This window comes from Taklimakanibacter deserti (assembly GCA_003574785.1).
This window is the reverse complement of record QORU01000003.1, coordinates 447,565-503,400: the sequence shown is the minus strand read 5'-3', so window position 1 is coordinate 503,400 and position 55,836 is coordinate 447,565. Positions and strand designations below refer to the sequence as shown.

The window sequence follows — 55,836 nt, the reverse complement described above, 5'->3', positions numbered from 1 at the left end:
ACCGTCAGCGAGATCAGGATGTTGCTGTTGCCGCCGATCTCGAGAAAGGTTGCATTGGTCTGGCCGAGCTTCTGCACGATCTCGGTGAAAGGCTGATAGCGCGGCAGCTTGACGAGCTGCGTTCCATCGCGAAACGTCTCGACGAGGACGATGCGCCGGTCGATGGGCGCGGTGTCAAGCGGGAGCCCGCGCATCAGCGCGTGGATCTCGAGCTGCGCCGGCTCATAGACGGTTTCGGAGCCGCCCTTGATGAGCCAGCCATAGGCCGCCTTGACGGCGAGCTCGGCCGAGACCGCGAAGCGCCGCTCGGCTTTGCGCACCGGGCCCGGCCCCGCAAAAGGCACGGTTTCCCAGAATTGCGTCAGGCGCTCGCCGAAGGCGAAATCATACCAGGGCACGGTGTTGAGCCATTGCCCATAGTCAAAAGCATATTTGCGCTGGAACAGGTCCTCGGGCGTCGGCGGCACCGGCGCGAACAGCTCGCTCAGGCGTCCGATCGTGTTCTCGTAAATGCCCTTGATCACATATTCGACCGTATGGCTGATGCCGATCACATAGATCATCAGATGCGTGCCGAAATTGAACTCGTAGCGCGGCGTGACCCACTGATTGACCGCGCAATAGCTGGTCCAGAATTCGCCGGCCGAACGGAAATAGCTGAAGCCGTTCGGGTAGTTCTTGTCGATATAGCTGGCGAAATCCTGTGAGGTGTAGACGATGTACCATTCCGGAAAGGTGAGATAGGACTTCTCCTCCGGGAAGCGGTAATTCGGTACGCCGTCGACCTTGGTGCGGGTTTCGGGATCGATCACCGGCACGGTCACCGAGCTGCCGATGTCGGACGAGCCCCGGCAGCCGACGCCGATATAGAGCGCCGGCACGGCCAGGAAGATCGCGAGCGCCAGGAGCGTCCGCTTGGTCTTACGCAGCTTCGCCATGGTGCTTCGACAATACAAAGCCGACATAGGCGGCGAAACCGCCAATGGCGAGATGCGGCAGATTGGCCAGTATGCGCGTCGTGAGATCGAGATCGAGGACGCCGTTGATGAAGATGCCGAAATCGAGATAGCCGCTGCCGGTGAAGAGGCCGAGCACGCCGTCGAGGAAATAGAGCGTGCCGAACAGCTTGAAGTAGGTGACCGTGGCGCGGGTCGAGTTCAAGGCGGCGATGCCGGCCCAGATGCCGGAAAACAGGTGCAGCGCGTCATCATAGAGATCGAGGCGGAACAGCCCGAACATCATGCCATTGGCATCCTTGAACTGCGGCACGTAGCTCATCGCCGCCACGATGACGAACAGCGCGAAATAGGCAAAGCCGAGTTTGCGGATGAGTGTCAAGGCTAGTCCCCCTTCCCCAGAATCGACATGAGCTTAGCCTGTCGGGTTCCCCTTGTCGTTAGGGCGCCGCATCCTGCCATTATGATGTCAGCAGTGACGGCCTCCGACCCTTCCGGCCGGTGCCAAGCCGCACTATATTACGGCCATCATGGGACATTCACGACAGGAAGGCGGTTTCTCGGAAGCCCCGCAGAAGCCGCTGGAAGGCTTCCCCGAAATACCGACCGCCGACGCGTTGCGCCAGCGGCCGGATCCGCGCGCCGATATGTCGGGGCCCCGGGCCGGTCTCGAAAGCTTGCGGCCTGATTTCTCGCCCCTCGAAACCTTCGTCCCCTACCGCCCGCCGCGGCCGGAGAAATCCGAAGGCGGCAGGCCGCTTCGGATCGTCTCCGATTTCGAGCCCCGGGGCGACCAGCCGCAAGCCATCGGTGACCTCGTTACCGGCGTCAGGTCGGCCGAGCGCGATCAGGTGCTGCTCGGCGTCACCGGCTCCGGCAAGACCTTCACCATGGCCAAGGTCATAGAGGCGACGCAGCGCCCGGCGCTCGTGCTGGCGCCCAACAAGACGCTCGCCGCGCAGCTCTATGGCGAGTTCAAGAACTTCTTCCCCGACAACTCGGTCGAATATTTCGTCTCCTATTACGATTACTACCAGCCGGAAGCCTATGTTCCGCGCACCGACACCTATATCGAGAAGGAATCGTCGATCAACGAGCAGATCGACCGCATGCGCCATTCGGCGACGCGCGCCTTGCTCGAGCGCGACGACGTCGTGGTGGTCGCTTCCGTTTCCTGCATCTACGGCATCGGCGATGTCGAGACCTACTCCGCCATGACCTTCACGGTGAAGCGGAACGAGCGTATCGCCCAGCGCCGGCTCCTCGCCGATCTCGTTGCCCTCCACTACAAGCGCAATGACGGCAATTTCGTGCGCGGCACCTTCCGGGTGCGCGGCGACACCGTCGAAATCTTCCCCTCGCATCTCGAGGACCGCGCCTGGCGCGTCTCGCTGTTCGGCGACGAGGTCGAGGCGATCGTCGAGTTCGATCCCTTGACCGGCCACAAGACGGCGGAGCTGGGCGAGATCAAGCTCTATGCCAATTCGCACTATGTGACGCCGAAGCCGACGCTCGAGCAGGCCGCCTCCCGCATCAAGGAGGATCTGCGCCTGAGGCTTGCCGAGTTCAATGCCGCGGGACGGCTGCTGGAAGCCCAGCGCCTCGAGCAGCGCGTGCTGTTCGATCTCGAGATGATGATGGCGACCGGCTCCTGCGCCGGCATCGAGAACTATTCGCGCTATCTCACCGGCCGCAAGCCGGGCGAGCCGCCGCCGACCTTGTTCGAATATCTGCCCGACAATGCGCTGGTCTTCGTCGACGAAAGTCACGTGACCGTCCCGCAATTGGGCGGCATGTTCCGCGGCGACTATAACCGCAAGGCGACGCTGGCCGAATTCGGTTTCCGCCTGCCTTCTTGCATCGACAACCGGCCCTTGCGTTTCGAGGAATGGGACGCCATGCGCCCGCAGTCGGTCTATGTCTCGGCGACGCCAGGCTCCTGGGAGATGAACCGCACCGGCGGCGTCTTCACCGAACAGGTCATCCGCCCGACCGGCCTCATCGATCCGCCGGTCGAGATCCGGCCGGTGAAGAACCAGGTCGACGATCTCATCGCCGAATGTCGCGAGGTGGCGAAGAAGGGCTATCGCGCACTGGTGACGGTGCTGACCAAGCGCATGGCCGAGGACCTGACCGAATATATGCATGAGCAAGGGGTGCGCGTGCGCTACATGCATTCCGACATCGACACGCTGGAGCGCATCGAGATCATCCGCGACTTGCGGCTCGGCGCCTTCGACATATTGATCGGCATCAACCTGCTGCGCGAAGGCCTCGACATTCCCGAATGCGCCCTCGTTGCCATTCTCGATGCCGACAAGGAAGGCTTCCTCAGGTCCGAGACCTCGCTCGTCCAGACGATCGGCCGCGCCGCGCGCAATGTCGACGGCAAGGTCGTCCTCTATGCCGACCATGTGACGGGCTCGATGGAGCGCGCCATGGCCGAGACCAGCCGGCGGCGCGAGAAGCAGCAGGCCTTCAACGAGGCGAACGGCATCACGCCGGCGAGCATCAAGAAGAACATCGCCGACATCATGTCGTCGGTCTATGAGCAGGACCATGTGACCGTCGATTCAGGATTGGCCGAGGACGGCGCACCGCTCGTCGGCCACAATCTCGAGCGCGTCATTGCCGACATGGAGAAGCGCATGCGCGAGGCCGCCGCCAATCTCGAATTCGAGGAGGCGGCAAGGCTGCGCGACGAGGTCAAGCGCCTGCGCGACGTCGAGCTGGCGGTGATGGACGATCCTCTGGCGCGCGATCCGATGGACGAGCCGCGCCGCGGCGCGTCCAATATCAAGCCCGCCACCGCCTCCTGGCCCTCTCCCAAGCCGATGCGCCGCGCCGCCTCCAAGGGGGGAAGGCCGGGGACACGAACCTTCAAGAAGGGCGGACGCTGAAACGATTTGTCTCTACTCGCTCACAATCCGACCGCTGGCAGTCTCGAGCCACACCGCTGAATTATCCCGCGCGATCCGTCCGCGCACAACATATGTCTCGCCTGCCACAGGATTGAATTTGACCTTCCGGCTAGCCATCGTCTGGGGTTCGCGGCTACCCCCATACTGACCGCCCGCGGCATAGCTGATGATCGCAGCGAGCCCGATCGTCATTGGCCTTATGGGCACCCGTCTTTCATAGGCCTGAGGCTTCAATGCAATGCCGAGGCTCGATTTAAAACTGGCACGGGCAGTCGCCAACTGTCCATTGTCGATCAGCTTCCCATCCATGGTTTGCATGACGAACAGATCCACCTTTTCATCCCGGAAGAACCCGCCTTCGACGTAGTTTGCATAGGTGTCCTTAACAACGGCCGTTGGTCCTGAATAATTGTCCGGCAGTGTCTTTGTGCACCCCGCCAGCAGTAGCAGCATGCAAACAAGCAGAATCCGCCGTCTCATCTTCGCCCCCAAAGATCCGTCCTTTCCTCATAAACCATTAATACCGGCAGGCAAGCCCGGGCATGTTGAATCCGCTTGCCGCCTGGGCCTATGCTGCGCAGCTTCGACAACCGAGCGAGCCCCCGGATGCCCCCTGCCGCCACCCGACTATCGGCCATCGGTTTCGATGCCGACGATACGCTGTGGCAGAACGAGCAGTTCTACCGGCTGACCGAGAAGCGCTTCACCGCCTTGCTCGCCGACTATGCCGAGCCCGGCCATCTGTCCGACCGGCTGCTCGAAGCCGAGCGGCGGAACATCAAGGCCTATGGTTTCGGCATCAAGGGCTTCACCCTGTCGATGATCGAGACCGCCATCGAGGTGACGGAGGGCCGGGTGCCGGCGAGCGTCATCCGCGAGCTCGTCGATGCCGGGCGCGACCTCCTCAGCCATCCGATCGAGCCCTTGCCGCATGCCCGCACCGCGCTCGAAGCGCTGAGCGGCGACTACCGCCTCATCCTGATCACCAAGGGCGACCTGTTCGACCAGGAGCGCAAGCTCGCGCAATCGGGCCTTGGCGAGCTGTTCACGGCGGTCGAGATCGTCAGCGACAAATCGGCCGAGGTCTATGACCGGGTCTTTGCCCGCCATGGCGACGGCCCTGAGTGCAGCATGATGGTGGGCAATTCGCTCAAATCCGACATCGTCCCCGCCCTCAAGGCGGGCTGCTGGGGTGTCCATGTGCCGCACAGCCTGACCTGGGCGCTCGAGGAGGATGAGGCGCCGACCGCAAACCGGCGGTACCGGCATATCGCGCATCTGGGCGAGCTCCTGGACATCGTGCGCCAGGTCGGCTGACAGGCATGCAGTCGAGGCAGGGCTTTGCCCTGTTTTTGCCCTATCCGAACGTCAGTCTCCCCCCGTCTTGCCCTCCGGGCGTAACTGTGACACATGGCGCCCGGCATGGGGGTAAAGGATTAAGGAATGACCGATTTTGCGCGATGCGTCCTGGCCGTCGGGGTCGCCTTGATGATTGCAGGCTGCAGCAACTCGCCGGATAAGAGCGGCATCAAGTTTCTGAGCGGCGGCCAGACCTCGTCGTCCAATGCGGCCCAGCCCCAAGCCCAGCCGATCCGCATGCTGTCCGCCGAGGAAATCCGTACCACCCTCGCTGGCAAGGGCTGGCAATATACCCGCTCCGATTCGAGCGGCTTCGTCACCTATAATGCCGATGGCTCGCTGACCTACCAGGACGATGTGAAGGGCGAAGGCCGCGGCACCTGGTCGGCGGTCGAGGGCCAGCTGTGCCAGAGCCTGGCCGGCCAGCCTACCGAATGTAGCGAGTTCAAGAGCACCGGCGATGCCTATCACGCCGGCAAGATGCGCCTGGTCGGCATTTAGGAGCATGATCCGGAAAAGCTTGTGGCCGGGCTTGACCCGGCCATCCACCATCATGCTCAAACAAGAAGAGTAAGCCATCATGAAAATCGGTATGAATCGGCGCCGCCTCCTGGCGGCCGGCGGAGCGGCGCTTTTGGGCCTTGGCATGGGCCGGGCGCAGGCCCTGAACGAGATGGAGCAGTTCCGTCCGGGCCGGGACTACAACGACCTCATCACCTTCCCGCCGACCGACCTGACCAAGATTCCGAAGAAGTTCCGTCGCCAGATCGTGCCTTATGAGGGCCGCCATTGGCCGGGGACGATCATCGTCGACACGGCGGAGCGGCATCTCTATCTCATCCTCGAGGGGCGCGAAGCCATCCGCTACGGCGTCGGTGTCGGCCGCGAAGGCTTCCGCTGGGCCGGTCTCGCCGATATCGAGCGCAAGGTCATGTGGCCACGCTGGACCCCGCCGCCCGAGATGGTAGAGCGCGACCCCAATGCCGCCAAATGGAAGGACGGCATGCCGGGCGGTCCGGACAACCCTCTCGGCGCCCGTGCGCTTTACCTCTTCCAGAACGGCCGCGATACGCTCTATCGCCTGCATGGCACCAATACGCCGACCAGCATCGGCAAGGCGATGTCCTCGGGCTGCATCCGCATGATCAACGAGGACGTGATCGAGCTTTACCGGCGCAGCCCGGTCGGGACGCGCGTGGTGGTTCTGGCACAGGGCATCTGAGCGCTATCGCAATTCCGCCAGGAACGGGTTGCTGCGCCGTTCCTCACCGATCGTGCTGGCGGGGCCGTGGCCCGGCAGGAAGGCAACGTCATCGCCGAGCGGCAAAAGCTTGTCGCGGATCGAGGCGATCAATGTCGCATGATCGCCATAAGGAAAGTCGGTGCGCCCGACCGATCCCTGGAACAACACATCGCCCATGAAGCAGAAGCGGTTGGCATCATTGAACAGCACGACCGAGCCCGGCGTGTGGCCGGGACATTCGAGAACCGCGAAATCGAGGGCCCCGACCGTCACCTTGTCGCCTTCCTTGAGCCACCGGTCGGGGACCACGGCGCGCGCCTCATAGCCGTATTGCGCGCCGGATTCGGCGAGCTTGGCGAGGAGAAACGCATCCTCCGTATGCGGACCTTCGATCGGAACCTCGAGCTTGTCGCGCAGTTCAGCGGCACCACCTGCATGATCGATATGGCCATGGGTCAGGAGTATCTTCTCGACCGTGACTTGCGATTGATCGATCGCCTTGCGGATCACCTCGACGTCGCCGCCGGGATCGACAACAGCGCCAATCTGCGTGTCGTCGTTCCAGATGAGCGAGCAATTCTGCTGGAACGGTGTCACGGGAATGATCATGATTTTTGGACGTGTCATGGCCGCAGTGCATAGCGGTGACGGGCGCTATGCGCAAGGCACAGGGCTGCACTTGCGGAAGCCGCAGCGGAACCGCTAGAGGGAGGCTTGTGGAGCAACCAGACCTCCTGAGGATGAGCAATGTCGGCGTCACTGCCATTTGCGCAGCGCTACGGGACCATTGTCGCCGCCCTAGCGACCGTGGGCAGTTGCGATATTGCCATGGGCCTGACGCTGCAGCTCTTGCCGCTGCTGATGGAGCAGAGGGGCGTTCCCGCCTGGATCATGGGACTGAACGCCGCCATGGCGCCGCTCGGCATCATGCTCGGCGGACCGTTCCTGCCGCGCATCGTTTCGCGCTTCGGCTCGAAGCCGGTCGTCTATGTCAGCATCGTCATGATCATCGCGACGCTGGCGGCGTTCAAGCTGTTTCCCAGCATCTGGTCCTGGTTCGCCATACGCTTCGTTTTCGGCATGTCGGCCGGCACGCTGTTTACGGTCAGCGAGGCCTGGATCCTGAGCGGCGCCGATGACCGCAATCGTGGCCGCGTCAGCGGACTGTATACGAGCCTTCTCGCGATCACCTTTTCGGTGGGCCCGCTCATACTCCCCTTGACCGGTCTCGACGGCTGGATGCCCTGGCTGATCGGCATGGCCTGCGTGGCGATAAGCGCCGTCCCGCTCACTTTCCTCAAAGTATCGGAAGGTGCTTTCCAGCATGAGGAAGGGGCGGGCTTCCTCGCCTTCGTGCGGCGCGCGCCCATGCTGCTCTTCGCCGTCGGTACGCTGACCTTCTTCGATGCGGTGATGTTGTCCTTCTTCCCGATATTCGGTCTGCGCTCGGGGCTCCTCGTCGAGCAGGTGACACTCATCCTCGGCGTCGCCATCATCGGCAATGCGCTGCTGCAGTTACCCATCGGGCTTCTCGCCGACAAATGGTCGAGGCTCGGCGTGATCAGGCTCTCCGCGGTGATCACGGCGCTCCTTGCCCTGGCGATGATCTGGACCATCAACTCCTGGCTGATCTGGCCGGTCATGCTCGTCCTCGGCACCAGCGCTTTCGCGATCTATACGATCGGCCTCACCATCCTCGGCGACAATTTCACTGGGCCTGACCTTATCGCCGGCAGCGCCGCCTTCGCCGCGATGTGGGGCATTGGCGGCTTGTTGGGACCGCCCATCGCGGGTGCCGCGACCGATGCCTTCGGCATCGACGCGATCCCGCTCACTGTCTGCCTGGTCTATGTCCTTTTGCTCATTTGCCTTGCCTTCACCGGCGGCAGATTCATACGGAGCGCCGCTCATGGATAGGCGCTGGATCAACCTCTTCGCCGCCCTCGCCGCGATCACCGTCTTCGGCTTCGCGCTCGGCCTCATGTTCCCGCTGCTGTCGCTGGTGATGGAGAAGAACGGCGTGTCGCCGAAGGTCATCGGCTACAACACCGCGATGCACCCGTTCGGCATTCTGCTGGCGGGCTTCGTCGTTCCACAAATGACGCGGCGCTTCGGCACCAAGCCGGTGGCGATCACCGCCGCCCTCCTCACCGCGGCAATGATCGTCACCTATCCCTTCATCCCGATCTACTGGGGATGGTTCGCGATGCGCCTAGTCCAGGGCTTCGCGGTCGCGATCCTGTTCACGGTCAGCGAGGCCTGGCTGGTCGAGGCGGCGGCAGGACCGGCACGCTCGCGCATCATGGCTGTCTATACCGGCGTTCTCTCCCTGAGCTTCGGCCTTGGGCCGGCACTCATCAGCCTGACCGGCGTCGACAGCTTCCTGCCTTTCGCCATCGGCGCTCTCTTCCTTGTCGCCGGCACCGTGCCGATGTTCTTCTATCGTCCGACCGAGGCCTTTGCGCCCGATCGGGAGTCGAGCGCTCTCACTATCTTCGGCTTCGCCCGACTGGCCCCGATCCTCCTCGTGGCCGTCGGCATGTTCGCCATCATCGATGTCGCCAATCTCGGTCTCTTGCCGGTCTATGGCGTCAAGAAGGGCGTGAGCCAGGCCACCGCATCGCTGATGCTTACCGCTTTCATCGTCGGCAATGTCGTCCTGCAATTCCCCATTGGCTGGATCGCCGATCGTTGGAGCAAGCGCGGCATGATGTCGGTCTGCGCCATCGTCACCGCCTTGAGCAGCGCGCTGATCCCTTGGGCTTTCGGGACCTGGCTCATCTGGCCGGCCCTCGTCGTCACCGGCGCCGCCTCGGCCGGCATCTATACGCTGGCGCTCGCCGAATTGGGCGAACGTTTCTCCGGCCACCAGCTGGTCGCCGGCACGGCCGCCTTTTCCACCATGTGGGGCGGTGCGGCGCTTTTCGGCGCGCTGCTCGGCGGCTGGGCCATCGAGCGTTTCGGGCCTGACGGCCTCCCCTATGCCACTGCCGCGGTCTTCGCCGCCTTCATCGTGATGATCGCGGCGCGCACCTTCTTCAGCGCACGAGCCCCGAAGCGGATTTGAGATTGTCGTAGATGCGCCGCGCCATGGCGCCCATTTGCGGCATCAGCGGATAGGCTTCGGCGCTCACTTTGGCATAGGCGCCGGCACCGAGTTCGCGCTCGAGGGCGGCCATGAAGCTCGGCAGCGATTCCCAGCTTGCCACGGTCTGGGCCGAGAACTCGGCATGAAACTGCAGGCCGAGCGCATGATCGTCGATGGCGATCGCCTGCACCGCCGCCCGCGGCGATGCAGCGAGCACCGTGGCCTCCTTCGGTGGCGTCTTCACTTCCGCATGATGCCACTGCATGACCTTGTAGCTGCCGCGCAAGCCCTCGAACAGGCGATGACCTCGCGCTGCGCCATTCACTGTGACCTCGTGCACGCCGACTTCGCTCTCTTGTGCGAGTCCGACCTCGCCACCCAGCGCCTTGGCCAGGAGCTGATGGCCGAGACAAAGGCCGATATAGGGTTTGCCGCGTTCCGCCACCCATTCGCGAATGGCCTGCATCTCGCCCTTGAGCCAGGGATTTTCCTCGAGCTCCCACACATCCATCGCCCCGCCCAGGACGAACATCAGATCGAAGTCCTTGAGCGGCGGGATCTCCTGGCCCTCCCAAAGCCTGACCGATCTGGGCCGAATGCCGTCCTCGATGAAATAATCGAGGAAGCGGCCCGGCGTGTCGTGGTCCATATGCTGCAGGACAAGCGCTTGCTTCACCGGATGCCTCCCCTCACCGGCGGCAGCACCAGGCTCTTCGCCCGGCATTGCCGCTTCTCATTGACGCCACAGGATTGCAGATTGCCGTCCTTGCCGAAGCATACGCGCAATTCGGCAAGGCGCGCGGCGCCCCGCGAATTGCCGCACTGGACCGACAGCATGTCCTCCCTGAGGCCGCGATTGGTCTTGACGAAGTCGCTGACCAGCTCCTCCGGCGTCGTCATGATCACCGCCCGGGGCGAGAGATAGCGTGCCGGTATGCGCAGCTTGGTGAAAAGATCGCGCGTCAGCCGGAAATAACCCTTCATCCTGAGGCCGGAGCAGCCGCCATGCTTCCTCCATTCATGGATGATGAGCTTCTTGGACGGCATGATATCGAGCATCGCACCGATGATTTCGTTGGGGACCCACTTCTCGCGCAAGGTGCAGTCCTCGGGCCACCCGCGCTCATATTGCGGCCACAAGCCATGGACGACGAAGGCATAGGCGCGGCCGGTGCCGCATTGCTGTGGGTCTCCCTGGCCGGCCTCGGACCCGCAATAGGTCGGCGACCAGGACAGTGACAGAGCGTAGTAATCGAATTGGCCGGGAACCGGCCCACGGGCCGAGGCGACGGAGGCTAGCGCGAGACTGGCGACAGCGAGGAGACAGGCAGCGAGACAAGGGCGGCGAGGGGCGGCCGGGCGTTGAGCTGTGCTTCTGGGCAGGTGTCGGCGACTGTTTGCCATGTCGGCACGTTCTGGTTCATCTGGCATTGGGAAAGCTTGCCGCGAATGCAGGCGATCTGTCCGAGGACAAAAACCTGGCCGTTGGCCCGGCATGTGCAATTATGCGCTGCGGCCTCTCCGGCGGAGACGGCCACCCCGGCGATCGCCAGAGTGACCGCAAGGAGATAAGAGCGACCTACCCCATGCCGCCAGCATAGCACAGGCGGGCGGCTTGCGGAAATCGCCTCTCAGAGAAGCTGCAACTCGACGGCCTGAGGTCCACGGCCGCGCTTGTCCGGCTGGACCTCGAAGCTGATTCTCATGCCCTCGTTCAATTCGGGGATGCCCGAGCGCTGAACGGCGGTGATGTGCACGAACACGTCCTTGCCTCCCCCTTCGGGCGACACGAAACCGTAGCCCTTGGCTTGGTTGAAAAACTTAATGGTGCCATTCTGGCGCATGCGGTGAAAACTCCTTGACCCGTTTCCTCAACTGACCTGTGACGGAATGTGGACTTCCGAATACAGGAGGCTCAGCTCGTCAAAACGGCGGGAAGGGCAGGTGCGGACGCATATCCCATGCGCCGTAGACAGTCTTCACCGGGTTCGAATGCTTTGCCCGACCGGCTTTGCACTTCTGCAAACCGGCGCGCGACTATGCCGCAAGGCCGGTTTTTCGGCAAGGCTCATTTAGCTCGGCCGGCCGGCAACCAAATCGTGTCTTAGCGCTTGCCCGATTGGCGGCCCTGCCCTAACTTTCTGTTACAACTTCGAGAGGCGTCGATGCGGTCGATCATGAGGCTGGCGGTTGGGGCGGCTGTTCTATTGTCAGCCTTGGGATCGCAGCAGGCGCTGGCGGCGCCGGCTTTCAGCACCAGATATGTCTATTACAAAGTCTCGGGCGACAGTGCTGCGGGCGTCTATATCTCGATGCTCAAGCGCGGTCCGCATGTGAAGGGCGCCAAGGCCTATGCCGCGACCTTGATGGAATCATCCCAGCGCGGCAAGCTCGAGCTCAAGAACAGTTGCCGGATCATCGACTATCAATACTCCGCCGATTTCACCATCCGCCTGCCGAAACTCGCCAATGCAGCGGCGCTGTCCGCCAGTGCCCGCGCGCGCTGGCAGCAGTTCTCCTCCTTCCTGCGCAAGCACGAAGAGACGCACCGTTCGATCTGGATGGGATGCGCCAACGAGATCCAGACGCGGGTGAGCGCCTTGCGCGGGCGCAGCTGCGAAGAGGTCGACAGGAAGGCCCAGGCGATACGCGAGGAGGTGACGAAGGCGTGCAACCGCAAGCACATGGCCTTCGATGCAGCCGAGCAGAAGCGGCTTGCCAAGCATCCCTTCGTGAAGATGGTGATGGCGCCGATCTACAAGCCGAGCAAGGTCACGACGACCAATCTTGCCTCCAAGAAGCGCAAGAAGTCGGCGGCGCTGTTCAACTAGCTAGATGCTTTGCTCACTGCTGGTAAATGTCGGGCGTTCCGGCGCCGGCGATCTCGTCTTCCTCGAAGATCTCCTGCGGATCGGCGGGCAGCACGGTGACGCGCGTGCCGATCGGCGTCATGCGATAGACCTCCACCACATCCTGGTTGAGCATGCGGATACAGCCGGAAGACATCGCCTTGCCGATCGATTTCGGCGCATTGGTGCCGTGGATACGGAACAGTGTATCCTTGCCGTTCTGGTAAAGATAAAGCGCTCGGGCACCCAATGGATTGTCCGGACCGCCGGGCTGGCCGTTCGCCCATTTCGCCGCATTGGGATCGCGCGCCACCATTTCCTTGGGTGGATTCCAGGTCGGCCACATCTGCTTGGCGCCGACCACGGCCTCGCCCGACCAGGTGAAGCCTTCACGTCCCACTCCGATGCCATAACGGATCGCCTGCTGGCCCGGCAGGATCTTGAACAGGAACCGGTTCTTGGTGTCGACAACGACGGTGCCCGGCCATTCATGGCCCAGATATTCGACTGTCTGGCGGCGGAATTCCGGCGGGATCTTCTTCAGATTGACTTGCGGTATCGGAAAGGAATCGACCGTACCGTCGGTCGTGCCCATATTCTCTTCCTGGGCAGAGCCTGCAGTGCTGGCGAAAGCCACGCCGGCGCCGGCCATGAGAGTCCGTCCAAGAAACGAACGCCGCGTAATAAATCTGGCCAATTGATCCTCCTCCGCAACCACTTGTCCCGCCCTTAACGCGCAAAGGTGCTCAATGGTTCAATAGCCTGAGACATCGCGCGGATTTTGACTCTCTGATGGCTTTATTTTGGCGAGTCCGAGCGCCTGTTCCGGTGGAATCGGAGCAGATGCTCGGGCTCTTTCATTCACACATCGGCTTGCCCGAAGACCGCTCACACTTTTCGGACCGATGCTCCGAGCACACGCCCCGCCACAGCATCGAGCTTGCGCAGAAGTTCCGGATCGCGCTTTTCCGGTGCCGTTATGACCGCATATTCCAGTGCCCGGTCCGAACCGACTCGGCAGGACGGATGCTCGCGGGGAAAGTCGCGCGCCAGCCTGGTCACGAAGCGGCGCGCATTCTCGCTGTTGCCCTTGAGCACCTTGAGGATCGACATGATATCGACCTCGCCGTGATGCGGATGCCATGAATCGTAATCCGTCACCATCGCCACGGTGCAATAGGTGAGCTCGGCTTCACGCGCGAGCTTGGCTTCGGGCATGTTGGTCATGCCGATGACGCTCAAGCCCCAGGACCGGTAGAGCTGAGATTCCGCCAGTGTCGAGAATTGCGGCCCCTCCATCACCAGATAGGTGCCGCCGCGCGCATAGGGTATGGCCTCCGCCTTGAGCGCCGCTTCGGCCAGGTCCTGCAGCGTCGGCGACACCGGATAGGCGAGCGAGACATGCGCGACGCACCCCGTTCCGAAGAAGCTCTTCTCACGCGCAAAAGTGCGATCGATGAACTGGTCGATCAGCACGAAACATCCAGGCTCCAGTTCCTCGCGCAGCGAACCGCAGGCCGACAGCGACACCACATCGGTGACTTGGGCGCGCTTCAATATGTCGATATTGGCCCGGTAGTTGATCGTAGTGGGCGAGAAGCGGTGACCGCGGCCATGGCGCGGCAGGAAGACCACCGGCAGCCCGTCGATCTCGCCGCGCCGCAGCTGATCGGAGGGTTCGCCCCAGGGCGATGTGATTGTCTCCCAGCGCGCCTCTGTCATCTCGATGTCATAGATGCCTGATCCGCCGATGATGCCGAGTACGGATTTCGTCATGAAAAGTCAGCTCCCGCCCGCAATGAGACGAAGGAGCATAGGAGATTCGCCGCCTTCCCGCTATTCGGCCGCAGCCGGCGCCTTGTGTTCGACGGGCTGGTGCGCATGACGGCCGAACCTCGCCTTCATCCTCTCGAGAGCGAGGAAGACGACAGGCGTGATATAGAGCGTGAGAAGCTGCGACAGCACGAGGCCGCCGGCGATCGCCACCCCCAAGGGCCGGCGCAATTCCGATCCCGCCCCGAAGCCGATGGCGATCGGAAGGGCGCCGAGGATGGCCGCGAAACTCGTCATCATGATCGGCCGGAAGCGTCTGAGGCACGCCTCGCGGATCGCGTCGTGCGCCGCAGCGCCCGCCGTCTGCCGCGCCAGCGCGAAGTCGATCATCATGATCCCGTTCTTCTTGACGATGCCGATCAGCATGACGATGCCGATGACCGCGATGACGGAGAGATCCATGCCCGCCAGCATGAGCGAGATGAGTGTGCCGATGCCTGCCGAAGGCAAACCCGACAGAATGGTCAGGGGATGGATGTAGCTCTCATAGAGAATGCCGAGAATGATATAGATCACGAGCGCCGCTACCAGGAGGAGGAAGCCCTGCCCTTTCAGCCCGTCGACGAAGACCTGCGCCGTGCCGGCGAAGCTCGCCGACACCGAATCCGGCAGATGCGCCGCCGCCGCTTCCTGATTGACCACGTCGACGGCCTGGCCGAGCGAGACGCCGGGCGCCGCGTTGAAGGCGATGGTGACTGAGGGCTGCTGGGCCTGGTGATTGATCGACAAGGGACCGGCCTGGCGCCGGCTCACCGTCACCTGATCGAGAGGGATTGCCGTACCGTTCGCCGATGTGACCGAGATCAATGACAGCGCATTGGGGTCGTTCTGCAGTTCGGCCGAGGCTTCGAGGATCACCGGATAGTCGTTGGCCGGGAGATAGAGTGTCGCTACCTGGGCCGTACCGAAAGCGTTGTTGAGCGTCTGGCGGACATCATCGACATTGACGCCGAGAGCCGCCGCGCGGTCGCGGTCGATATCGATGATGAGCTCGGGGTTGCTGAGCTCGAGATCGCTCGTCACGTCGCGCAGCTCTGGGCGCCGCTTCAGGCGGTCCACGAGATCGGGAGCCGTGGCGACGAGTGTCGCGAGATCGGCGCTTTGCAGCGTGTATTGGACATCGGCATTGGCCCGGCGTCCGCCGATCTGGATATTCTGCACCGCTTGGTAGAAGCCGTCGATGCCGGGAATGGCGGCCGTCGCGCGCTTGAGGCGCCGCGCCACCTGGTCTGCCGGCGCATCGCGCCGATCCATGGGCTTGAGGGCGATGAAGAGCCGTGAGGTATTCGCCGAGGCGCCGTTGCCGCCGGCGGTCGCGATCACATAGGCCACGGCCGGATATTTGCGGATGATTGCGCTGGCCTGGCGGGTCTTGTCTTCCATGGCGGCAAAGCCGGTATTGGGCAGCATTCTCAGCGTTGCGGTCAGATAGCCCGTGTCTTCGGTCGGGAAGAAGCCTTTGGGCACCACGATATAGAGCCACACCGAGACCGCGAGCGTCGCCAGCGTGACGAGCAGCATGAAGCCCTGGAAGCGCAAGGCCAGATCGAGGGTGCGGCGATAGCCGCTCTCCATCCAGCCGAATACCCCGTCGGAGGCGCGCGCGAGCAGGCTCTTGCCGGCCTCATGACCTTCCGCCCGCAGCAATCTTGCGCCGAGCATCGGCGTGAGCGTCAGCGACACGAAGCCCGATACCAATATGGCGACCGATATGGTGACCGCGAATTCGCGGAAGATGCGTCCGACGACTCCCCCCATGAACAAGACGGGAATGAAGACCGCCACCAGCGATACGGTCATCGACAGGATGGTGAAGCCGATCTCGCGCGCGCCTTCGATCGCCGCCATGAATGGCCGCGCTCCCGCCTCGATATGGCGCACGATGTTCTCCAGCATCACGATGGCATCGTCGACGACGAAGCCGGTCGCCAGCGTGATGGCAAGCAGCGACATGTTGTCGATCGAATAGCCGAGCACCGCCATGACGGCGCAGGTCGCGATCAGCGATACCGGGAGCGCCAGCACCGGGATGAGCGTGGCGCGCACCGACTTGAGGAAAGCAAAGATGACCAGCACAACCAATGCGGCCGCGAGCAGCAAGGTGAATTCGACATCGGCGACCGCATTGCGGATCGACACCGAGCGGTCATTGGCGACATGGACCGAGATCGCCGCCGGCATCTGGCTGCGATAGGTGGCGAGACGCGCGTTGACCTGATCGACCACGTCGATCGTATTGGCGTCAGGTTGACGGAACACGGCGAGGATGATGGCGCGCTCGTCATCGATCCAGCTTGCGGTCTGCTCATCCTGGGCACCCGTGCGGATGGTCGCCACATCGCCGAGCCGTACCGGCTTGCCGTCCCGCCAGGCGATCACCAGTGGCCGGTAGTCGTCGGGCTTGGTGAGCTGCGAGGGCGCATTGAGGGTGAGGTTCCGGTTCTGGCCGCTCAAGGCGCCGATGGGTGCGTTGGAATCGGCGGCGGCCACGGCGGTTCGTATGTCGGTCAGGCTCAAGCCCCGGCTTGCCGCCAGCCGGGGATCGGCCTCGATCCGCACCGCGCGCTTCTGCTGGCCGAAGACCGAGACCTGGGCAACGCCTAATATTTGCGAGATCTGCGGCGCCAGCACATTCTCGGCATAATCATCGACATCGGTCAAAGGCAGGCTCGACGATGCCAAGGCCAGGAGCAGCACCGGCTGATCGGCGGGATTGACCTTCCTGAAGCTCGGCGGATCGGTCATTTCGGGCGGCAGGCGGCGTGCGGCGACGCTCAACGCCGACTGGACATCGAGGGCGGCGGCGTCGATATCGCGGTCGAGATCGAACTGCAGGATGACCGAGGTCGACCCTTGCGTGGAGGTCGAGGTCATCGAGTCGACGCCGGGAATGGTCGAGAACTGCCGCTCCAGCGGTTCGGCCACCGACGAGGCCATGCTCTCCGGGCTGGCGCCGGGCAAGGTGGCGGTTACCTGGATGGTGGGAAAGTCGATGCGCGGCAGAGCCGCGATCGGCAACTGGCGAAACCCTGCAATGCCGAGCACCACGAGCGACAGCATCACCAGCACCGTCATGACCGGCCGCCGGATGCACAGCTCGGAGAGCGACATCTTATTCTCCCGCCATCGCCTGCTTGACGGAAACGAGCGCGCCGTCGGTGAGGAGCAATTGCCCGTCGGTCACGACACTGTCGCCTTCATTGAGGCCTTGGGCGATGACCGTCATGCCTTTCATGCTGCGCGCCACGGTCACGGGCTTGGCATGGGCGCGCCGCTCGCCGTCCACGGTGTAGACATAAGGGCCCTGCTGATTGGTCTGGATCGCTTCATTGGGAACCGCGAGAGCATCGGCCTCGTCGCGGAAGACGACATCGGCATTGACGACCTCGCCCGGCCACAGCACCGGCGGCTTGTTCGCAATCGTAGCCAGCGCCGTCACCAGACCGGTCGCGGCGCTCGCCGCATTGTCGATGACCGTGACGGCGCCCTCGAGCTTGTCGGATCGTCCCGGCACCGTCAGGCTGATCTTCGCCCGGCCTTGCGCCTTGTCCTCGGCCAGATCGGCGATCATCCCTTGGGGGATTCCGACAGCCACGTAGATCGGGTCGAAGACATTGACGGTGGCGATCGGGCTGGCCTGGGCGCCCGCCACGATGGTCGAGCCGGGCTTCGCCGGCACGGTGCCGATGCGCCCCGTTACCGGCGCACGGATCGTGTAGTATTCGCGCTGGACCTCGAGATTGCGCAGCGACGCCTGATCGGAAGCGAGCGTCGCTTGCGCGAGATCGAGCGTCGTCTGGGCATCGGCGGCATTTTCCGGGGTCTCGAACTTGTTCTTGAGCAGGCGGTCGATGCGACCGAGATCGCGTTGCGCCTTCTCGATATTGGCCTTGTCCTTGGCGATCGTGGCCTGCGCCTGTTCGATTTGAGTGTCGATCAGCCGGGCATCGAGCGCGATCAGGATGTCGCCCTGCCGGACATCGGCGCCATCGGCAATGGCGACATCCGACACGATCCCCGAGACCTGCGATGTGACGGTGATCGACGCCACCGGTTGGATCGTGCCGATGGTCGAGAAGATCACCGGCAAGGTCATCCGCCGGGCCTGGCCGAGCACGACCGGTATCGCCGCATCCCTCACTTGCCGCGACCGGGCCGCATCCTGCGCCTCCGCACCCCGCATGAGCGGACCGCTCTGCCAATAGACGAGAACGCCGGCGGCGACCGCCAGGAAGAAGCCGAGCAAGAGCGTCATGCGCTTCATGGGACGTGCCATCTCATTCCGCCGCGATCGTCAGTCCGTCGGGCTCGGCCTTGACCTGGCGTTTAAGGACGTGGAGCACGCCAAGTGCCGCAGCGAGCGCGGCCTGATCGACGTCCCGCAGCACGTCATGCGCCACCTCCTCGCGGAAGCTGTCGATCTTCAGGGCCAGGTTCCTGCCCGCCGGTGTCAGATGGAGACGGTTGAGGCGGCGGTCACTCTTATCGGCGCGCCGTTCCACAAAGCCTTGCTGTGCCAGCTTGTCGACGAGGGCGGAAAGGGAGATCGGCCGCATCTCCATCTCATTTGCGAGCTCCGCCTGGGTCGCGCCCTCATTGCGCCTGAGCTTGGACAAGAGGCGCAGTTGCGCGCCGGTAAGGCCGAGCCGCCGGGCTCTGCGGTCGACGAAATGACGCAGATGCCGCGACGTCTCGATGAGCGTGCTGAGGAATTCGCGTCTCAGAGAACGGTTCGTCGCCATCGCTCGTAAGCCTCCTGGTCATCAGGTGGCTTACGAATCGGGCTGCGCCGTGGCGGTTCGCTTAAAGTTTGGCAATGTGAGGTGCAAAGAAAATGGCCGGAGAATCTCCGGCCATTTCATCCGCCCTCACATTGAATTCAGTGATCGACCCTGGCCCACACCCGCTGCTTCACGAGATAGAGCAGCACCGCCAGGACGGCGAGATAGATGACCGTCGCGAAGCCCGTGGACTTGCGCTCCTCCATCTTGGGCTCGGCCGCCCAGGCGAGGAAGGCCGAGACGTCGCGCGCCATGTCGTCGATCTTGTTCGGCGCCCCGTCATCGAAGGTCACCTGGCCGTCAACGAGCGGCGGCGCCATCCCGATCCAATGGCCGCTGGCAAAATACGGGTTGAAGTGCTTGCCCTCGGGGGCTTCCTTGGCGAGCTCGGGCGGCGCCTGCTCGAAGCCGGTCAGTACCGAATAGACATATTCCGGTCCGCCGATGCCGTTGACCAGCTGGTTGAAGGTGCCGTACCAGCCGGCCCGCGACTTGGTGATGAGCGACAGATCGGGCGGCAGGGCCCCGCCATTGGCGTTGCGCGCCGCCTGCTCATTCGGGAAGGGCGAGGGGAACCGATCGGAAGGAAGGCCTGGACGGTCGAACATTTCGCCGTCCTCGCCCGGCCCGTCCTTGACCGTGAAGGTCGCGGCCAGCGCCTTGACCTGTTCCTCGGTGAAGCCCGGGCCGCCCGGCTCGTCAAGGTTGCGGAAGTGCAAGAGCCGCATGGAATGGCAGGCCGCGCAGACTTCCTTATAGACCTTGTAGCCGCGCTGCAGCTGGCCCTTGTCGAAGGTCCCGAACGGCCCCTCGAAGGAATAGGAGATGTCCTTGGCGTCCTTCTGGCCTTCGGCGGCGAAGGCCGGCACGGCGATGAGAGCGAAGGCCGCGGCAGCGAGTGTCGTGAAGAGCTTCATGGGTCGTTTCTCCAGATCACTCGGCGGGCACGGCCTTGCCTTCCGGCAAGGCGGGTTTCTTCTTGGCGAGCACGTCATCGGAGATCGACGACGGCAGCGGCTTCGGCGTCTCGAGCAGGCCGAGCAGCGGCAGGATCACCAGGAAGTGGAAGAAGTAGTAGAAGGTGAGCAGCCGCGAGAAGGTGACATACCATCCCTCGGGCGGCTTCGAGCCCAGATAACCAAGGCCGATGCAGGCGGCGACGAAGAGCCAGAAGAACACCTTATAGAGCGGCCGGTAGGTTCCCGAGCGCACCTTGGACGTATCGAGCCAGGGCAGCACGAACAGGATCAGGATCGAGCCGAACATGGCGATGACGCCGCCGAGCTTGTCGGGGATGGCGCGCAGGATCGCGTAGAACGGCAGATAATACCATTCGGGCACGATATGGGCCGGCGTCGACAACGGGTTGGCCGGCTCGTAGTTGATGGCGTGGCCGAGATAGTTGGGCGAGAAGAACAGGAACAGCGCGAAGAGGATGAGGAACACCACGATCGCGAACGAGTCCTTCATCGTGTAATAGGGGTGGAACGGCACCGTGTCCTGTCCCGATTTCACGCTGACGCCGGTCGGGTTGTTGTTGCCCGGCACGTGCAGCGCCCAGATGTGCAAGCCGACCAGGCCGGCCAGCACGAAGGGCAAGAGATAGTGCAGTGAGAAGAAGCGGTTGAGGGTCGGGTTGTCGACCGCATAGCCGCCCCACAGCCAGGTGGTGATCGCCTCGCCGACGAAGGGGATGGCCGAGAACAGGTTGGTGATCACCTTGGCGCCCCAGAAGCTCATCTGGCCCCAGGGCAGCACATAGCCCATGAAGGCGGTCGCCATCATGACGAGATAGATGAGGACGCCGATGATCCACAGGACTTCGCGCGGCGCCTTGTAGGAGCCGTAATACATGCCGCGGAAGATGTGGATATAGACGGCGATGAAGAACATCGACGCGCCGTTGGCGTGCATATAGCGCAGGAGCCAGCCGTAATTCACGTCGCGCATGATGTGCTCGACCGAATCGAAGGCGAGCTCGGCCTGCGGCGTGTAATGCATGACGAGCACGATGCCGGTAAGGATCTGCACCACCAGCATGAGGGCGAGGATGCCGCCGAAAGTCCACCAGTAGTTCAGGTTCTTGGGTGTCGGAAAGTCGAATACCTGGGCTTTCACCAGCTCGACGATCGGCAGGCGCTCATGCAGCCATTTCTCTGCGGCGCTCTTGGGTTGGTAGTTCGAATGTCCGCCCATCGCGTGCCCTCTGTTAGCCGATACTGATCTTGGTATCGGAGATATATGCGTAGATCGGCACCGGCAGGTTCTGCGGCGCCGGACCTTTGCGGATGCGTCCGGCCGTATCGTAATGCGAGCCGTGGCACGGGCAGAACCATCCGCCGTAGTCGCCCTGCTGGCCGAGCGGCACGCAGCCCAGATGCGTGCACACGCCCATCATCACCAGGAACTGCTCCTTGCCGCCGACCACGCGGTTGATGTCGGTGGCGGGGTCGCCCTCTTTCACATTGGCGTTGCGGGCGTCGGGATCGGGCAGGTCGGAGATCGGCACCGCCTTGGCCTCCTCGATCTCCTTGGGCGTACGGTGGCGCACGAAAACCGGATTGCCGCGCCATTTGATGGTGATGCTCTGGCCCTCGGCGATCGGGGCCAGATCGACCTCGATCGAGGCCAAGGCCAACACCGAGGCGTCGGGATTCATCTGGTCGATGAAGGGCCATGCCACCAGGGCCGCACCCACAGCACCGGCCGCACCGGTGGCTATATAGAGAAAGTCGCGCCGGTTGGGATCGGCATGTTCGGCTGTGGACACGTGGCGGTTTCCTCTCGCAAAAGGACATGGAGCAGCGCCCGCTGGGGACGGGCTGGCACATGAATTGGTGTGTTTTTGGCATCGGGTTTCCGGAATGTCTAGCCATCAAGTGTCGCAGTGAGACGATCCTTCGCGCGTTCCCTGCTCAGAGGCTAAGGAGCTGATATCCATGATCGAAATCGCCCTCTATCAACCCGACATCCCGCCCAACGCGGCGACCATCATGCGCATGGCGGCCTGCTTCGGCCTCAAGGTCCGGGTGATCGAGCCCGCGGGCTTCACCTGGTCCGATTCTTCCCTGAAGCGGGCCGGCATGGACTATCTCGACCAGGCGCTGGTGGCGCGCGATGCCTCTTGGGAAGCCTTTCGCCAGGCGACGGAAGGCCGGCGCCTGGTCCTTGCCTCGACCAGGGCCGCTGTCCCCTACACCGATTTCGCGTTCCGCGCGGGCGATATCCTGCTCATGGGCCGCGAAAGCGCCGGCGTGCCTCCCGAGGTGCATGAGGCGGCCGACGCCCGCCTCCTCATTCCCATGCGGGAGGGCCTCAGATCCCTCAATGTGGCGCTCGCTTGCGCCATGATCACCGGCGAGGCTCTGCGTCAGATCGGCGGCTTTCCGGGTGGGTGATGGTGTGTCGAGAAAACGCTTTGTCATTCCTGCCGGCTTTCGCCAGACTCGCGCCATGACCTCTTCCCTGGAACAACGCAAAGCCGCGGCGCGCGCCTGGTTCGAGCAGCTGCGCGACGATCTCTGCGCCGGATTCGAAAGACTCGAGGACGAACTGGGCGGCAAGGATCCGCCGGGCCGCTTCGCCCGCAAGGATTGGGCCCGCAAGGATCACTCGGGCGCCGAAGGCGGCGGCGGGGTCATGTCCCTGCTGAAGGGCCGCCTGTTCGAGAAGGCCGGCATTCACTGCTCGACCGTCCACGGCGAGTTCTCGCCCGAATTCCGCGGCCAGATCCCGGGTGCCGACACGGATCCGCGCTTCTGGGCATCCGGCATCTCGCTCATCGCCCATCCGCGCAATCCCCATGTGCCCGCCGTCCATATGAACACCCGCATGGTGGTGACGTCGAAGGCCTGGTTCGGCGGCGGCGCCGATCTGACGCCGGTGCTGGAGCGAAGGCGAACCCAGGATCACCGCGACACCCGAACTTTCCACGCCGCCATGAAACAGGCTTGCGATGCGCATGGCGTGGCCGATTACGAGAAGTACAAGAAATGGTGCGACGATTATTTCTTCCTGCCGCATCGCGGCGAAGCGCGCGGCATTGGCGGCATCTTTTTCGATTACCTCGATTCAGGTGACTGGGATAGCGATTTCGCTTTCGTCCGGGAGGTCGGCAGCGCCTTCCTGGCCGCCTATCCGCCGATCGTGCGCGCCAATATGACGGAGGCCTGGACCGAGGTCGATCGCGAGGAGCAGCTCATCCGCCGTGGCCGCTATGTCGAATTCAATCTGCTCTATGATCGTGGCACGATCTTCGGTCTCAAGACGGGCGGCAATGTCGAGTCGATTCTGTCCTCGCTGCCGCCCGAGGTGAAATGGCCCTGAACCCGAGATGAGGGGATGAACATGGATCTGCGGAACGGTTTCGACATCAAGCGCTATATCCGGACGATTCCCGACTATCCGAAGAAGGGCATCCTGTTCCGCGACATCACTACCCTGCTTGCCAATCTTCATGCCTTCCGCGCCGCGGTCGACGAGCTGGCCTGGCCCTTTCTCAAGGGCGATATCGACTATGTCGCCGGCATCGAAGCACGTGGCTTCATCTTGGGCGGAGCCGTGGCGCATGTCCTGGGCCGCGGCTTCGTACCCATTCGCAAGAAGGGCAAGCTGCCGCACAAGGTTATCGGCCAGGATTACGCGCTCGAATATGGCGTCGACACGATCGAGATCCATGCCGATGCGATCAGCAAGGGCGACCGCATCCTTCTCATCGACGACCTGGTCGCGACCGGCGGCACCGCCAATGCCGCGATCGACCTCATCCGCAAATCGGGCGGCGACATCGTCGCGGCCGCCTTCGTCATCGACCTCCCCGATATTGGCGGCAGCCGGCTGCTGCGCGACAAGGGCGTCAAGATCCACACGCTGGTGTCCTTCGAGGGGCATTGAGTTCCCGAAAGCCTTGCGGGAATGGCGCGGCTGGCATGCCGATCCCCTTGAGGCTAGGAACCTTATTTCCGTGTAAGCGGGCATCATGAGCGAAACCACCGCCGGAGCAAGCGAGGCCGCAGCCCAACCGCTGCCGTGGCTGGGCTATGCCTTCACGGCTTTAGGTGCCGCCCTCTTTTCCTCCAAGGCCATCTTCATCAAGCTCGCTTATCTTGAGAAATCCGACGCCGCTCTCATGCTGGCGCTGCGCATGATGATGTCGCTGCCCTTCTTCCTCGCCGTCGGCCTCTATGCGCTCTATCTGCATCGCCGCGCCGGCCGTCCCTATCCCGGCTGGCGCACCGTCGCCTTCACGGCGCTCAACGGCTTCATCGGCTATTATGTCGCCGCCTATCTCGATTTCGCCGGCCTCACCTTCATCACCGCCCAGCTCGAAAGGCTGGTGCTGTTCACCTATCCGGTCTTCGTGATGTTCCTCGGCTGGCTGTTCTTCAATGGCCGGATCACCCTGCAGGGGGTCCTGGGTGCCGCCATCACTTATGCCGGGCTCGCGCTCATCTTCACCAATGGCGTTTCCCTCGGGGGCGGAAATACCGCCATCGGCTCGCTCCTGGTCCTGGCCGCGGCACTGGCCTTCGCGCTTTACCAGCTCCTCGCCAAGGACCTGATCCGCACGCTGGGCAGCACCCTCTTCACCGCCATCGCCATGTCGGCGGCGGGCTTTGCGAGCCTGGTCCACTATGCCATCACCTCGCATGGCGTGGGCCCGGCCGTGTCGTGGAACTATATGGGCCTGGTCGCCGGCTGCGCCTTCTTCGCAACCGTGCTGCCCTCCTTCCTCATCAATGCGGGCCTCGGGCGCACCAGCCCGCAGGCCGCCTCGATGATCTCGACCATCTCGCCGCTCTTCACCATCATCCTGGCGGTGATCTTCCTGGGCGAGGCCTTCACCTTCATCGACGCCATCGGCACGGCCCTCATCATCCTGGGCGTCGGCTTCTATGCCTGGTCGGATGCAAGGGCGGCCAGGACGCCGGCGACAGAAACCTGAATTCCCGGGCCAACTGAACGGTCCCGCCGATCGCAATCGGGACATACGCTTTTCTATTGACATTTTATACGTTAAAAGCGTATGATTTGTCTGAGAAACGGAGGGGAAAAAGTGACGGATGAAGAATTCGCCAAGCAGTTTCCTACCATGAAGTGGCTGCTCCCCCATCGCGAACCGTCGACGCCAAAACACTCCTGGTCCGAGTTGCCGGGGAATATTGGGCCCTCTGCCGTCAACGCAGTGACGGGGCTGTATGAAATGGTCAGGCACCCCGTACGGACACTCCAATCTCTGGAGACCGTAGCTGGTGGCGCAATGAACCTTATGGGCGCAGATGAGCTGAATGCCTACCTTGCCGATCGCGGCCTGGCGGCGCGCCGAAACCCGGAAGACGTCGCGAGAGAAGAGGCGGCGGCCACAACGGTTGGGCAGGAGCTGAAAGATCGATACTGGGGACTCGACAACATCAAGAAGACAATGATCACCGACCCGGTCGGCAGCGCGCTGGACATACTCGGAATCGTTGGCGGCGGATATGGACTGGTCCGCGAAGGCCTCTCCTTGGGCTCAAAAGCAAGGCTCGCTGAAATTCCTGGCCCAGCTCTCGATGCGGAGCGCCTTGCGGCCAACGAACCTGGCCCGGCGGCTGCCAGGAACAATATCGACTGGACCAGCGGTAACAAATCAAAAAACACAATCCGAGAGGCTCCAAGCGGCGCCAGTCCATCGGACGAGATTCAGACGGCCCAAAGTGCTCAGGACAAGTCTGCGAATGCTTTCAATCCGCCAGGCAAGCCGCGGGGTTCCCTTGAACCTGATTACGCCAGAGCCATCAAGGGAAATGAGATTGCTGGAACCGGAAATCTATCTGTCAGTACGGTTCCGCCAACCGGTCAATTTGCTGGAAGAATACCTAAGCAAAATTTTCTGACCAAAGACTTGGAAAAGAAGAGACACAACTATCCTCCCGACCAAATGATCGCCGACGACGTCAGCGCTCCACAGCGCCCTTCTACAGGCGCCGTCTCATCGGATGATATTTGGGACACTCACAATGCGCCGCCCAAATTCAGAGACATTTTCAATCCGCCCCACAAGCCCCAGCGCCCCTTTGAAGCGGATTACTCCAAGACTCCGGCTCATGATGAAAGCGGAAAGCTCTTGGAAGATATCGACGGAGACCCGATCGTTGCGCCATACGTGGCCGGAAGACAAACCTTGGGAGGAAATGACGTAGGATTTTCGCCCAAGCAGTTCCAGGAAATCGCCAAGAAGCTGGTCAAAGTTGAAACAGTTCCCAGAGCGGATATCAACGACGCCTCGGGCAGGCTCTTTACTGATCCAGATACGATGGAACCCACCGTTATTCGCATTGCCGACGATCTCAACGAGACTCGGCGAGAACGCGTTATCGCCCATGAACTCGCTCATGCGATACATGCAAAAACTGGTTTTAAGCCGATAATCGATCCAGCGATGAGAAATGAGTTGGAGCGCAATTATAGCATGCTTGCGAGTGGCCCCGATTCAAAAACGCTTACACGCCCTTCTGATATTGATAGCGGCTATCGCGATCCGATAAAATCCGACAGGGAATTGGTTGCAGATGCCATTTATGCCGCTTTAAGAAAGCCGAACTATGGGAAAACTGAGTTACCCGTATTCTACAAAACTCTGAGACAATGGATTAAATCGAATCCCGACCTCGCCAAGCTGCTCATCAACAACAGCATTGCCGCAGCGACCGTCGCCGCAGCGCTTGGAGCGGCAGGGGAAAGCAACGAAGCCACTGCAGCAGAGACCTTTTCGCCGCACGCCCCGCAGGGGAACGGTCCAAAAAACCGAGGCTCGCTTCCCGGCACATTCACTCCCTCGAGGTCGGGAGATGAGGCAACGAAAGCAAGCGCTGATGGCTTGATCGAGCTCAAGAAAGCGCTCTTCCGACGCGGCCTCTACCCTCCAGCCCCTGGGAACGGAAAATTCCGAGACCTTGTCCGGGCACTCGCCAACTTGGAGGCCAGGCAGGAGCCTCAACCCTAAGATAGCCCAAGGTGAGGAGCTATCGTTGTAAAATTGCAGCGCTATGTGCTATAATGACATCAACTCCACACTCGAGAGTTGTGCTATGAGATCCAAGAAGAAGCCAGCCGGGCCAGAAGCCGATGAGCACGCAAACTGGTACCCGAAACTAGTGGCTGCCAGGGGCAAGGATTTCCATTGGATTGATACACTGACACCAGCGGAGCGGCGACAATTCGACGCCGAGGCGCGCTGGGCTGGTCGGGCTTTCCGAGAGGACTTACCGGGTCCACGGCGAGTGGATGTAGCAGATGAATATTTCTAACCTCACCGACCTGCAACTGGCCCCTAAGAATTGCGACGATGTACCTACGAGTTGCGGCATGAAACCCAAGAAGTCCAGGGGGAAGCCCGCTGAACCTGAAGAACACGCAGACTGGTACCCGAAAGTAGCGGCTGCCAGGGGCAAGGATGTCCATTGGATTGATACCCTGACACCAGCGGAGCGGCGACAATACGACGCCGAGGGGCGCTGGGCTGGCCGGGCTTTCCGAGAGGACTTACCGGGCCCACGGCGAGTGAATGTAATAGATGAATATTTCTGATCTCACCGAGACGCAAAGCAGATTCGGGGAATCATCAACGAGGTAAGTGGAAGTCGGCGGTCTGTGGCGGCTAAAAATTCGCGCCCTTGCCTGTGGCATCTCATCCTCTCCTTCTTTGCCGTCACCTCCGCTTTCGCGGACGAGAGTGACGATAGGGTAGATCGGGAATTAGACGCCAAAGCTAAGTGGGCTCTGAAAGCTGTAAAGGAAGCCCGCCCTGGTCCGCCGAGATTCCCGATGACCATCTTCACGCCACGCTGTCCGGCAGTTTCTCCTTGCGCTTGGCCATGAAGGCCTGGAGCGCCTCGTCGAGGCCTGGATCGAGCGCCGGCGCCTCATAGTCGCGCAGCATCCTTTTCCAGGTCTCGTTCGCCCGCTGGCTCGCATCCTTGCCGCCGTCATCGCGCCATTGCTCGAAGGAATTGTTGTCGGCGATAGATGAGCGCCAGAAGGCGGTCTCGAAATTAGCTTGCGTATGAGCACAGCCGAGGAAATGCGAGCCCGGCCCTACTTCGCGGATGGCCGAGAGCCCCTGCCCGTTCTCGGAGAAATCGACGCCCTCGGCGAAGCGCTGGAACATGGTAAGCTGGTCGGCGTCGATCACGAATTTTTCGTATGAGCTGACGAGCCCGCCTTCGAGCCAGCCCGCCGCATGCAGCATGAAATTGACCCCGCCGAGCAGCGCAGGCCACAGCGTATTGGCAGTCTCGTGCGCCGCCTGGGCATCGGTGACCTTCGAGGCGCATAGGCCTCCGCCCGAGCGGAAAGGCACGCCCAGGCGGCGCGCGAGCTGGGCCGCGCCAAAGAGCACATGCGCGGGCTCGGGCGTGCCGAAAGTCGGCGCGCCCGACTGCATCGAGATCGAGCTGGCGAAAGTGCCGAACACAACGGGTGCGCCGGGGCGGCAGAGCTGCGCGAAGGCCATGCCGACCGAGGCCTCGGCCAGGATCTGGGTCAGCGTGCCGACGACGGTGACCGCCGACATGGCGCCTGACAATATGAAGGGCGACACGACGGTCGCCTGGTTGGCGCGGGCATAGACCTTGAGCGCGCCCACCATCGTGCCGTCGAAGACCAGCGGCGAATTGGCGTTGATGAGATTGATCAGCACGCAATTCTGGTCGACGAATTCATCGCCGAACACCATTTTCGCCATGGTGACCGAATCCTCGGCGCGCTCGGGCGCGGTGACCGAGCCCATGAAAGGTTTATCGGAATAGCGGATGTGGCTGTAGACCATGTCGAGATGGCGCTTCGCCACCGGGATGTCGACCGGCTCGCACACCGTGCCGCCCGAATGATGCAGCGACGGCGACATATAGGCGAGCTTCACGAAATTGCGGAAATCCTCGATCGTGGCATAGCGCCGGCCCTCGTCGAGATTGCGGATGAAGGGCGGGCCATAAACCGGCACGAAGATCGTGTTGTTGCCGCCGACCGTGACCGAGCGCTCGGGGTTCCTGGCATATTGCACGAATTCGCGCGGCGCCGTCTTGAGGAGCGAGCGCACGAGGCCCTTGGGAAAGCGCACCCGGTCGCCCTTCACATCGGCGCCCGCCTGCTTCCACATCGAAAGCGCCTCGGCATCGTCGCGGAAATCGATGCCGATCTCCTGCAGCACGGTCTCGGCATTGGCCTCGATGAGCTCGAGCTGCTCCGTGGTAAAGGGCTCATAGAGCGGGGTGGCGCGGCGGATGAAGCCCTGCTGCTTGGCCGTGCCGGAGGTGCGTGCCGCGCGCCGCGCTTCGGCGCCGCCACGGGCCCGCCGGCCGCCGGTTGAAGGAAGGGTCTGGGCTTCGGACATCGTCACACCGTTGAATTTACCTCACCTCACCGGGTGATACGCTCAACAGGGGTCGGGAGACGGCGCATTTCCGCCCTGGCATGGCGCGGAAACGACTTGTCACCAGATGGTGTTCAGGCTTTCCAAGCCATGGAAGTGGTAGGCGTCGCGGTAGCGGGGAGGCCCCGCGAGTTTCAGCCCCGGCAGGCGCTCGAACAGGATCGGCAAAGCGACATTGAGTTCCAGCCGCGCCAGGGGCGCCCCGACGCAGAAATGGATGCCGGCGCCGAAGCTCACATGCGGATTGGGCGTGCGCTCAGGATCGAATATGTCGGGCTCCGCGAAGCGCTCGGGGTCGCGATTGGCGGCGCCGAGCAGCAGCCCCACCGTCTCGCCCTTCCGTAGCTTGAGCCCACCATAATTGACGTCCTCCAGCGCATAGCGGGTAAAGAGATGCAAGGGAGCGTCGTAGCGCAGCAGTTCCTCGAAATGGCCCTCGCCCAGCCGAGCGCCGGCCTGCCCCGTTTCGATGAGCGCCTTGACGCCATTACCAATGGCATGGACGGTCGCTTCATGGCCGGCATTGAGGAGCAGGATCGCCGTGGTGATGAGCTCATCTTCGCTGAGCGAATTGCCCTGCATCTCGGTGGCGATAAGCTGCGACAGGAGATCATCGCCGGGGCTTGCGCGCCTCTCCCGCACAAGCCCGCGCATGAAATCGCTGAAGGCGACGGTAGCCGCAACCGCCTTGCGCTCGATCTCGGTATCGCGTCGCGCCTGATACATCGCCACCATGTCATGCGACCATTGGAGGAGTCGGGATCCCTCCCCGGTCGGCACCCCCAGGAGCTCGGCGATGATGAAGATCGGGATCGGCGTCGCGAAGCTTTCCAGGAGATCCGTTTCGCGCTTGTCCGCAAATCCGTCGATCAACTCATGCGCCAATTGCGCGATGCGCGGGCGCAACCTCTCGACGGTACGCGACAGGAAGGCGCGATTGACGAGCCCGCGCAGCCTGGTGTGGACCGGCGGCTCGGTCTCGAGCAGCGAATGTTGTTCGAAATCGTAGAAGGGCTTGAGATTAGGCGGCGTCTCGGCCCAGCCCAGCTCCTCGCGCGACATCACATGCAGGATCTGGCGGCCGAAACGGCGATCGCGCAGAAGCGCTGCCACGTCCTCATGGCGCGCGAAGCACCAATAGCCATATTGTTCCCATTTGAATACCGGCACCGTCTTGCGCAATTCATGATAGGCGGGATAGGGATCGTTGACGAAACCCGGATCGCGCGGATCGAGGCTGACGCTTCGGCTGGTCCTGTCGATCTTCATATGTCTGCAATCCTGCCAGGGGCTTAGCATGAAAGTCTACATCAGTGTCGATATCGAGGGCGTGGCCGGCATCACCCATTGGGACGAGGCCGAGAAGACGCATCGCGATTATCCAGAATTCCGCGAGCAGATGACGCGCGAGGCGATCGCCGCCATCGAGGGGGCGCAGGCCGCGGGGGCGAAGGAGATCTGGGTCAAGGATGCGCATGATTCGGGCCGCAACCTCATCACGTCGATGCTGCCTTCGGAGATCCGGCTGATCCGCTCCTGGGCCGGCCATCCGCTCTGCATGGTGCAGGAGCTCGACAAGAGCTTCGATGCGGTGATGATGATCGGCTATCACGCGGCGGCGGGTTCGGAAGCCAATGCGCTTGCCCACACGCTCTCCCTCAAGCCGCATCTCATCCGCCTCAATGACCGGATCGCATCGGAATTCTACATCCATGCGCTGGCCGGCAGCATGCTCGGCGTGCCGACGGTTTTCGTCACCGGCGACGAGGGCCTGATGGCGGAAGTGGAATCGACCAATGCCCATATCGGGCGCTGCGGCGTCAAGCGCGGCGTCGGCCAGTCGACCGTCACCATGACGGCCAAGGCCGCCATCGCCGCCATCCGCCAGGGCGCCGAAGCGGCTCTCAAGGCCGATCCCGGCAAGAGCCTCATCGCCTTGCCGGAGCGCTTCGTCCTCGAAGTCACCTATGCCAATCCGGTCCTGGCCTACCGCATGTCGTGGTATCCGGGTGCCGGCCATGCGGGCGATCGCACCATCCGCTATGAAACGGCGAACTATCTCGACATCCTGCGGATGCTGAATTTCGTCACCTGAGGTTGCGCCAGACGCATGGATGCCAGGGGTGACAGGCGGTCGGCTGCCCGCTATTGTCCGCGCCAGTCGCGAAAGTCCCCCATGTCAGCCTCCGGAACCACCCGCTCCAGCGCGGAATTCATCGCGCTTGTCGCACTCACATTCTCGCTGATTGCAATGTCGATCGATTCGATGTTGCCGGCGCTGGCCGACATTGCGGCCGATCTCGGCGCCCGCGGCCCGAACGACCGTCAGCTCGTGCTCACCGCCTTCTTCGCCGGCCTGACGCTGGGCCAGCTCATCTATGGCCCGATCTCCGACAGCACCGGGCGCAAGCCCGCGATGTATGCCGGCATCGGCTGCTTCCTCCTGGGCGGGCTGATCTGCGCCCTCACCCAAGATTTCACCACCATGGTGCTCGGCCGGGTGTTGCAGGGTTTTGGCGCGGCCGGTCCGCGCATCGTCGCCATGGCCATGGTGCGCGACCTCTATGCCGGCCGCGCCATGGCCAGGATCATGTCCTTCGTGATGGCGGTGTTCATCCTGGTGCCCATCCTGGCGCCCTCGATCGGGCAGCTCATGCTGCTCGTCGCCGACTGGCGCTCCATCTTCTATGGACTGGTCGTCATCGGGGCCATCGACTTCCTGTGGCTGTGGACCCGCCAGCCCGAGACGCTCCTGCCCAAGGACCGGGTTCCCCTGTCGATCGGGCACATCATGCGGTCCGCCCGCGAGGCGGTCACCAACCGGGTCACGCTCGGCTATACTTTGGCCACCGGCTGCGTCTTCGGCTCCTTCATCAGCTATCTCGGCACCTCGCAGCAGATCTTCCAGGAGCAATATGGCACCGGCAAGCTCTTCGCCCTCTATTTCGGCTTGCTCGCCGCCGGCATCGGCCTCGCTTCCATCGTCAATGCCAAGCTGGTGATGCGCTATGGCATGCGCAACCTGTCCAAATGGGCGTTGCGGTCCGCCTGCATACTGTCGCTCGCCTTTCTTCTCGTCGCGTGGCTGCTCGGCGGCCACCCGCCGCTCTGGGCTTTTGTCGCCTTCATGATGATGCTGTTCTTCTTCAACGGCCTCCTGTTCGGCAACTACAACGCGCTGGCCATGGAGCCGATGGGCCATATAGCGGGCGTCGCCGCGGCGGTAATAGGATCGCTGTCGAGCCTCGTCGCGGTCGGGAGCGGCACGCCGATCGGACAGCTCTACGACGGCACCGTCATCCCGCTCGTCGCCGGCTTCGCCGTCATGGAAACGCTCGCCCTCCTCGTCACCGAATGGGCGGAACGCGGGCGCGCCGCGCGGATCATCACGCCGAGCTGACAGAATCTCATCATGTCGACATCGAGCCCCGCCCGCACCAGCGCCGAGTTCATCGCGCTCATGGCGCTCACCTTCTCGCTGATCGCCATGTCGATCGACGGGATGCTGCCGGCGCTGGGCGACATCGCCGCCGATCTCAGCGTGCGCGACCCCAATGACCGCCAACTGGTCCTCGCCGCCTTCTTTGCCGGCCTCTCGGTCGGACAGTTCATCTACGGCCCGATCTCCGACAGCACCGGGCGCAAGCCCGCAATGTATGCCGGCATCGGCTGCTTCATCGTCGGCGGGCTCATCTGCGCTTTCGCGACCGACTTTCCCATGATGCTCGCCGGCCGCGCGCTCCAGGGTTTCGGCGCCGCCGGCCCCCGCATCGTCGGCACCGCCATGGTGCGCGATCTCTATGCCGGCTCCCCCATGGCGCGGATCATGTCCTTCGTGATGGCGGTGCTGATCCTGGTGCCGGTGCTCGCGCCTTCGATCGGTCAGCTCATCCTGCTCATCGCCGACTGGCGCGCCATCTTCTATGGACTGGCGGTCGCCGGCATGATCGATTTCCTCTGGCTGGCAAGGCGCCGGCCGGAAACGCTGGCGCCATCCGATCGCGTGCCCTTGTCCATCGGCCGCATCCTGCGTTCCGCCAGGGAGGCGATCACCAACCGTGTCACGCTCGGCTATTCGGTGGCGACGGGTTTCGTCTTCGGCGCGGTGATCAGCTATCTCGGCACCGCGCAGCAGATCTTCCAGGAACAATATGGCACCGGCAAAATGTTCTCTGTCTATTTCGGCCTGCTGGCCGCCGGCATCGGCGTCGCATCGGTCATCAACGGGCGGCTTGTCGTACGCTTCGGCATGCGCAATCTGTCCAAATGGGCGTTGCGGTCAGTCTGCATCTTGGCCGCAGCATTTCTGCTGACCACCATCCTGCTCCACGGCCATCCGCCCCTGTGGCTGTTCATGGGCTTCATGACGGCGCTGTTCTTCTTCAACGGCATGCTGTTCAGCAACTACAACGCGCTCGCCATGGAGCCCATGGGCCATATCGCGGGCGTCGCCGCGGCGATCATCGCATCGGCTTCGACCCTCGTCGCCGTCTCTACCGGCACATCGATCGGGCGGCTCTATGACGGCTCAGTGACCCCGCTTTTCGCAGGCTTTGCCGGCCTGGCCCTGGCCGCGTTTCTGGTGACCGAGTGGGCCGAGAGCGGCCGTGGCAAACGGCTAACAAATCCGAATTGATTTCGCAGTTTTCCGCATAATCCAACGAGCTTTGCTCTGCGGACCGCATATCTCCGGTGGTGCCGCAGCGAAGTGCCGTGCTATAGGCCGCCATCGCCAGGGAGAGATGAAGACATGGACAGGAATGCCGAAATTCGCGCCGCGCAGGAGCGCGTCATCACCGTCTTTCAGCAGAAACCACAGGCGGCCTTGAGCACGATCAAGGGCAGCGCGAGAATTGAGGATGGTCTGACCTGCGCCTTTCGCCAAGGGAAGCATGAGGCCGTCATGGACATGGGCAAGGTCCTCGGCGGCGATGAGAAAGGTCCGACACCTGGTTTCTTCATCCGCGCCGGATTGGCCGGCTGCGTGGCCATCGGCATCAAGCTTGCCGCGACCCGTGAGGCGGTGGCAATCGATGCGATCGATGTCGACGTCGAAATGGATTTCGACGACGGCGCCATGCTCGGTGTCGGCAGCAACACGGCCGCACCGCTCGCGACACGCTTCATCATCTCGGTCCGCAGTTCGGGGCCGTGGGAGACCGTAACCGCCATGATCGATCGCGCCTTGGGGGCTGACCCCTATTTTCTTGCCTTGCGGGACGCCCAGAACGTCACCGCCCGCGTTGTGGCGGCAGGCGGATAAGACCTTGGATCCGAAGCTCCAGAACCGGGTTCAGCGTTATGGCTGGGACGCCGCGTCGGCGTTCTATGAGGACGGCTGGCGAGTTCCGCTCCTCCCCGCCCAGCGGGCGCTTCTTGAATTTGCATCGCTCAAGCCGGGCGAACGCGTGGTGGAGGCGGCTTGCGGAAGCGGGCTTGTCACCAGCATGATCGCCGGCGCCGTCGGTCCCTACGGTGAGGTCGTCGCCACCGATCTGTCGCAGAACATGGTGGACCTGACGCGGCGCCGATGCGACGCCGAAGGCCTTGCCTGGGTAACGACGGCGCGCATGAGCGCCGATGATCTCGCCGTCGAAGCGGAGCATTTCGATGCGGCCCTCTGCGCGCTCGGCATCATGTATGTCCCCGATCCGCCGGCGGCGGTGGCATCGATGCGGCGCGCCGTCAGGCCAGGCGGCCGCGTGGTCGCAACCGTCTGGGGCGAGCGCCGGAATTGCGGCTGGGCCGAGATCTTCCCCATTGTCGATGCCCGCGTCGCCTCGGAAGTCTGCCCGATGTTCTTCGGACCCGGCACCGCCGGCAACCTCGCCCGCGATTTCGCCGCGGCGGGGCTGAACGGCGTACGCGCGCACTGCCAGCAGGAGGAGCTCGAATTCCGCGACGAGAAAGCGCTGCTGACCGCGATGCTCATCGGCGGACCGGTGGCGCTGGCGGTCAAGCGCTTCACGCCTCAAGTGCTGGCGGAAGTGGAGAACGAGTTCCTCGCCTCGGTACAGGACCATCGTGCCGCCGATGGCCGCTACCTCATCCCTGGTGAATTCGTCACTGTTGCCGGCATGCGCTAGCGACGCGGCCGTAAAGACGGTGGAGAACCGGGAGCAGCGAGGCGAGCCCCTTGGGCAGGAACAAGAGGACGGCCACCATGGCGACCGCCACCAGGATGAAGCGTCCTTCCGCCAGCCCTTCCACATTGGCGAGCCCTTCGGACACGAAGGTCAGGCCGAGGGCGGCGAAGATCGGGCCATAGATGCTGGCGGTCCCGCCGATCAAGACCATGCTGAGGACCAGCGAGACAACCGAGAAGTCGAAGACCTCGGGTGACGCGACACGCAGATAGATGACATAGAAGCCGCCGGCGAGGCCGGCGAAAAAGGCGCTGGCGACGAGAACCTTTAATCGCTGCAGGCCGACCGAGATCCCGCGCGATACGCCATAGTCCTCGTTGTCCCTAAGCGCCTGGATCGACAGACCGAAATCGGAATGCGCCAGTCGGCGCAGGCATGCGGCGCTCGCGATCAGCAAGGCGAAGGCGACATAGTAGTAGCCGAATTTATAGTCGCGCAGGAAATTGTGGCCGAAGAGCTCGATCGTCGGCACCCGCACCATGCCCTGCGTTCCGCCGGTCACCGCCGACTGGCTGATGACGAGTTGCAGCACGAGCTGGCTGAAAGCGAAGGTGACCAGCACCACATAGACGCCCTGCAGCCGCACGACGGGCAGCGCGACGAGCACCGCCGCGGCCGAGGCCGCAAGACCGCCGATCAGCATGGCGAGCCAGGGGTCTATGCCGATGAGCTTCGCCGCGAGCCCCGTGACATAGACGCCGATGCCGAAGAAGGCGATATGGCCGAAATTGAATATGCCGGCATAGCCGAGGCTCAGGTCCCAGCTCGCCGCGACGATGCCGTAGATGAAAGCGACGATGAACAAATGGCGGATATAGGTGTCCGCGACGAAGAACGGCACCAGGAGCCCGGCGACGATGAGGGCTCCCAGCATGAAGGTCCGTGCATGGCCGGCCATCAGCGCACCACCTTGCCGAGCAATCCCTGCGGCCTGAGCAGCAGGACGATGATGAGCAGGAGGAAGATCATCGAGGGCGCCCAATAGATGCCGATGAAGAAGGTCAAAGCCGCCTCGACGAGCCCCATCAGATAGGCCGCAAGGATGGTGCCGGTGAGCGAGCCGAGCCCGCCGAAGATCACGATGATCAGGGCCTTGACCAGGGGCTCCGCGCCGAATTCCGGCGTCACCAGGCGGACGGAGCCGAGCAGGATCCCGGTCAATCCGGCGAGGACGGCCGACATCGCGAAGGTGATGGTGAACAGGCGCGACACATCGATGCCGATCAGCCTTGCGGCGTCCGGATTCTGGCCGACGGCCCTGATGCCGCGGCCGATCCTTGTGGTGCGCAGGAAGAACGCCAGCGCGCCGAGGAGTACGGGCGCCACGATGATGATCAGCATCTCTTGCCCTGAGATCGCGGTGCGGAAGAGCTCGACCTTGCCGGGCCAGATCGGGGCGAGCTGCTTGAGCCTCGCCCCCCACAGGAGCTGGATGCCCTTCTCCAGGAAGATCGTCGCGGCGAGCGTGGTCATCACGGTGATGAGCAGGATGTCGCGATGATCGTAGAAGGGTCGCACCACGAGCCGCTCCATCAGGATGCCGGCGCCGACGAGCGCCGCGATCGAAACGGCGATGCCGGCGGACAGGCCCCAGCCGAGACCCGCCCCGTCCGATACAGTCCAGGCGACATAGGCGGCGAGCGTCATCAGCGCCCCATGGGCGAAATTGAAGATGCCGAGCGTGGTCCACACCAGCGAGAGCCCGCTCGCCATCAGCGCGTAGATGGAGCCGAGCACGATGCCGCTCACCAGGATAGCGCTGATCGTGTCGGCGGTCATCGGGCACCGTCCGCGCCAAAATACATGTTCATGATCTCCTGATGGTCGACCTCGCCGCCGCGGCGGATCTCGCGGCTGATCTCGCCGTGATCGACGAGATACATGCGCTCGACCAGCGACAGGATGAAGGCGATGTCCTGCTCGACCAGCAGCAGCGGGATGCCGCGCCCGGAGATTTCCGCGATGGCTTCGGCAAGCTCGTCCTTGAGCTTGGGCGACAGGCCGAGCGTCGGCTCGTCGAGCATCAGCATGCGCGGCGCGCACATCAGGCCGACGCCGATCGACAGCATCTGCCGCTCGCCGCCGGACAGCGTCTTGCATTGCTGACGCCGCCGCTCGGCGAGCCGCGGAAAAAGGCCCAGCACATAATCGAGATTGGCCTTGCGGTCGGCCTGCGCGCGGGGCGTGAAGGCGGCGAGCTCCAGGATCTCCATGATCTGCATGTCGGGGAACAAGCGGTTCGCCTGTGCGACGTGAATCAGTCCGCGCGCGACGATCTGCTGCGGCGGCAGGCCGTCGATGGCTTCCCCCATGAAGACCACGCGGCCGGCATGCGGCGCGATCACCTTGGAGATCGTGTTGAGGAGCGTGGTCTTGCCATGGCCGTTCGGTCCGAACAGGCCCACGCGTTCCTGGGGTCCGACATGCAAGCTCATGCCGAGAAGCACGTCGGACATGTCATAGCCGGCGCGCAGGCCGTCGACCTCGAGGGCATTCGCCGGATCGCTCACAGCTCCGCCCCCCGCTTGCCGAGATAGGCTTCGACGACCTGCGGGCTGCGCACCACGTCCTGAGGCGCCCCGGCGGCGATCACCGCGCCCTGATTGAGTACCATCAGGTGATGCGAGACCTTGAGGAGCAGCGGCAGCACATGCTCGATCAGCAGGATCGTGACACCGCGTCCATGCACCGTATGGATGAGGTTCGACAGGCCTGATATCTCGGGCTTGGTCAGGCCGGCCGCCGGCTCGTCGAGCAGGAGCACCTTGGGCCGGCCCGCTATGGCCGAGGCGATCATCAATTGCTTGCGCTCGAACACCGAGAGGTTCGACGCGGCCTGGCCGTGGCGCTCCTGCGGCAAGGCAACATCCGCGAGCGCCTGTCTTGCCGCCGCCTGCGCCGCATCGCGGCTCATCTGCCCGCAATAGACGGCGCTCGCATAGACATTCTCGAAGGCGCTCAGCGTGGCGAATTCGGCGTCCTTCTGGAAAGTACGCAGCACGCCGGCGCGGCTGATCTGGTGCGGCCGCATCTGGTGGATCGGCTGGCCGGCCAGCAGGACTTCGCCGGCGCTGGGCGGGAACGGAATGCCGGTTATCACATTGAAGAGCGTGCTCTTGCCGCTGCCATTCGGCCCGGCGATGCCCAAAACCTCGCCCTGACGCACCGTGAACGAGACATCGTTGACGGCGAGCAAGGCGCCGAAGCGCCGGGTGACGTTCCGCACTTCGAGCAAGGGTATGTCGTGGGACGCTTGGGTCATCGATCTTTCGATACCGCCGGAGGCGCGCATCCACCGTGGACGCGCGGCTCCTATCGGGTGACCACTATTTTTTCATCCAGGGCGGTACCTGGAATTCGCCGGTTGAATAGGCGCCGGGATAGAACAGGACGCGCTCGCCATTCCAGATCTGGAAGAACTGGATCGGTATGGCGTCATTGCCCTGCATGGCGAGATGCGTCTTCGGATCGAATTTGAGCATGCCGCTGGCGACCTGCTTCTGTGTCTCACCGATCGCCTTGCCGATCTCGAGCCGCTTGCTCGGATCGCCGACCTTCTTCAAGGCCTCGGCATAGATATAGATCTGCTCATAGAGTGCCGGCCCATAGGTGCCGGGCTCGCTGCCATATTTGTCTTTGTACTTTCCGAGGACTTCCGCCGCCCGCGGGTTCTTCGGCGTGTTGAGGACCCCGCCGAGCAGATTGTAGACGACACCCGTCGCATGTTCCTTGGTGAGGTTCAGGAACTCGGGCACCGAGGGCGCATATTGGATGAAGATGAGGCTGTCGGTCGGCTGCTCGAGGAACTGGGTCAGGAACTTGGCGGCATTGCCCGGCTGGTAGTCGGTGTTGACGACGAGCGCCGGATTGTCCTGCCGCACCCGGGCGAGGAAGGCTCGCCAGTCGTTGATCTCGCCGAAGGGCAACAGGTCGGCAGAGGTGACGGTCCAGCCGGCCGCCTCGAAGTTCTTCTTCAGCCCCTCCATGATCGTCTTGGAATAGGGATTGTCGGAGGAGATCAGCGCGACCTTGTTGTTCTGGAGCTTGAGCTTCCCGCCGTCCTGCAGTTCCTTGAGCACCGGCACCATCTCGCTCTCATAGGCGTCGTAGGAGGGTGTCAGCGACCAGACCGTGGGGAACTTGTCGGGCTCGGGCGCGATGATGTCGCGCGTCTGGGCCGAGTTCGCGGAGATGAGATAGGGCATCTCCTGCTCCGCCATCATCTCGATCTCGAAATTGCTGCCGCTGGCATAGCCGGTGACCATGGCATTGAGATCGCGGTCGCCCGTCAGCCGCTCGAAGGCGCTGGTGACGGCATCGGCCGTCTGGTCCTGGGTGTCGCCGACGACCACTTCGAGCTTGTAGCCGGCGACGCCGCCGGCGGCATTGATCTCATCGACCGCGAGCTTGGCGCCATTGACCATCTCGTTGCCATCCGCGGCGGCACCTCCGGTCAGCGGCGCCAGCACGCCGATCTTCGCCACCTTCTCCTGAGCCAAGGCGGGTAGCGTCACGAGCATCGCGGCGGCCAGAAACAGACTCTTGATAGCGATCGACGATTTCATGTTCCTTCCCCTGTTCTTCGTTGCGATTGTTCAGCGCGCGCCGCACCAGTCGATGATGGTCGCCGCAAGCGTCTTGGTGGTCTCGTGGATCGAGGCGACGTCGACATATTCATCCGTGCCGTGGAAGCCGTCTCCGGTGGCGCCGCAGATCACCGCATCGACGCCCGCGCCGGCATAATGGGCGCAGTCGGCGACCGCGATGAAGCCGGTGATCTTCGGTTTGCCGCCGAGTTCGCTGCGGTACTTGAACAAGGACTGGACGACCGGATGATCGGGCCGCGTGTCCATGGGCGGGAAATGCAGGCCGCCCAGCTCCCACTGGATCCTTATCGGATGCTCCTGGAGCCAAAGATCCTGCTGGCAGAAGTGATGGACGAAGGCTTCGAACTCGGCCCGGATCTCTTCCTTGGTCTGGTTGGGCAGGAACTTGTAATCGAGGTCGATGACCGCGATATCGGGAATGATGGCCGGATTGGTCATGATCAGCGGCAGGCCGTCCGGCCCCAGTCCGGCGCCGGCGCGGATGACGCCGACATTGATCGTGTTCATGCCGGGTGGCAGCAGCGGATGCTGCCGGAGCCGGCAGCGCGAGCTTTCGAACTGCCGCAGCGCCTCGATAAAGCGCGCCGCGATGTCGATGGCGTTGACTGCCGGGCGCAGGCGCGAGGGTTCGTCGCGTTGCGGCCAGATCTCGTTGTAGCGCCAGGCCGAGTGGCCTTGCCGGCCGCTAATGGTGATGCGGATCCATTCGAGGCCGCCTTCGCAGACCTGGATCTCGCCCCAGCTCGGCTCGGTGATGATCGCCGCCTTCGCCAGCTTGCCGCGCTTGACCGCATCGATCGCGCCGAAGCCGCCGGTCTCCTCGTCCACGACGGAATGGATCGCCAGCCGCCCCTCTAGATCGATCCCCGCTTTGCGGATGGCGCGCACGGCCGCGATGGCAGCGGCGACGCCGCTTTTCATGTCGACGGCGCCGCGTCCATAGAGCTTGCCGTTCTTGATCTCCCCGCCGAACGGATCGACGGTCCAGGCGCCACGCTCGCCGACCGGCACCACGTCGATATGTCCGCACAGAAGCAGGCTCTTCGCTTCCGACCCGGTGAGCTCGCCGACCACATTGGGACGCTCCGGAAAGACGTCCCAGCGGTCGATCGACATGCCAAAAGACGTGAGCTCCTTCCCGACCAGGTCCTGGACGGCGCTCTCGCGGTTCTGCTCAGGGTCCTTGACGAACTTCGGATTGACGGACGGGATGCGGACGAGATTCTGGGTAAGGACCGTCACATAATCCCGATCCGCGTCGAGCGCTTTCCACACTGCGTTGATCGCGTCCTGGGTTTTGCCCATCGGTGCCCCTCTCGTCCTGCCGTTCCTCGCCAAGGCATCGCTGGTTCGCCGACATGATCGCTCGGCCGGTCAGAAATCTGCCCGTCGGGTCATTCCGCAATGCTCTTCTTAAAATCATTGGAACGAAAATATTTGATCAAAGTCAACATCGATTTTCGAATTGAAGATTTTTTTTCAAAATGGGATGGTGCGTCGAGATGGGGGGAGCTGCCGCGGCATGCGCGAGACCGAGACCAAGAAGGGCCTGAAAGCAAGAATAGCGGAGCTTGCGGATGAGCTGACCGCCAGCGAGCGCAAGATCGCGGGCGTTATCCTCGCCGACTATCCTTATGGCGGCCTCGTCCCCATACAGGAGCTCGCCAGGCGAACGCGCGTCAGCGCGCCGTCGATCACGCGCTTCGTCGCCAAGATCGGCTGCAACGGCTATCAGGAATTCCAGCGCCAGCTGATCGGCGAGCTGAAGCAGCGCGAGCTTTCGCCGATCGAGCTGAAGGTGACCGAGGCGCCGGCGCGCGGCGCCCATTTCCTGATCGACTACACCCATCGGCTCATGCGGCAGATGAAGTTCATGGCCGAGAACATGCCGCTGCAGCAGTTCGACAAGGTGTGCTCGCTGCTGACCGACACGTCGCGCAACATCTTCATTCTCGGCGGGCGCGTGACCGACGGCATCGCCTTCCTCCTGTCGATCCATCTCCACCAGATCCGCAGCCGCATCTACCACTTGCCGTCGAACGCGGAGCTCTGGCCGGAATATGTCCTGCGCATGCGCAAGCAGGACGTCGTCATCCTGTTCGACGTCCGCCGCTACCAGCCCAATCTGGCCGAGCTCGCGCGCGTCATATCCGAGCAAAGACAGTCGATCGTCATTGCGGTCACCGACAAGTGGCTGTCGCCGGTTGCGGCCCACAGCACGCATATCTTCGCCGTGCCGATCGAGCTCAAGACGGCCTGGGACACCCAGGTCTGCCTGCTCACTCTGGTCGAAGCCATGATCATGCGCGTGTCGGAGGCCGACTGGCCAGCCACCCGCAAGCGCATCGAATCCTGGGATCAGATTCGCTTTTCACTGTCCAACCGGAAGGTCGCAAAGAAAAAGAAAGTTGCAAGCGAGAAATGAGGAGTGGTATCTGATCTCCCTCAGCACGTACGTTGAGTAGGCGTGCCGTCAGCTCATACGAAATATTCGTCGTTGCTAACCAGCTCACCTTCCAGCGCTTCGCTAGGGTGTGCTGCCGGATTGCGTGGCATGAGGATGGCTTTTTAAATGCTGACCTGCCGGATCTTGGGCGCCCAATCACATTGGTTGTTCACTCGCACTTCGCATGCACGCACTCAGAGCCCAAGGATTTTCGTGCACCGATATTCGCACCAGGCTTGGCAGTCTTCTCCGACCGCCCATATCACTTCGGCTACTGCCGCCATTCCGCGGGAGTCAGTTTGTCAAGCCATCGAGGTCGTCGACAATTGGCGTGAGCGAGCACCTCAGTCGACAATCACGTGAATCCGCACCGGGCCTGGCAAGTCCTCCACATAAGCGCGGGCCGCCCAGCGCTCCTCGGCTTCACACTGCAGCTTTTCCGCAGGCGTCAGTTGATCAAGCCAGTGAGGACGTGGACCCGTCGCCGTCGGCCAAGTCGTCGCCCAAGCCGTCATTTTTGCGTACCAGCCACTACCGTTGTCATGGACTTCCTGATCAATAGACTGTTCATCCGTCATCTTGGGCCGCCATAGAATTGACGATTCTGCCTGGCGTTAAGCTCGATGAGCGCTCGAACGAGATCTTTGGATTCTTTTCGGCCAGGCCGGACAGACCCGTCTCGTGCGCTCGATAAGACACGTGTGATAGACTGAAGTGAATCGGGGATTGGCCTGACGCCGGCTGCGAGAAGTGCAGACGCAAGCTTTCTTGTATTGCCGGAACCGCTCCACGGATATGCGCTGATGGAGGTATACGCGCCACGAGGGTCCCTCGCAGGTACCTGCGCCTTCGAAGGATTGTCCCCTCCTGTAATCGCTGTGACCGCGGTAACTGCAGGGATACCGAGCGGAACGCCGTTGACCTGCAGTATTTTTGAGACAATCGGGTGCTTGTTTATGATTTCTCTCAGGAACTTGGCAGTTTTTGGTGCAATAGTTTTTATTGTATTGGGATTGACGATGGCTGTTCGAATGGCTTCAGCCATTCTTTCTCGTCCGTACGCATCCCTTTGGTAGCCAACCGATTTTGGAGTGATTAGAGGCATTCGGTTCGGCTGGCCGCTTATGTTTTCACTGAAAATCCCATCCAGTTCTTGAGTAAGGCCTCTCGTTGTCTGCCGTCCTGTAGCGTAATCGATAATGTGACCAAGTTCATGCGCTAGCACAACATTGGTCTGATCCTGGGGTAGGCGATCCCAAACTTTTATCCAAATGGGAACACCGTCACGGGTCGCAACTGCGCCCAAGGAACGGCCAGGCAACTCGCTTTTATGAACCCTTAGAATAGGTACCCTGAAATCATCTTCAATGATGGAACGGATTGTATCTGGCGTTAGGCCTTGGTCCTTTTCGCCCTTCTTTCGTCTTCCCGCGATCTTCTTTGATACAAGATCATTGCCACTGATATCCTTTAAGAGGTTTCCCGCTTCGTCGGCAACACCCCCATCTGGATAGTCAAGTGCGAATTCGCGCGGTGGCTTGCGTAGTGGCCCATATTGTACCATCCACGGGCTTGAACGGGCCCAAAATTCGCCCGGCCTGGGCTCTTCGAAGACAATATTATCCCAGCCCCCTGGTTTGCTTCCTGGCATTTGAGGCAGTGCGTCCTCCACTGCCTCAATCGTTCTTATTTGAGGAATTTGTTCGCCGAACGGACCCGCCGTGAATTGAGCCTGTCGTGTTGCCGGCGTTACGTTGATTCCGTTTCCTGTGGCGGCAGTTGCATTGGGAGTCCTGGAAGAACTCGCAAAATTCTCGACAACGTCGTCATAGTGGCCCTTGCGATTCATTGCTCCGGTCAGCATTTTCACAGGCTTGCCGGCGAAGGGCGCAAAGGTCATCACGCCAGGCAAAACAGCATCCTTGTACCGGCCTTCGCCGAGGGCTCGCGGCGTGTCGTATGCACCAAATAACGTGCCGCCGAAGAAGTCCGCATAATTCATCAAGTTGTCGACGCGGTGCTTCCCTTCGGGATCGCTGCCATAAATTCCATATAGGACGTCGGCCAGCCTATCGCGCGGAGTTGGCATGTAGTTGCGGAGCGACCCTACGCTGTCCGGAGGTATTTTATCTTCAGTTATCGGAGAGGCGAGAAACCTTTCGATATGCTTTGCGGGATCCGTTGGAATCACGTGGGTAGCGCTCTTGCTCTCAAAGGTCTTCGGCCAAGTCGCGTTCGGGAATAGTCTGGCAAACTCTTCATCGGTCATAGCCCATCACTCCATTTTCAGGGCCTTATACGTTTTTAACGTAAAAATGTCAATGGTAAAGCGTATGACCGGGCCACTACGCTAGTTAATGTCATAATGAACGAGGCTCTCCACACCCGCCGTCGTCAGCTCTTCATCCGCTCCCCCTTGGGGTCGAACAAGGGTTCGCGCTGCGGCCGGGCGTTGTAGCGCCTGCCGATGATCTCGATCTCGAAGCCGTCATCCACCTCAGCGATCTCCTTCGGCACATAGCCCAGCGCCACCGAGCGGCCGACATGATGGGCATAGCCGCCGGATGTGATCCAGCCCACGACGTTGTTCCTGTGCCAGACCGGCTCGTCGCCGATCACATCGACATCCTTGGTGTCGACAGTGAAGGTAAGGAGCCTGAGCTTGCCGCCGGTCTCCTTCTCCTTGAGCGCCCCATCGCGGCCGATGAAATCGTTCTTCTTGAAGGACACGAAGCGGCCTAAGCCCGCTTCGAGAGGACCATAGATCGGGCGATATTCGCGCGCCCAGGTGCCCCAGGATTTTTCGAGCCTGAGCGACATCAGCGCCCTGCCGCCGAAATGGGCAAGCCCCAGATCGCGCCCCGCTTCGACAATCATGTCATGCAAGGTCGTGAGGTAATCGGACCTGACCCAGATCTCATAGCCCAGATCGCCGGTGAAGGAGACACGCCCGACCTTCGCCGGCACGAGGCCTAGATCCATCTCGCGGAAGGCCATGAAGGGCAGTGCCGCATTTGACACATCCTGATCGGTGAGCTTCGCCAGGAGCTCGCGCGATTTGGGACCAGCGATTGATAGCCCGGTGAGTTCGGTGGTCAGTGGACGCACCGCGACACTGCCATCCTTCGGCAGATGCGCCTCGAACCAGCGCATGTGGTAATTCTCGGCCGGACCGGATCCGAAGATGTAGAAGCGCTCGTCCTCCGCCTTGGCGACGGTAAAATCGCCGATGAGCTTGCCGGCCTCGTTGAGCATCGGTGTCAGCACCAGATGGCCCTTGGCCGGCATGCGGTTGGCGAGAAGCTGCGACAGCCAGGGCTCGGCGCCGGCGCCGGTGATCTCGTATTTGGCATAGCCCGTGATCTCGATCACGCCGACGCCATTGCGCACCGCGCGGCACTCATCGCCGATGATCGGAAAGGCGTTGGAGCGGCGGAAGGTGATCTTCTCCGTGGGCTTCTTGCCTTTGGGCGCGAACCACAGCGCCTGCTCGAGGCCGTAGCTCACGCCGAAGAAGGCGCCCATCGCCTTGAACCGGTCATGGAGCGGGCTCGTCCGCAGCGGCCGCGCCGCGGGCAGCTCCTCGTTCGGGAAGGTGATGCGGAAGCGGCGTCCGTAATTTTCGATCACCTTCTTCGAGGTGTAGGACATGTTGGCCCATGAGCCGTAGCGCGCCACATCCATCGCCCAGATGTCGAAGCCTGGATCGCCATCGACGATCCAGTTTGACAAAGCGAGGCCGACGCCGCCGCCCTGGCTGAAGCCTGCCATCACGCCGCAAGCGACCCAATAGTTGCGCAGGCCCCGGATCGGGCCGACCAGTGGATTGCCGTCGGGCGCGAAAGTGAAGGGCCCGTGGATGACATTTTTGATTCCGGCCTTGGCCAAAGCGGGATGATGCTGGAAGGCGCGTTCGAGATTGGCGGAGATGTGATCGAGATCGGGCGGCAGAAGCTCGGTCGAGAAATCCCAGGGGGCGGCCTTCGGCGACCATGGCCTTCCATTGGGCTCATAGGTGCCGACCAGCGCGCCGGTGCGTTCCTGGCGCATATAGAGCTCGCCGTCGAAATCGATGCAATGCAGCATCTCGCGCCCGTTTTCCTTGTTGAAGGCGACGACTTCCGGAATCTCTTCGGTGATGAGGTACTGATGCGCCATGGCAAGGATCGGCAGCTCGAGGCCGACGAAACGCCCGACCTCGCGCGCCCAGAGGCCCCCCGCATTGACCACATGCTCGGCATGGATCGTGCCCTCTTCGGTGACGACGTCCCAGCTGCCGTCCTGGCGCTGTACCGTGTCGGTGACCCTGTTCTTGCGGATGACCTCAGCCCCCTGGATGCGCGCCGCCTTGGCATAGGCATGGGTCGTGCCGGCGGGATCGAGATGGCCTTCGAGCGGATGGAACATCGCGCCGATGAACTGCTTCTCGTCGAGCAAGGGCCAGTATTTCTTCGCCTCCTTCACCGGGATCAGCTCGGTCGGGACGCCCAGATAGCGGTTGCGCGCATGCGCCATCTTGAGCCAGTCCCAGCGGTCGCGATTGGAAACGAGCATCACGCCGCCGGTCAGATGGATGCCGGTCGCCTGGCCTGAGATCTCTTCGATCTCCTTGTAGAGGTTGATCGTATATTCCTGCAGCTTGGCGACATTGGGATCGCCGTTGAGCGTGTGAAATCCACCCGCCGCATGCCAGGTCGAGCCCGAGGTCAGCTCATCGCGCTCGATGAGCACCACGTCCTTCCAGCCGCGCTTGGTGAGGTGATAGAGCACAGATGCACCGACGACACCGCCGCCGATGACCACAACACGAGCCTGACTGCGCATGGGATTCCTTGAAAAGACGGGGATAATCCGGCTGGTTCTAGCGAATGCCCGGAAGCCTCGCAACGGCGGTACGGCGTCTCACCGGTGAGAAGTTTTCAACCCTGCCCCGAGCGCGGCGCAGCCTGTAGGCTTAGGCAAGCGATGCGCTATCTGCTGGCCGTCCTCTTCCTTGGGCTGAGCCTGGTTCTGGAAAGTCGGGCCGGCGATGCTGTTGTCGATCTCGAGCTCGTGCTCGCGGTCGATGCCTCGGGCAGCGTCAATGACGCGGAATATGCGCTCCAGCTTTCGGGCATTGCCTCAGGGTTCCGCGATCCCGATGTCCGCAAGGCGATTCGCTCGGGTCCGGCCAAGGCGATCGCCGTCAATCTCCTGGTCTGGGCCGAGCCGCAGGTTCCCAAGGACATGACTGGTTGGTTCATCATCGCCTCAGAGGCTGATGCCGAAAATTTCGCCCGGATGGCCGAAGCCTTTCCACGCCGACAGACGGGTGCGACCGCGATTGGCGAAGGCATCGCCAGCGCCCTGCGCAGCCTCGAGGCGAACGGCATCGAAGCGCCGCGCCAAACCGTCGACGTCTCGGGCGACGGCCGCGAGTCGGTCGCGCGGGAATTCACCGTGCTCGTCGACCAGGCGCGCGCCATGGCTCTGAGCCGCGGGGTGGTGGTCAACGGGCTTGCCATCCAGAACGAGGTCGGCGATCTCGCCGACTATTATCGCAAGAATGTCCAGGCGGGGCCTGAGAGCTTCGTGATGGCGGCGAAGAGCTACGAGGATTTCGCATCGGCTATGCGCCTGAAGCTCCTGCGCGAGATCGAATACCGTCCGCACATTACGTCCCTCGATTAGTCTGCCGGATGAAGTCGATGAAGGCGCGCAGAGCGGGACGCATCTGGCGCTGGCGCGGATAATAGACGAAGAAGCCGGGATAGGCCGGACAACAATCCTCGAGCACACGGACCAGGCGGCCAGCCGCAAGATCCTCTCTTACCCGGTCTTCAAAGACATAAGCGAGCCCCAGCCCGGACTTCGCGGCTTCCACGACGAGGTTGCCGTCATTCAGGATGAGCGAGCCCTCGACGGCAACTTCGATCTCTTTTCCGTCCTGGGCGAGTTCCCATTGATAGAGGCCACGTGGAAATCTGAGACCGATGCAATTGTGATGCTGCAGGTCGGCGGGTGATTGCGGAATGCCTTTGGACGCAAGGTAACCAGGCGTCGCCACAATGACACTCCGCAGATCGCCGCCGATGCGCACCGCGATCATGTCCTGCTCGAGGCTTTCGCCGAGACGGATACCGGCGTCGAAATTGTGAGCGACGATGTCGGTAAAGCTGTTGTCGACATGAAGGTCGAGAGTGATGCCAGGAAAGCGCTCATGGAAACTGGTGAGATGCGGGATGAGCAGGAAGTCCGCGGCGGATTGTGGCAGCGTCAGCCGCAGGACGCCGGCCGGCTCGTCGCCGACGTCGGAGAGGCCGGCCAGTGCTGCATCAATGTCCCTGAGCGCTGGACCGAGACGCGCCAGGAGGCCGATGCCGGCGTCGGTCGGCGCAATGCTGCGCGTCGTGCGGTTGAGGAGCCGCACGCCCAGACGCTTCTCGAGATTGGCGATGCCATGGCTCACCGCCGAGGGCGATATGCCGATGGCCTTGGCGGCACCGCGAAATCCGCCATGCACCACGACTTCGGCAAAGAGCGTAAGGCCTGCGAGATCGCTTCGCTTCATTGATGAACAGAATAGAACAACCTGTTCATCATTGCACGACTTATCGAACAAATGCCTTGGCACCAAATAGGGATGACTTTCCAAAGAGGAGAATATCAATGAAACATCGCAAGCTCGGCGCCGACCTCACCGTTTCCTCAATCGGCCTCGGCTGCATGGGCATGACCTATGCCTATGGCGGCCAGGAAGAGGCGAAATCGCTCGAGACGCTGCGTCGCGCCGTCGATCTCGGCGTCACTTTCTTCGACACCGCCGAAGTCTATGGCCCCTTCGACAACGAGATCCTGCTCGGCAAGGCGCTCACGGGCCTGCGCGACAAGGTGGTGATCGCGACGAAATTCGGCTTCACCTTCGACAGGAACCGTGGAGGTCCCTCCCCCATCACCGGCGTCGACAGCCGACCTCAGCACGTGAAGGACGTCGCCGATGCCTCGCTGAAGCGTTTGGGGATCGACGTGATCGATCTCTATTATCAGCATCGCGTCGATCCCAACGTGCCGATCGAGGACACGGTGGGCGCCATGGCCGAGTTGGTGAAAGCCGGCAAGGTGAAGGCGCTCGGCCTTTCGGAAGCCAGTGCCGCGACCATCCGCCGGGCGCACAAGGTTCATCCCATAGCGGCCGTGCAGAGCGAATATTCGCTGTGGACGCGCGATCCGGAAGCGGAGGTGCTCGCCGCTTGCCGCGAGCTCGGCATCGGCTTCGTCCCCTATAGCCCGTTGGGCCGCGGCTTCCTGGCCGGCGCCATCCGCAGCACCGACGCCTTGGGCGACAATGACTGGCGCCGCACGCAGCCGCGCTTCCAGGCCGACACCATCAAGGCAAACCTGTCATTGGTGGAGACGCTCGAGAACCTCGCGCGCGACAAGGGTGTGACCACGGCCCAACTGGCCCTCGCCTGGGTTCTGCATCAGGGCGATTTCATCGTGCCGATTCCGGGCGTGCGCAAGGTAAAGCACCTCGAGGAGAATATCGGCGCGGTCGATGTGACGCTGACACCCAAGGAGCTCGCCGCCATCGCCGCGGCCGTTCCCAAGGAAGCCGTCGCCGGCAAGCGCTACACCGAAGAAGGCCTCAAGCTCGTCAACGCTTAACGCCTACGCAGCGACAAACGGATTGATGATTCTGAGCTGGTGCTCGATCATCAATCCGTGGTGCATATCTTCCGACCATAGCGTTTCACATCCGGCTTCGAGAGCAGCGGCCACGATCATGGCATCATAGACCGAGAGCTTGTGATGTTCCGCCAGCGCAAGACCTCTATCATGGAGTTCCTTGGTCAGCGGACAGACCTCAAGAAGGGAGCAGACCGTCGACAGGAACTGACGAAGCTCACTCCATGGCAGCGTTCTCTTCCGACGCGCTACATTGGCGAGTTCATTCAGCACTTGCACGCTGACCGTCCCGCCTTCTTCAATGAGCACCCCAGCGCGATCGGCTTTTGCCTGATCATCTGACAACAGATACACCAACACATTGGTGTCAAAGAAACTACCGGGCATTCGCATCTTCGCGATCGAATTTGAAGTCCGCAGGGAGTCGACCACGAAATTCGCGAAGCCGCTTCAGCAAATCCTTACGACTGGGCTTGCGCTCTATGCCGAAGCTGCGCACATCGTTGACATGGATTTCGATCTCATCACCCTCTTTCAGTTCAAGAGCTTCGACCACAGTGGCGGGCAGCCGAACCGCAAGACTATTGCCCCATTTGGCGACTTGCATGGTCATTCTCCATGATATACATGAAATAAATGTATATCATGGAATGCCCTTTTTCAAGGCATTCGTCGGCTAATATAGCCTTCCGCCATTGGGCACTTTGCGCTCGATGGCGGCCAGCACCACTTCGCCCTCGCTGTCGGGAAAGCCGAGGGTCAGCACTTCCGACATGAACTTGCCGATCTGGCGCGGCGGGAAGTTGACCACCGCGGCGACCTGCCGCCCGACCAGCTCCTCGAGCCGGTAGTGTTTGGTGATCTGAGCGGAGGATTTCTTCACGCCGATCTCGGGACCGAAATCGATCTGCAGCTTGAAGGCGGGCTTGCGCGCTTCCGGAAAAGGCTCCGCCGCGATGATGGTCCCGGCTCTGACGTCGACTTTGAGAAAATCGTCGAAGGTGATCGGCGCTGGCTTGTCAGTCGGCTGTGTCATGGGCCTGTGCTTTTGAGGATGTCCGCTCTTCCCTGAGGCTGCGGAAGACGCGGGCAAAGCCAGAGCACAAGGCGATCGGCGTTTCAAGCCGGTTCATCAGCGCCTCGCCGTCGCGGAGCTTGCGGTCGAGAGCGGCCATGGTGCGCGCCAGGCCGGCATCGTCGTCCTTGAGCCAGATGCGCAAGGTGTCGGTCGCAATCTTGGCCAGGCCCAATTTGGCAACGTCGCCGGTGAAGCCGGAGAGCTTGATATCGGCGGCGGCCAGCATCCAGCCCTGCGTCGTGAGCGAGGACGCCAGGAGGTGGAGCCATTCGGCCGGCCCGTCGGCCGGGGCCTTGGCGATATTGGCGATCGCCGCCTTGTAAGGCGCCAGCAACTCGAACCGGCGCAGCATGATGTCGAACAGGCGGTCATGCGCATCGCCTTCGACGGGATCGCTGGTGAGCGAGGCCAGAAGCTCAACGTCCATCCGCCGGGCAAAGGCCTCGAGGATCTGGGGCTTGCCGGAGACGTGCCGGGCAAGCTCGGCGAGGCTGACGCCGGCGGCCTGGGCTATGTCGGTGAGCGTTATCTCCGGCCACGGCTTGTCGGCCGCCAGACGCAAAGCAGCATCGACGATGAGGTCGCGCGTTTCATTGCTCATGGAAAAGAGTTTAGCGGACTAAGAATGCGGCGTCAGCTTGCCAATTCGCGCGAGCGGCGGGTTGCCGCAGCGATGGCCTCTTTCATCAAGGGCTCGAGCCCGTTTTCGGCCATCAGCACCTGGAGCGCTGCATAGGTCGTGCCCTTGGGGGAGGTCACATTCTGCCGGAGCGTCGCGGCCTCTTCGCCGGTCACCCGCATCAGCTCCCCTGCCCCCGCCACCGTCGCCCGCGCGAGCTTGACGGCGACGTCCTGCGGCAGGCCGGCGGACACGCCGGCGGCGGCGAGGCATTCGGTGAGATAGAAGACATAAGCGGGGCCAGAGCCCGAAACGGCGGTAGCGGCGTCGATCAGCCCCTCGTCGGCGACCGTCACGACTTCGCCTATGGCCGAAAGCAGGCTGGTGGCCAAAGCGAGCTGGGCCGGCGAAACATTCCCGTTCGCCGCCATCGCTGTGATGCCGCGGCCGACCGCGGCCGGCGTATTCGGAATGGTACGGATGATGGCGGCATCTTCGCCGAAATGCCGGACGAAGGAGGCGATCGTCTTGCCGGCGGCGACCGAGACCACCAGCGGCTGCGACGCCTTGAGGCTCGCGACCCCGGGCAGCACGTCCTCCATCACTTGCGGCTTGACCGCGACGAGCACGACCTCGGCATCCTTCACCGTCGCCACCGCCGGATTGTGCCTGATGCGATGCATTTGCAGAAGCGCCAGGATCTCGGGCGGCGGCGAGGGATCGAGCGCCACCACCTGCTGCGGCGCGACACCGCTCTTGAGCCAGCCTTCCAGCATGGCGCCGCCCATCTTGCCGGCGCCGACCAGAACCAAGGTACCCTTCAATGCAATTGTCATGCCTCGCCTACGGTGTCGAGAAGGCTAGCCTCCAGAGCCTCCTCGGCGCTCTTTCCGGCCCAGATGACGAATTGTAGAGACGGGAAATAGCGCTCGCAAGTTTCTATGGCGATCCGTATCAGCGCCTCGCATTGCGCATCGGTGGCGCGGGCTCCGCCGCAAAGGATGAGATTGTTGCGCAAGAGGACCGACCCGTCCTGGCGCCAGATGTCGAAATGGCCGAAATAGAGCTGCTCATTGATCAGCGTCAGAAGCCGTCCGATCTCCTCGCGCCGGTTCATCGGCACTTTGAGATCGTAGCTGCAGGCAAGATGCAGGCTCTCGAAATCTTCCCGCCAATGGATGCTAATGCTCATATCGCCCCAGGCGGCGGCGACGATCATGTTCACTTCGTCTTCCGCCGAACGGTCGATGAACCAGTCATGGCCGTGCGCGATATGCTCCACCCGGTCGAGCGGGTTGGAAGTGTCCTTATAGAGCGATTGCAGGCCCGCCATTCACCAATTCCCAGCGACGAATCAATTCGTCAGTCCTGGGACGGACCGTGCCCAAGCGTTTGAGTCGCTTCAAGCCGCGCGTTAACCATGGAGGTGATTCCTCCACAATGGATTTCATGGCCGTCCTTGAGGCGGCCATCCAGATAAAGGATTTAAGCCGCCCTCGAGGCGGCCATCCAGGCAAGGGAATCGAAGCGTCAGTGAGTCGCAGTCTCGCCGGGCGATTCGCCCTGCTGGCTGCCGGCGGCCGGCGGTGTCACACCGAGCCGCGCCTCGAGCACCGCGATACGTTGATGGAGGCGATCATTTTCCTCGCGTGCCTTCTGCGCCATCTCGCGCACGACATCGAAATCTTCGCGCTTCACGACGCCCACATCATTGAGGACGCGTTCGACTTGCGCCTTCACGAGCGTATCGATCTCGCGCCTGACCCCTTGCGCCGCACCGGCGGCATTGGTGGCGAGCTTGGCGAGTTCGTCAAAGAACCGGGATGATGTCGTGGTCATCGAGGATCCTCCAAAAGCAAGGGAGCGAAATACATAGGACGCCGACGCTGTGCAGCTGAGCGGCCCTGTGCTCCGGTGCCCTGACAATTAGGTATGGGAGCGATGCAATTCAAGGTGAATCGCTTGACCCCGGATGGCCCGACCTTAAGGTCGAGCCCCCATGATCGACTTTCCCAATATCGATCCCGTCGCCTTCTCCATCGGCCCCTTCGCCGTGCGCTGGTATGCGCTGGCCTATATTGCCGGTCTCGTTTTCGCGATCTGGTACGCCAAGCGCCTAGTCGCCACCAAGGCCTTATGGGCCGACCGGACGCCCACCATCACGCCCCAGCAGGTCGATGATCTCTTCATCTGGATCGCGCTCGGCGTCATCCTGGGCGGCCGGATCGGCTATGTGCTGTTCTACAATCCGCTGCATTTCGCGGCGAACCCGCTCGACATCTTCAAGATGTGGGAAGGCGGCATGTCCTTCCATGGCGGATTCCTGGGCGTGGTGGTGGCGCTGCTCATCTATGGCAAGCGGCACGGTGCCACGCTCGATCGGCTTCTGGATCTCGGTGCCGCCGCGACCCCTGTCGGCCTTGGCCTCGGACGGCTCGCCAATTTCATCAATGGCGAGCTTTACGGGCGCCCGGGCGACGTCCCCTGGGCGATGATCTTCCCCAACGACCCGCTGCAGGTGCCGCGCCATCCGAGCCAGCTCTACGAAGCCATCCTCGAAGGCCTGGTGCTCTTCCTCATCGTGCGCATCGCCACTCATCGCTTCCAGGCGCTGGCTCATCCCGGCCGCGCTTCCGGGCTCTTCGCTCTCGGCTACGGCCTGTCGCGCATCATCGTCGAATTCTTCCGCGAGCCTGACGCCCAGCTCGGCTACTTCGCGGGCTTCATCACCATGGGCATGATCCTCTCGCTGCCCCTGGTCGCCATCGGCATCTGGCTGCTCTTGCGGTCGCGCCATACATGAAGAAGCCGACGCCGCTCGAGAGCCTGATCGTCGCGATGATCCGCGAGGACGGGCCGATGCCGCTCGATCGCTATATGGCGCTCTGCCTCGGCCACCCGCTCCATGGCTACTACATGTCGCGCGATCCTTTCGGGCCGGACGGCGATTTCATCACCGCGCCCGAGATCTCGCAGATCTTCGGCGAGCTTGTCGGCATCTGGTGTGCTGCCGCCTTCCAGGCCTTGGGCACGCCAAGTCGATTCAGCCTGATCGAGCTCGGGCCGGGACGCGGCACGCTGATGAGCGACGTGCTCAGGGCGACCCGCGTGATGCCCGGTTTCAACGACGGCGCGCAGATCCACCTGGTCGAGACGAGCCCGACCTTGCGCAAGCTGCAAAGCGAGAAGCTCGGCGCTCAAGTCACTTGGCATGAGACCGTCGACAGCCTGCCCGACGGCCCTTCGATCATCATCGCCAATGAGTTCTTCGATGCCCTGCCCATCCGTCAATATGAGTTCCACCAGGGGCAATGGATGGAGCGGCGCATCGGCTTAAGCGCGGATGATCGTCTGGTGCTCGGACGCACGGCCTTTCCGCTCGCTGGACCGCCCGCGAGCGAGGGCGCCATATTCGAGACGGGGCCCACGCGAGACGACATCGCGCGCCGCATCGGCGCTCACCTGGCGCGGTTCCCCGGCGCCCTCATCGTCTTCGACTACGGCCATGCGGCTTCCGCGCTCGGCGACACGCTGCAGGCTGTGCGCCGCCATAAATTCTGCAGTATCCTCGACCGGCCGGGCGAGGCCGATCTCACCTCGCATGTCGACTTCGAAAGCTTGAGGCGCGCTTTGACGCAAGGCGGCGCTGTCATTTTTGGGCCGATCACCCAGCGGCAGTTCCTGCTCGCCATGGGTATCGAGACACGTGCCGCCTTGCTCAGTCGCAAGGCCAAGCTCGCGGAACGCAAGATTATTGCCCATGCGACGGAACGGCTTGCCGGAGAAAATCAAATGGGTAACCTGTTCAAGGTTATGGCGGCCACATCGCCTGGA

The 55,836-nt window shown here is 62.5% G+C and carries 56 protein-coding genes (2 of these 56 cut by a window edge); 22 read left to right on the top strand and 34 right to left on the bottom strand.

Features of this window, described 5'->3' with window-relative positions:
• Nucleotides 1-938, bottom strand: partial view of a hypothetical protein gene (locus DS839_RS08590; RefSeq protein ID WP_119269866.1) — the 5' portion only. Its footprint begins 175 nt before the window's first position; the window shows 938 of its 1,113 coding nt (coding positions 1-938); its start codon is at nucleotides 936-938; its stop codon lies beyond the left edge, outside the window.
• On the bottom strand, nucleotides 922-1,338 hold the full coding sequence (locus tag DS839_RS08585) for a hypothetical protein (protein WP_119269865.1): 417 nt from the start codon (nucleotides 1,336-1,338) through the stop codon (nucleotides 922-924). Before DS839_RS08585 ends, DS839_RS08590 begins: the two co-directional genes overlap by 17 nt.
• Before the next feature lie 148 nt (nucleotides 1,339-1,486).
• Between DS839_RS08585 and uvrB the strand changes: the two genes are divergently transcribed.
• On the top strand, nucleotides 1,487-3,856 hold the full coding sequence (gene uvrB / locus DS839_RS08580) for an excinuclease ABC subunit UvrB (protein WP_438816505.1): 2,370 nt from the start codon (nucleotides 1,487-1,489) through the stop codon (nucleotides 3,854-3,856).
• Between the two features lie 12 nt (nucleotides 3,857-3,868).
• On the opposite strand, the gene DS839_RS08575 is transcribed toward uvrB, so the two are convergent.
• Nucleotides 3,869-4,330 carry a hypothetical protein gene (locus DS839_RS08575; protein ID WP_162918390.1) on the bottom strand — a complete coding sequence of 154 codons (462 nt, stop codon included), beginning with the start codon at nucleotides 4,328-4,330 and terminating at the stop codon, nucleotides 3,869-3,871.
• A gap of 153 nt (nucleotides 4,331-4,483) precedes the next feature.
• On the opposite strand from DS839_RS08575, the gene DS839_RS08570 reads away from it, so the two are divergent.
• The 3 genes from DS839_RS08570 to DS839_RS08560 all read left to right on the top strand — a co-directional run bounded on the left by DS839_RS08570 (nucleotide 4,484) and on the right by DS839_RS08560 (nucleotide 6,458).
• A complete protein-coding gene (locus tag DS839_RS08570; RefSeq protein ID WP_119269863.1) occupies nucleotides 4,484-5,194 on the top strand; it encodes an HAD family hydrolase in 711 nt (236 codons plus the stop codon).
• A 126-nt stretch (nucleotides 5,195-5,320) separates the two neighbouring features.
• Entirely contained in the window at nucleotides 5,321-5,737 is a 417-nt protein-coding gene (locus DS839_RS08565) for a DUF995 domain-containing protein (protein WP_119269862.1), read from the top strand.
• 79 nt (nucleotides 5,738-5,816) lie between these two features.
• Nucleotides 5,817-6,458: a L,D-transpeptidase gene (locus DS839_RS08560; protein WP_119269861.1), complete on the top strand. Its 642-nt coding sequence runs from the start codon at nucleotides 5,817-5,819 to the stop codon at nucleotides 6,456-6,458.
• Between the two features lie 3 nt (nucleotides 6,459-6,461).
• On the opposite strand, the gene DS839_RS08555 is transcribed toward DS839_RS08560, so the two are convergent.
• Nucleotides 6,462-7,106 (bottom strand): MBL fold metallo-hydrolase, encoded by a 645-nt coding sequence (locus DS839_RS08555; protein ID WP_119269860.1) that lies wholly within the window; start codon nucleotides 7,104-7,106, stop codon nucleotides 6,462-6,464.
• 120 nt (nucleotides 7,107-7,226) lie between these two features.
• On the opposite strand from DS839_RS08555, the gene DS839_RS08550 reads away from it, so the two are divergent.
• On the top strand, nucleotides 7,227-8,396 hold the full coding sequence (locus tag DS839_RS08550) for an MFS transporter (protein WP_119269859.1): 1,170 nt from the start codon (nucleotides 7,227-7,229) through the stop codon (nucleotides 8,394-8,396).
• A complete protein-coding gene (locus tag DS839_RS08545; protein ID WP_162918389.1) occupies nucleotides 8,389-9,546 on the top strand; it encodes an MFS transporter in 1,158 nt (385 codons plus the stop codon). Before DS839_RS08550 ends, DS839_RS08545 begins: the two co-directional genes overlap by 8 nt.
• Here DS839_RS08545 and DS839_RS08540 read toward each other — a convergent pair.
• The 3 genes from DS839_RS08540 to DS839_RS08525 all read right to left on the bottom strand — a co-directional run bounded on the left by DS839_RS08540 (nucleotide 9,518) and on the right by DS839_RS08525 (nucleotide 11,411).
• On the bottom strand, nucleotides 9,518-10,243 hold the full coding sequence (locus DS839_RS08540) for a type 1 glutamine amidotransferase (protein ID WP_162918388.1): 726 nt from the start codon (nucleotides 10,241-10,243) through the stop codon (nucleotides 9,518-9,520). The genes DS839_RS08545 and DS839_RS08540 overlap by 29 nt on opposite strands.
• Entirely contained in the window at nucleotides 10,240-10,971 is a 732-nt protein-coding gene (locus DS839_RS08535; protein WP_119269940.1) for a ribonuclease T2 family protein, read from the bottom strand. The genes DS839_RS08540 and DS839_RS08535 overlap by 4 nt, the downstream gene beginning before the upstream one ends.
• Before the next feature lie 227 nt (nucleotides 10,972-11,198).
• Entirely contained in the window at nucleotides 11,199-11,411 is a 213-nt protein-coding gene (locus DS839_RS08525; RefSeq protein ID WP_119269856.1) for a cold-shock protein, read from the bottom strand.
• Between the two features lie 321 nt (nucleotides 11,412-11,732).
• On the opposite strand from DS839_RS08525, the gene DS839_RS08520 reads away from it, so the two are divergent.
• Nucleotides 11,733-12,398, top strand: a complete 666-nt coding sequence (locus DS839_RS08520) for a DUF922 domain-containing protein (RefSeq protein WP_119269855.1) — start codon at nucleotides 11,733-11,735, stop codon at nucleotides 12,396-12,398.
• Between the two features lie 13 nt (nucleotides 12,399-12,411).
• Here the strand turns inward: DS839_RS08520 and DS839_RS08515 are convergent, their stop codons facing one another.
• The 8 genes from DS839_RS08515 to petA form a co-directional block, all read right to left on the bottom strand.
• Nucleotides 12,412-13,068 carry a L,D-transpeptidase gene (locus tag DS839_RS08515; protein ID WP_119269854.1) on the bottom strand — a complete coding sequence of 219 codons (657 nt, stop codon included), beginning with the start codon at nucleotides 13,066-13,068 and terminating at the stop codon, nucleotides 12,412-12,414.
• A 236-nt stretch (nucleotides 13,069-13,304) separates the two neighbouring features.
• Nucleotides 13,305-14,192, bottom strand: a complete 888-nt coding sequence (locus tag DS839_RS08510) for an S-methyl-5'-thioadenosine phosphorylase (RefSeq protein ID WP_119269853.1) — start codon at nucleotides 14,190-14,192, stop codon at nucleotides 13,305-13,307.
• A 60-nt stretch (nucleotides 14,193-14,252) separates the two neighbouring features.
• A complete protein-coding gene (locus DS839_RS08505) occupies nucleotides 14,253-17,360 on the bottom strand; it encodes an efflux RND transporter permease subunit (RefSeq protein WP_119269852.1) in 3,108 nt (1,035 codons plus the stop codon).
• Nucleotide 17,361: 1 nt separating this feature from the next.
• Complete coding sequence (locus tag DS839_RS08500) at nucleotides 17,362-18,513, bottom strand: efflux RND transporter periplasmic adaptor subunit (protein WP_162918387.1); 1,152 nt, start codon at nucleotides 18,511-18,513, stop codon at nucleotides 17,362-17,364.
• Nucleotides 18,514-18,526: 13 nt separating this feature from the next.
• Nucleotides 18,527-18,991 carry a MarR family winged helix-turn-helix transcriptional regulator gene (locus DS839_RS08495; RefSeq protein ID WP_119269850.1) on the bottom strand — a complete coding sequence of 155 codons (465 nt, stop codon included), beginning with the start codon at nucleotides 18,989-18,991 and terminating at the stop codon, nucleotides 18,527-18,529.
• A 137-nt stretch (nucleotides 18,992-19,128) separates the two neighbouring features.
• Nucleotides 19,129-19,947 carry a cytochrome c1 gene (locus DS839_RS08490; RefSeq protein ID WP_119269849.1) on the bottom strand — a complete coding sequence of 273 codons (819 nt, stop codon included), beginning with the start codon at nucleotides 19,945-19,947 and terminating at the stop codon, nucleotides 19,129-19,131.
• Between the two features lie 16 nt (nucleotides 19,948-19,963).
• Nucleotides 19,964-21,226: a cytochrome b gene (locus tag DS839_RS08485; RefSeq protein WP_119269848.1), complete on the bottom strand. Its 1,263-nt coding sequence runs from the start codon at nucleotides 21,224-21,226 to the stop codon at nucleotides 19,964-19,966.
• Nucleotides 21,227-21,239: 13 nt separating this feature from the next.
• Nucleotides 21,240-21,800 (bottom strand): ubiquinol-cytochrome c reductase iron-sulfur subunit, encoded by a 561-nt coding sequence (petA, locus tag DS839_RS08480; protein ID WP_119269847.1) that lies wholly within the window; start codon nucleotides 21,798-21,800, stop codon nucleotides 21,240-21,242.
• A 169-nt stretch (nucleotides 21,801-21,969) separates the two neighbouring features.
• On the opposite strand from petA, the gene DS839_RS08475 reads away from it, so the two are divergent.
• The 5 genes from DS839_RS08475 (at nucleotide 21,970) to DS839_RS08455 (ending at nucleotide 27,014) form a co-directional block, all read left to right on the top strand.
• Nucleotides 21,970-22,428: a tRNA (cytidine(34)-2'-O)-methyltransferase gene (locus tag DS839_RS08475; RefSeq protein WP_438816504.1), complete on the top strand. Its 459-nt coding sequence runs from the start codon at nucleotides 21,970-21,972 to the stop codon at nucleotides 22,426-22,428.
• Between the two features lie 55 nt (nucleotides 22,429-22,483).
• Entirely contained in the window at nucleotides 22,484-23,356 is an 873-nt protein-coding gene (gene hemF, locus DS839_RS08470; protein ID WP_119269939.1) for an oxygen-dependent coproporphyrinogen oxidase, read from the top strand.
• Nucleotides 23,357-23,377: 21 nt separating this feature from the next.
• Nucleotides 23,378-23,923 (top strand): adenine phosphoribosyltransferase, encoded by a 546-nt coding sequence (locus DS839_RS08465; RefSeq protein WP_119269938.1) that lies wholly within the window; start codon nucleotides 23,378-23,380, stop codon nucleotides 23,921-23,923.
• Nucleotides 23,924-24,008: 85 nt separating this feature from the next.
• On the top strand, nucleotides 24,009-24,974 hold the full coding sequence (locus tag DS839_RS08460; protein WP_119269845.1) for a DMT family transporter: 966 nt from the start codon (nucleotides 24,009-24,011) through the stop codon (nucleotides 24,972-24,974).
• Between the two features lie 111 nt (nucleotides 24,975-25,085).
• Nucleotides 25,086-27,014: an ImmA/IrrE family metallo-endopeptidase gene (locus DS839_RS08455; RefSeq protein WP_162918386.1), complete on the top strand. Its 1,929-nt coding sequence runs from the start codon at nucleotides 25,086-25,088 to the stop codon at nucleotides 27,012-27,014.
• An 831-nt stretch (nucleotides 27,015-27,845) separates the two neighbouring features.
• Here the strand turns inward: DS839_RS08455 and DS839_RS08450 are convergent.
• Nucleotides 27,846-29,402, bottom strand: coding sequence for a trimethylamine methyltransferase family protein (locus tag DS839_RS08450; RefSeq protein WP_119269843.1), 1,557 nt, complete (start codon nucleotides 29,400-29,402; stop codon nucleotides 27,846-27,848).
• 99 nt (nucleotides 29,403-29,501) lie between these two features.
• Complete coding sequence (locus DS839_RS08445; protein ID WP_119269842.1) at nucleotides 29,502-30,710, bottom strand: cytochrome P450; 1,209 nt, start codon at nucleotides 30,708-30,710, stop codon at nucleotides 29,502-29,504.
• Nucleotides 30,711-30,738: 28 nt separating this feature from the next.
• Here DS839_RS08445 and DS839_RS08440 point away from each other — a divergent pair, with 28 nt between their 5' ends.
• From DS839_RS08440 to DS839_RS08420, 5 genes are all read left to right on the top strand, one after another.
• A complete protein-coding gene (locus DS839_RS08440; protein WP_119269841.1) occupies nucleotides 30,739-31,536 on the top strand; it encodes a M55 family metallopeptidase in 798 nt (265 codons plus the stop codon).
• 81 nt (nucleotides 31,537-31,617) lie between these two features.
• Nucleotides 31,618-32,841: a multidrug effflux MFS transporter gene (locus DS839_RS08435; RefSeq protein WP_119269840.1), complete on the top strand. Its 1,224-nt coding sequence runs from the start codon at nucleotides 31,618-31,620 to the stop codon at nucleotides 32,839-32,841.
• A 12-nt stretch (nucleotides 32,842-32,853) separates the two neighbouring features.
• Nucleotides 32,854-34,077 carry a multidrug effflux MFS transporter gene (locus DS839_RS08430; RefSeq protein ID WP_119269839.1) on the top strand — a complete coding sequence of 408 codons (1,224 nt, stop codon included), beginning with the start codon at nucleotides 32,854-32,856 and terminating at the stop codon, nucleotides 34,075-34,077.
• A gap of 114 nt (nucleotides 34,078-34,191) precedes the next feature.
• Nucleotides 34,192-34,704 carry an OsmC family protein gene (locus tag DS839_RS08425; protein ID WP_119269838.1) on the top strand — a complete coding sequence of 171 codons (513 nt, stop codon included), beginning with the start codon at nucleotides 34,192-34,194 and terminating at the stop codon, nucleotides 34,702-34,704.
• A gap of 4 nt (nucleotides 34,705-34,708) precedes the next feature.
• A complete protein-coding gene (locus DS839_RS08420) occupies nucleotides 34,709-35,527 on the top strand; it encodes a class I SAM-dependent methyltransferase (RefSeq protein WP_162918385.1) in 819 nt (272 codons plus the stop codon).
• Here the strand turns inward: DS839_RS08420 and DS839_RS08415 are convergent.
• From DS839_RS08415 to DS839_RS08390, 6 genes are all read right to left on the bottom strand, one after another.
• A complete protein-coding gene (locus tag DS839_RS08415; RefSeq protein ID WP_119269836.1) occupies nucleotides 35,505-36,485 on the bottom strand; it encodes a branched-chain amino acid ABC transporter permease in 981 nt (326 codons plus the stop codon). The genes DS839_RS08420 and DS839_RS08415 overlap by 23 nt on opposite strands.
• On the bottom strand, nucleotides 36,485-37,366 hold the full coding sequence (locus DS839_RS08410) for a branched-chain amino acid ABC transporter permease (RefSeq protein WP_119269835.1): 882 nt from the start codon (nucleotides 37,364-37,366) through the stop codon (nucleotides 36,485-36,487). The genes DS839_RS08415 and DS839_RS08410 overlap by 1 nt, the downstream gene beginning before the upstream one ends.
• The gene (locus tag DS839_RS08405) at nucleotides 37,363-38,097 is read right to left on the bottom strand and encodes an ABC transporter ATP-binding protein (RefSeq protein WP_368911358.1); all 735 of its coding nucleotides are present in this window, start codon (nucleotides 38,095-38,097) and stop codon (nucleotides 37,363-37,365) included. The genes DS839_RS08410 and DS839_RS08405 overlap by 4 nt, the downstream gene beginning before the upstream one ends.
• Nucleotides 38,094-38,849 carry an ABC transporter ATP-binding protein gene (locus DS839_RS08400; RefSeq protein ID WP_368911356.1) on the bottom strand — a complete coding sequence of 252 codons (756 nt, stop codon included), beginning with the start codon at nucleotides 38,847-38,849 and terminating at the stop codon, nucleotides 38,094-38,096. Before DS839_RS08400 ends, DS839_RS08405 begins: the two co-directional genes overlap by 4 nt.
• A gap of 64 nt (nucleotides 38,850-38,913) precedes the next feature.
• On the bottom strand, nucleotides 38,914-40,152 hold the full coding sequence (locus tag DS839_RS08395; protein WP_119269834.1) for an ABC transporter substrate-binding protein: 1,239 nt from the start codon (nucleotides 40,150-40,152) through the stop codon (nucleotides 38,914-38,916).
• A gap of 30 nt (nucleotides 40,153-40,182) precedes the next feature.
• Entirely contained in the window at nucleotides 40,183-41,499 is a 1,317-nt protein-coding gene (locus DS839_RS08390) for a M20 family metallopeptidase (protein ID WP_119269833.1), read from the bottom strand.
• A gap of 217 nt (nucleotides 41,500-41,716) precedes the next feature.
• Here DS839_RS08390 and DS839_RS08385 point away from each other — a divergent pair, with 217 nt between their 5' ends.
• Entirely contained in the window at nucleotides 41,717-42,619 is a 903-nt protein-coding gene (locus tag DS839_RS08385) for a MurR/RpiR family transcriptional regulator (RefSeq protein ID WP_119269832.1), read from the top strand.
• 365 nt (nucleotides 42,620-42,984) lie between these two features.
• Here DS839_RS08385 and DS839_RS08380 read toward each other — a convergent pair whose 3' ends face one another.
• From DS839_RS08380 to DS839_RS08375, 3 genes are all read right to left on the bottom strand, one after another.
• Nucleotides 42,985-43,218 carry a hypothetical protein gene (locus tag DS839_RS08380; protein ID WP_119269831.1) on the bottom strand — a complete coding sequence of 78 codons (234 nt, stop codon included), beginning with the start codon at nucleotides 43,216-43,218 and terminating at the stop codon, nucleotides 42,985-42,987.
• Nucleotides 43,215-44,909, bottom strand: a complete 1,695-nt coding sequence (locus tag DS839_RS36360) for a hypothetical protein (protein ID WP_162918384.1) — start codon at nucleotides 44,907-44,909, stop codon at nucleotides 43,215-43,217. The genes DS839_RS08380 and DS839_RS36360 overlap by 4 nt, the downstream gene beginning before the upstream one ends.
• 125 nt (nucleotides 44,910-45,034) lie before the next feature.
• Nucleotides 45,035-47,464: a GcvT family protein gene (locus DS839_RS08375; RefSeq protein WP_119269830.1), complete on the bottom strand. Its 2,430-nt coding sequence runs from the start codon at nucleotides 47,462-47,464 to the stop codon at nucleotides 45,035-45,037.
• A 141-nt stretch (nucleotides 47,465-47,605) separates the two neighbouring features.
• Here DS839_RS08375 and DS839_RS08370 point away from each other — a divergent pair, with 141 nt between their 5' ends.
• On the top strand, nucleotides 47,606-48,310 hold the full coding sequence (locus DS839_RS08370; protein WP_119269829.1) for a DUF1194 domain-containing protein: 705 nt from the start codon (nucleotides 47,606-47,608) through the stop codon (nucleotides 48,308-48,310).
• Here the strand turns inward: DS839_RS08370 and DS839_RS08365 are convergent.
• Complete coding sequence (locus DS839_RS08365; RefSeq protein WP_119269828.1) at nucleotides 48,294-49,190, bottom strand: LysR family transcriptional regulator; 897 nt, start codon at nucleotides 49,188-49,190, stop codon at nucleotides 48,294-48,296. The genes DS839_RS08370 and DS839_RS08365 overlap by 17 nt on opposite strands.
• Nucleotides 49,191-49,288: 98 nt before the next feature.
• On the opposite strand from DS839_RS08365, the gene DS839_RS08360 reads away from it, so the two are divergent.
• Entirely contained in the window at nucleotides 49,289-50,284 is a 996-nt protein-coding gene (locus DS839_RS08360; RefSeq protein WP_119269827.1) for an aldo/keto reductase, read from the top strand.
• A gap of 3 nt (nucleotides 50,285-50,287) precedes the next feature.
• Here DS839_RS08360 and DS839_RS08355 read toward each other — a convergent pair whose 3' ends face one another.
• From DS839_RS08355 to DS839_RS08325, 7 genes are all read right to left on the bottom strand, one after another.
• Entirely contained in the window at nucleotides 50,288-50,692 is a 405-nt protein-coding gene (locus DS839_RS08355) for a PIN domain-containing protein (RefSeq protein WP_119269826.1), read from the bottom strand.
• On the bottom strand, nucleotides 50,682-50,912 hold the full coding sequence (locus DS839_RS08350; protein ID WP_119269825.1) for an AbrB/MazE/SpoVT family DNA-binding domain-containing protein: 231 nt from the start codon (nucleotides 50,910-50,912) through the stop codon (nucleotides 50,682-50,684). Before DS839_RS08350 ends, DS839_RS08355 begins: the two co-directional genes overlap by 11 nt.
• 69 nt (nucleotides 50,913-50,981) lie before the next feature.
• The gene (locus DS839_RS08345; RefSeq protein WP_119269824.1) at nucleotides 50,982-51,341 is read right to left on the bottom strand and encodes a tRNA-binding protein; all 360 of its coding nucleotides are present in this window, start codon (nucleotides 51,339-51,341) and stop codon (nucleotides 50,982-50,984) included.
• Entirely contained in the window at nucleotides 51,325-51,984 is a 660-nt protein-coding gene (locus DS839_RS08340) for a TetR family transcriptional regulator (protein ID WP_119269823.1), read from the bottom strand. The genes DS839_RS08345 and DS839_RS08340 overlap by 17 nt, the downstream gene beginning before the upstream one ends.
• A 32-nt stretch (nucleotides 51,985-52,016) precedes the next feature.
• Entirely contained in the window at nucleotides 52,017-52,838 is an 822-nt protein-coding gene (gene proC, locus DS839_RS08335; RefSeq protein WP_119269822.1) for a pyrroline-5-carboxylate reductase, read from the bottom strand.
• Nucleotides 52,835-53,335: a type III secretion system chaperone family protein gene (locus DS839_RS08330; protein ID WP_119269821.1), complete on the bottom strand. Its 501-nt coding sequence runs from the start codon at nucleotides 53,333-53,335 to the stop codon at nucleotides 52,835-52,837. Before DS839_RS08330 ends, proC begins: the two co-directional genes overlap by 4 nt.
• A gap of 197 nt (nucleotides 53,336-53,532) precedes the next feature.
• Entirely contained in the window at nucleotides 53,533-53,841 is a 309-nt protein-coding gene (locus DS839_RS08325) for an accessory factor UbiK family protein (protein WP_119269820.1), read from the bottom strand.
• A gap of 160 nt (nucleotides 53,842-54,001) precedes the next feature.
• Between DS839_RS08325 and lgt the strand changes: the two genes are divergently transcribed.
• Both lgt and DS839_RS08315 read left to right on the top strand, forming a co-directional pair.
• The gene (gene lgt, locus DS839_RS08320) at nucleotides 54,002-54,805 is read left to right on the top strand and encodes a prolipoprotein diacylglyceryl transferase (protein ID WP_119269819.1); all 804 of its coding nucleotides are present in this window, start codon (nucleotides 54,002-54,004) and stop codon (nucleotides 54,803-54,805) included.
• Nucleotides 54,802-55,836, top strand: partial view of a class I SAM-dependent methyltransferase gene (locus DS839_RS08315; protein WP_368911350.1) — the 5' portion only. 33 nt of this gene lie beyond the right edge of the window; the window shows 1,035 of its 1,068 coding nt (coding positions 1-1,035); its start codon is at nucleotides 54,802-54,804; the stop codon falls past the right edge of the window. The genes lgt and DS839_RS08315 overlap by 4 nt, the downstream gene beginning before the upstream one ends.

Coding starts and splice junctions, on each gene's coding strand:
- DS839_RS08570 (WP_119269863.1), top strand. CDS start 4,484: ATGCCCCCTGCCGCCACCCGACTATCGGCCATCGGTTTCGATGCCGAC.
- DS839_RS08445 (WP_119269842.1), bottom strand. CDS start 30,710: ATGAAGATCGACAGGACCAGCCGAAGCGTCAGCCTCGATCCGCGCGAT.
- DS839_RS08485 (WP_119269848.1), bottom strand. CDS start 21,226: ATGGGCGGACATTCGAACTACCAACCCAAGAGCGCCGCAGAGAAATGG.
- DS839_RS08500 (WP_162918387.1), bottom strand. CDS start 18,513: ATGAAGCGCATGACGCTCTTGCTCGGCTTCTTCCTGGCGGTCGCCGCC.
- DS839_RS08345 (WP_119269824.1), bottom strand. CDS start 51,341: ATGACACAGCCGACTGACAAGCCAGCGCCGATCACCTTCGACGATTTT.
- DS839_RS08475 (WP_438816504.1), top strand. CDS start 21,970: ATGATCGAAATCGCCCTCTATCAACCCGACATCCCGCCCAACGCGGCG.
- DS839_RS08430 (WP_119269839.1), top strand. CDS start 32,854: ATGTCGACATCGAGCCCCGCCCGCACCAGCGCCGAGTTCATCGCGCTC.
- DS839_RS08520 (WP_119269855.1), top strand. CDS start 11,733: ATGCGGTCGATCATGAGGCTGGCGGTTGGGGCGGCTGTTCTATTGTCA.
- hemF (WP_119269939.1), top strand. CDS start 22,484: ATGACCTCTTCCCTGGAACAACGCAAAGCCGCGGCGCGCGCCTGGTTC.
- DS839_RS08450 (WP_119269843.1), bottom strand. CDS start 29,402: ATGTCCGAAGCCCAGACCCTTCCTTCAACCGGCGGCCGGCGGGCCCGT.
- DS839_RS08550 (WP_119269859.1), top strand. CDS start 7,227: ATGTCGGCGTCACTGCCATTTGCGCAGCGCTACGGGACCATTGTCGCC.
- DS839_RS08390 (WP_119269833.1), bottom strand. CDS start 41,499: ATGGGCAAAACCCAGGACGCGATCAACGCAGTGTGGAAAGCGCTCGAC.
- lgt (WP_119269819.1), top strand. CDS start 54,002: ATGATCGACTTTCCCAATATCGATCCCGTCGCCTTCTCCATCGGCCCC.
- DS839_RS08495 (WP_119269850.1), bottom strand. CDS start 18,991: ATGGCGACGAACCGTTCTCTGAGACGCGAATTCCTCAGCACGCTCATC.
- DS839_RS08375 (WP_119269830.1), bottom strand. CDS start 47,464: ATGCGCAGTCAGGCTCGTGTTGTGGTCATCGGCGGCGGTGTCGTCGGT.
- DS839_RS08415 (WP_119269836.1), bottom strand. CDS start 36,485: ATGGCCGGCCATGCACGGACCTTCATGCTGGGAGCCCTCATCGTCGCC.
- uvrB (WP_438816505.1), top strand. CDS start 1,487: ATGGGACATTCACGACAGGAAGGCGGTTTCTCGGAAGCCCCGCAGAAG.
- DS839_RS08330 (WP_119269821.1), bottom strand. CDS start 53,335: ATGGCGGGCCTGCAATCGCTCTATAAGGACACTTCCAACCCGCTCGAC.
- DS839_RS08395 (WP_119269834.1), bottom strand. CDS start 40,152: ATGAAATCGTCGATCGCTATCAAGAGTCTGTTTCTGGCCGCCGCGATG.
- DS839_RS08515 (WP_119269854.1), bottom strand. CDS start 13,068: ATGGCCGGCGCCGGCGTGGCTTTCGCCAGCACTGCAGGCTCTGCCCAG.
- DS839_RS08365 (WP_119269828.1), bottom strand. CDS start 49,190: ATGAAGCGAAGCGATCTCGCAGGCCTTACGCTCTTTGCCGAAGTCGTG.
- DS839_RS08360 (WP_119269827.1), top strand. CDS start 49,289: ATGAAACATCGCAAGCTCGGCGCCGACCTCACCGTTTCCTCAATCGGC.
- DS839_RS08555 (WP_119269860.1), bottom strand. CDS start 7,106: ATGACACGTCCAAAAATCATGATCATTCCCGTGACACCGTTCCAGCAG.
- DS839_RS08380 (WP_119269831.1), bottom strand. CDS start 43,218: ATGACGGATGAACAGTCTATTGATCAGGAAGTCCATGACAACGGTAGT.
- DS839_RS08525 (WP_119269856.1), bottom strand. CDS start 11,411: ATGCGCCAGAATGGCACCATTAAGTTTTTCAACCAAGCCAAGGGCTAC.
- DS839_RS08370 (WP_119269829.1), top strand. CDS start 47,606: ATGCGCTATCTGCTGGCCGTCCTCTTCCTTGGGCTGAGCCTGGTTCTG.
- DS839_RS08340 (WP_119269823.1), bottom strand. CDS start 51,984: ATGAGCAATGAAACGCGCGACCTCATCGTCGATGCTGCTTTGCGTCTG.
- proC (WP_119269822.1), bottom strand. CDS start 52,838: ATGACAATTGCATTGAAGGGTACCTTGGTTCTGGTCGGCGCCGGCAAG.
- DS839_RS36360 (WP_162918384.1), bottom strand. CDS start 44,909: ATGACCGATGAAGAGTTTGCCAGACTATTCCCGAACGCGACTTGGCCG.
- DS839_RS08325 (WP_119269820.1), bottom strand. CDS start 53,841: ATGACCACGACATCATCCCGGTTCTTTGACGAACTCGCCAAGCTCGCC.
- DS839_RS08355 (WP_119269826.1), bottom strand. CDS start 50,692: ATGCCCGGTAGTTTCTTTGACACCAATGTGTTGGTGTATCTGTTGTCA.
- DS839_RS08510 (WP_119269853.1), bottom strand. CDS start 14,192: ATGACGAAATCCGTACTCGGCATCATCGGCGGATCAGGCATCTATGAC.
- DS839_RS08565 (WP_119269862.1), top strand. CDS start 5,321: ATGACCGATTTTGCGCGATGCGTCCTGGCCGTCGGGGTCGCCTTGATG.
- DS839_RS08505 (WP_119269852.1), bottom strand. CDS start 17,360: ATGTCGCTCTCCGAGCTGTGCATCCGGCGGCCGGTCATGACGGTGCTG.
- DS839_RS08440 (WP_119269841.1), top strand. CDS start 30,739: ATGAAAGTCTACATCAGTGTCGATATCGAGGGCGTGGCCGGCATCACC.
- DS839_RS08545 (WP_162918389.1), top strand. CDS start 8,389: ATGGATAGGCGCTGGATCAACCTCTTCGCCGCCCTCGCCGCGATCACC.
- DS839_RS08490 (WP_119269849.1), bottom strand. CDS start 19,947: ATGAAGCTCTTCACGACACTCGCTGCCGCGGCCTTCGCTCTCATCGCC.
- DS839_RS08410 (WP_119269835.1), bottom strand. CDS start 37,366: ATGACCGCCGACACGATCAGCGCTATCCTGGTGAGCGGCATCGTGCTC.
- DS839_RS08535 (WP_119269940.1), bottom strand. CDS start 10,971: ATGGCAAACAGTCGCCGACACCTGCCCAGAAGCACAGCTCAACGCCCG.
- DS839_RS08465 (WP_119269938.1), top strand. CDS start 23,378: ATGGATCTGCGGAACGGTTTCGACATCAAGCGCTATATCCGGACGATT.
- DS839_RS08435 (WP_119269840.1), top strand. CDS start 31,618: ATGTCAGCCTCCGGAACCACCCGCTCCAGCGCGGAATTCATCGCGCTT.
- DS839_RS08350 (WP_119269825.1), bottom strand. CDS start 50,912: ATGCAAGTCGCCAAATGGGGCAATAGTCTTGCGGTTCGGCTGCCCGCC.
- DS839_RS08425 (WP_119269838.1), top strand. CDS start 34,192: ATGGACAGGAATGCCGAAATTCGCGCCGCGCAGGAGCGCGTCATCACC.
- DS839_RS08385 (WP_119269832.1), top strand. CDS start 41,717: ATGCGCGAGACCGAGACCAAGAAGGGCCTGAAAGCAAGAATAGCGGAG.
- DS839_RS08460 (WP_119269845.1), top strand. CDS start 24,009: ATGAGCGAAACCACCGCCGGAGCAAGCGAGGCCGCAGCCCAACCGCTG.
- DS839_RS08575 (WP_162918390.1), bottom strand. CDS start 4,330: ATGCTGCTACTGCTGGCGGGGTGCACAAAGACACTGCCGGACAATTAT.
- DS839_RS08400 (WP_368911356.1), bottom strand. CDS start 38,849: ATGACCCAAGCGTCCCACGACATACCCTTGCTCGAAGTGCGGAACGTC.
- DS839_RS08560 (WP_119269861.1), top strand. CDS start 5,817: ATGAAAATCGGTATGAATCGGCGCCGCCTCCTGGCGGCCGGCGGAGCG.